At 73.4% G+C, this 45,314-nt stretch carries 42 protein-coding genes; 18 read left to right on the forward strand and 24 right to left on the reverse strand.

Translation table 11 applies throughout. The features are described from left to right. Window positions 1-303: 303 nt before the first annotated feature. The 3 genes from ACIBCA_RS36105 to ACIBCA_RS36115 form a co-directional block, all read right to left on the reverse strand. Window positions 304-1,275 carry a GlxA family transcriptional regulator gene (locus ACIBCA_RS36105; protein WP_396287405.1) on the reverse strand — a complete coding sequence of 324 codons (972 nt, stop codon included), beginning with the start codon at window positions 1,273-1,275 and terminating at the stop codon, window positions 304-306. Beyond that, window positions 1,272-1,856 (reverse strand): cysteine hydrolase family protein, encoded by a 585-nt coding sequence (locus ACIBCA_RS36110; protein WP_396287406.1) that lies wholly within the window; start codon window positions 1,854-1,856, stop codon window positions 1,272-1,274. The genes ACIBCA_RS36105 and ACIBCA_RS36110 overlap by 4 nt, the downstream gene beginning before the upstream one ends. Before the next feature lie 69 nt (window positions 1,857-1,925). Beyond that, a complete protein-coding gene (locus ACIBCA_RS36115) occupies window positions 1,926-3,263 on the reverse strand; it encodes a GH1 family beta-glucosidase (protein WP_396287407.1) in 1,338 nt (445 codons plus the stop codon). Window positions 3,264-3,423: 160 nt separating this feature from the next. Here ACIBCA_RS36115 and ACIBCA_RS36120 point away from each other — a divergent pair, with 160 nt between their 5' ends. The 4 genes from ACIBCA_RS36120 to ACIBCA_RS36135 all read left to right on the forward strand — a co-directional run bounded on the left by ACIBCA_RS36120 (window position 3,424) and on the right by ACIBCA_RS36135 (window position 7,142). Beyond that, the gene (locus ACIBCA_RS36120; RefSeq protein WP_396287408.1) at window positions 3,424-4,044 is read left to right on the forward strand and encodes an L-threonylcarbamoyladenylate synthase; all 621 of its coding nucleotides are present in this window, start codon (window positions 3,424-3,426) and stop codon (window positions 4,042-4,044) included. 86 nt (window positions 4,045-4,130) lie between these two features. Next, a complete protein-coding gene (locus ACIBCA_RS36125; protein WP_396287409.1) occupies window positions 4,131-4,709 on the forward strand; it encodes a TetR/AcrR family transcriptional regulator in 579 nt (192 codons plus the stop codon). Between the two features lie 159 nt (window positions 4,710-4,868). After that, window positions 4,869-5,897, forward strand: coding sequence for an agmatine/peptidylarginine deiminase (locus ACIBCA_RS36130; protein ID WP_396287410.1), 1,029 nt, complete (start codon window positions 4,869-4,871; stop codon window positions 5,895-5,897). A gap of 54 nt (window positions 5,898-5,951) precedes the next feature. After that, on the forward strand, window positions 5,952-7,142 hold the full coding sequence (locus ACIBCA_RS36135; RefSeq protein WP_396287411.1) for an agmatine/peptidylarginine deiminase: 1,191 nt from the start codon (window positions 5,952-5,954) through the stop codon (window positions 7,140-7,142). A 126-nt stretch (window positions 7,143-7,268) separates the two neighbouring features. On the opposite strand, the gene ACIBCA_RS36140 is transcribed toward ACIBCA_RS36135, so the two are convergent. The 10 genes from ACIBCA_RS36140 to ACIBCA_RS36185 all read right to left on the reverse strand — a co-directional run bounded on the left by ACIBCA_RS36140 (window position 7,269) and on the right by ACIBCA_RS36185 (window position 18,322). Beyond that, the gene (locus ACIBCA_RS36140; protein ID WP_396287412.1) at window positions 7,269-8,186 is read right to left on the reverse strand and encodes a DUF4436 family protein; all 918 of its coding nucleotides are present in this window, start codon (window positions 8,184-8,186) and stop codon (window positions 7,269-7,271) included. Continuing rightward, complete coding sequence (locus ACIBCA_RS36145; protein ID WP_396287413.1) at window positions 8,183-9,400, reverse strand: agmatine deiminase family protein; 1,218 nt, start codon at window positions 9,398-9,400, stop codon at window positions 8,183-8,185. The genes ACIBCA_RS36140 and ACIBCA_RS36145 overlap by 4 nt, the downstream gene beginning before the upstream one ends. A gap of 145 nt (window positions 9,401-9,545) precedes the next feature. Next, entirely contained in the window at window positions 9,546-10,463 is a 918-nt protein-coding gene (locus tag ACIBCA_RS36150) for a DUF4436 family protein (protein ID WP_396287414.1), read from the reverse strand. A 116-nt stretch (window positions 10,464-10,579) separates the two neighbouring features. Continuing rightward, window positions 10,580-11,377 carry an ABC transporter ATP-binding protein gene (locus ACIBCA_RS36155; protein ID WP_396287415.1) on the reverse strand — a complete coding sequence of 266 codons (798 nt, stop codon included), beginning with the start codon at window positions 11,375-11,377 and terminating at the stop codon, window positions 10,580-10,582. Beyond that, window positions 11,370-12,374 (reverse strand): ABC transporter ATP-binding protein, encoded by a 1,005-nt coding sequence (locus ACIBCA_RS36160; RefSeq protein WP_396287416.1) that lies wholly within the window; start codon window positions 12,372-12,374, stop codon window positions 11,370-11,372. Before ACIBCA_RS36160 ends, ACIBCA_RS36155 begins: the two co-directional genes overlap by 8 nt. Beyond that, window positions 12,371-13,243, reverse strand: coding sequence for an ABC transporter permease (locus ACIBCA_RS36165; RefSeq protein WP_396287417.1), 873 nt, complete (start codon window positions 13,241-13,243; stop codon window positions 12,371-12,373). The genes ACIBCA_RS36160 and ACIBCA_RS36165 overlap by 4 nt, the downstream gene beginning before the upstream one ends. After that, window positions 13,240-14,217: an ABC transporter permease gene (locus ACIBCA_RS36170; protein WP_396287418.1), complete on the reverse strand. Its 978-nt coding sequence runs from the start codon at window positions 14,215-14,217 to the stop codon at window positions 13,240-13,242. The genes ACIBCA_RS36165 and ACIBCA_RS36170 overlap by 4 nt, the downstream gene beginning before the upstream one ends. Beyond that, window positions 14,214-15,848, reverse strand: a complete 1,635-nt coding sequence (locus ACIBCA_RS36175; RefSeq protein WP_396287419.1) for an ABC transporter substrate-binding protein — start codon at window positions 15,846-15,848, stop codon at window positions 14,214-14,216. Before ACIBCA_RS36175 ends, ACIBCA_RS36170 begins: the two co-directional genes overlap by 4 nt. 75 nt (window positions 15,849-15,923) lie before the next feature. Further along, entirely contained in the window at window positions 15,924-16,934 is a 1,011-nt protein-coding gene (locus ACIBCA_RS36180) for an agmatine/peptidylarginine deiminase (RefSeq protein ID WP_396287420.1), read from the reverse strand. A 173-nt stretch (window positions 16,935-17,107) separates the two neighbouring features. After that, window positions 17,108-18,322, reverse strand: coding sequence for an agmatine deiminase family protein (locus ACIBCA_RS36185; protein ID WP_396287421.1), 1,215 nt, complete (start codon window positions 18,320-18,322; stop codon window positions 17,108-17,110). Window positions 18,323-18,483: 161 nt separating this feature from the next. Here ACIBCA_RS36185 and ACIBCA_RS36190 point away from each other — a divergent pair, with 161 nt between their 5' ends. Then, window positions 18,484-19,119, forward strand: a complete 636-nt coding sequence (locus ACIBCA_RS36190) for a TetR/AcrR family transcriptional regulator (RefSeq protein WP_396287422.1) — start codon at window positions 18,484-18,486, stop codon at window positions 19,117-19,119. Window positions 19,120-19,198: 79 nt separating this feature from the next. After that, window positions 19,199-20,887, forward strand: a complete 1,689-nt coding sequence (locus ACIBCA_RS36195) for a serine/threonine-protein kinase (protein ID WP_396287423.1) — start codon at window positions 19,199-19,201, stop codon at window positions 20,885-20,887. Between the two features lie 105 nt (window positions 20,888-20,992). Here the strand turns inward: ACIBCA_RS36195 and tatA are convergent, their stop codons facing one another. Beyond that, a complete protein-coding gene (gene tatA, locus ACIBCA_RS36200; RefSeq protein WP_396287424.1) occupies window positions 20,993-21,238 on the reverse strand; it encodes a Sec-independent protein translocase subunit TatA in 246 nt (81 codons plus the stop codon). Window positions 21,239-21,373: 135 nt separating this feature from the next. Between tatA and ACIBCA_RS36205 the strand changes: the two genes are divergently transcribed. Beyond that, window positions 21,374-22,570, forward strand: a complete 1,197-nt coding sequence (locus tag ACIBCA_RS36205) for an agmatine deiminase family protein (protein WP_396287425.1) — start codon at window positions 21,374-21,376, stop codon at window positions 22,568-22,570. Between the two features lie 163 nt (window positions 22,571-22,733). On the opposite strand, the gene ACIBCA_RS36210 is transcribed toward ACIBCA_RS36205, so the two are convergent. Continuing rightward, window positions 22,734-24,257, reverse strand: coding sequence for an FMN-binding glutamate synthase family protein (locus ACIBCA_RS36210; protein ID WP_396287426.1), 1,524 nt, complete (start codon window positions 24,255-24,257; stop codon window positions 22,734-22,736). 307 nt (window positions 24,258-24,564) lie between these two features. On the opposite strand from ACIBCA_RS36210, the gene ACIBCA_RS36215 reads away from it, so the two are divergent. Then, window positions 24,565-25,173, forward strand: coding sequence for a hypothetical protein (locus ACIBCA_RS36215; RefSeq protein WP_396287427.1), 609 nt, complete (start codon window positions 24,565-24,567; stop codon window positions 25,171-25,173). Window positions 25,174-25,234: 61 nt separating this feature from the next. Here ACIBCA_RS36215 and ACIBCA_RS36220 read toward each other — a convergent pair whose 3' ends face one another. From ACIBCA_RS36220 to ACIBCA_RS36230, 3 genes are all read right to left on the reverse strand, one after another. After that, window positions 25,235-25,867, reverse strand: a complete 633-nt coding sequence (locus ACIBCA_RS36220; RefSeq protein WP_396287428.1) for a MarC family protein — start codon at window positions 25,865-25,867, stop codon at window positions 25,235-25,237. Further along, complete coding sequence (locus ACIBCA_RS36225) at window positions 25,849-26,058, reverse strand: hypothetical protein (RefSeq protein WP_396287429.1); 210 nt, start codon at window positions 26,056-26,058, stop codon at window positions 25,849-25,851. The genes ACIBCA_RS36220 and ACIBCA_RS36225 overlap by 19 nt, the downstream gene beginning before the upstream one ends. 172 nt (window positions 26,059-26,230) lie before the next feature. Then, window positions 26,231-26,626, reverse strand: a complete 396-nt coding sequence (locus tag ACIBCA_RS36230) for a nitroreductase family deazaflavin-dependent oxidoreductase (protein ID WP_396287445.1) — start codon at window positions 26,624-26,626, stop codon at window positions 26,231-26,233. A 269-nt stretch (window positions 26,627-26,895) separates the two neighbouring features. Between ACIBCA_RS36230 and ACIBCA_RS36235 the strand changes: the two genes are divergently transcribed. Further along, complete coding sequence (locus ACIBCA_RS36235) at window positions 26,896-27,582, forward strand: TetR/AcrR family transcriptional regulator (RefSeq protein ID WP_396287430.1); 687 nt, start codon at window positions 26,896-26,898, stop codon at window positions 27,580-27,582. Between the two features lie 103 nt (window positions 27,583-27,685). Further along, entirely contained in the window at window positions 27,686-28,168 is a 483-nt protein-coding gene (locus ACIBCA_RS36240; protein ID WP_396287431.1) for a hypothetical protein, read from the forward strand. Between the two features lie 3 nt (window positions 28,169-28,171). Here ACIBCA_RS36240 and ACIBCA_RS36245 read toward each other — a convergent pair whose 3' ends face one another. From ACIBCA_RS36245 to ACIBCA_RS36255, 3 genes are all read right to left on the reverse strand, one after another. Beyond that, complete coding sequence (locus ACIBCA_RS36245) at window positions 28,172-28,927, reverse strand: phosphotransferase (RefSeq protein ID WP_396287432.1); 756 nt, start codon at window positions 28,925-28,927, stop codon at window positions 28,172-28,174. A 97-nt stretch (window positions 28,928-29,024) separates the two neighbouring features. Beyond that, window positions 29,025-29,810, reverse strand: coding sequence for a VOC family protein (locus ACIBCA_RS36250; RefSeq protein ID WP_396287433.1), 786 nt, complete (start codon window positions 29,808-29,810; stop codon window positions 29,025-29,027). Window positions 29,811-29,851: 41 nt separating this feature from the next. Then, window positions 29,852-30,334, reverse strand: coding sequence for a hypothetical protein (locus ACIBCA_RS36255; RefSeq protein WP_396287434.1), 483 nt, complete (start codon window positions 30,332-30,334; stop codon window positions 29,852-29,854). 345 nt (window positions 30,335-30,679) lie between these two features. Between ACIBCA_RS36255 and ACIBCA_RS36260 the strand changes: the two genes are divergently transcribed. From ACIBCA_RS36260 to ACIBCA_RS36275, 4 genes are all read left to right on the forward strand, one after another. After that, window positions 30,680-31,510, forward strand: a complete 831-nt coding sequence (locus tag ACIBCA_RS36260; protein WP_396287435.1) for an MHYT domain-containing protein — start codon at window positions 30,680-30,682, stop codon at window positions 31,508-31,510. 79 nt (window positions 31,511-31,589) lie between these two features. Beyond that, on the forward strand, window positions 31,590-32,273 hold the full coding sequence (locus tag ACIBCA_RS36265; protein WP_396287436.1) for a TetR family transcriptional regulator: 684 nt from the start codon (window positions 31,590-31,592) through the stop codon (window positions 32,271-32,273). A gap of 153 nt (window positions 32,274-32,426) precedes the next feature. After that, complete coding sequence (locus tag ACIBCA_RS36270; protein ID WP_396287437.1) at window positions 32,427-32,624, forward strand: DUF1918 domain-containing protein; 198 nt, start codon at window positions 32,427-32,429, stop codon at window positions 32,622-32,624. A 68-nt stretch (window positions 32,625-32,692) separates the two neighbouring features. Continuing rightward, on the forward strand, window positions 32,693-33,436 hold the full coding sequence (locus tag ACIBCA_RS36275) for a DedA family protein (RefSeq protein WP_396287438.1): 744 nt from the start codon (window positions 32,693-32,695) through the stop codon (window positions 33,434-33,436). Here the strand turns inward: ACIBCA_RS36275 and ACIBCA_RS36280 are convergent. After that, complete coding sequence (locus tag ACIBCA_RS36280; protein ID WP_396287439.1) at window positions 33,433-34,182, reverse strand: PIG-L deacetylase family protein; 750 nt, start codon at window positions 34,180-34,182, stop codon at window positions 33,433-33,435. The genes ACIBCA_RS36275 and ACIBCA_RS36280 overlap by 4 nt on opposite strands. A gap of 206 nt (window positions 34,183-34,388) precedes the next feature. Between ACIBCA_RS36280 and ACIBCA_RS36285 the strand changes: the two genes are divergently transcribed. The 4 genes from ACIBCA_RS36285 (at window position 34,389) to ACIBCA_RS36300 (ending at window position 41,923) form a co-directional block, all read left to right on the forward strand. Continuing rightward, window positions 34,389-37,979 carry a protein kinase gene (locus ACIBCA_RS36285; RefSeq protein ID WP_396287440.1) on the forward strand — a complete coding sequence of 1,197 codons (3,591 nt, stop codon included), beginning with the start codon at window positions 34,389-34,391 and terminating at the stop codon, window positions 37,977-37,979. A 68-nt stretch (window positions 37,980-38,047) separates the two neighbouring features. Beyond that, window positions 38,048-40,432: a helix-turn-helix domain-containing protein gene (locus ACIBCA_RS36290; protein ID WP_396287441.1), complete on the forward strand. Its 2,385-nt coding sequence runs from the start codon at window positions 38,048-38,050 to the stop codon at window positions 40,430-40,432. A gap of 57 nt (window positions 40,433-40,489) precedes the next feature. Continuing rightward, window positions 40,490-41,509 (forward strand): MDR family NADP-dependent oxidoreductase, encoded by a 1,020-nt coding sequence (locus ACIBCA_RS36295; RefSeq protein ID WP_396287442.1) that lies wholly within the window; start codon window positions 40,490-40,492, stop codon window positions 41,507-41,509. Between the two features lie 21 nt (window positions 41,510-41,530). Further along, window positions 41,531-41,923, forward strand: coding sequence for a MerR family transcriptional regulator (locus tag ACIBCA_RS36300; protein ID WP_396287446.1), 393 nt, complete (start codon window positions 41,531-41,533; stop codon window positions 41,921-41,923). On the opposite strand, the gene ACIBCA_RS36305 is transcribed toward ACIBCA_RS36300, so the two are convergent. Both ACIBCA_RS36305 and ACIBCA_RS36310 read right to left on the reverse strand, forming a co-directional pair. Next, the gene (locus tag ACIBCA_RS36305) at window positions 41,920-43,221 is read right to left on the reverse strand and encodes a type III PLP-dependent enzyme (RefSeq protein ID WP_396287443.1); all 1,302 of its coding nucleotides are present in this window, start codon (window positions 43,219-43,221) and stop codon (window positions 41,920-41,922) included. The genes ACIBCA_RS36300 and ACIBCA_RS36305 overlap by 4 nt on opposite strands. Before the next feature lie 462 nt (window positions 43,222-43,683). Beyond that, on the reverse strand, window positions 43,684-45,087 hold the full coding sequence (locus ACIBCA_RS36310) for an amidase (RefSeq protein ID WP_396287444.1): 1,404 nt from the start codon (window positions 45,085-45,087) through the stop codon (window positions 43,684-43,686). Window positions 45,088-45,314: the final 227 nt, after the last annotated feature.

Raw genomic sequence — 45,314 nt, forward strand, 5'->3', positions numbered from 1 at the left:
GCCTTCCAGCGGGCCCTCCGGGCGCTTCGTTCTTTCGTGTTTCCAGCTTACCAGATGTTTTCCGCTCCGTTTTCCGGAGTTTCATTCATCCGATTTCCCGAACTGGCCGGGACCGCTTTTCGCGACGTCCACCACATTAGCGCATTCCGGGATTTTCCCGAAATTCACGCCCCGGCCAGCTGGCAGGAACGCCGACAAGACCCATCTGCATGGGCTGTCGAAGTGGGGTGGCCGCTCAAGCGACTCGGCGACAGTACTCCTCCTCCACGCCCAAAACAAATTGCGCTGGCCCAGCGGCTGTGCTCACGCTCCGGGCCACGGGGCAACCCCTACGACAAGGCGCTCGCCGTCGTCGAACTCCGGCCCAGCCCCCGCGCGGGCGCGCAGGCGGCGCAGCATCCGGGCGTCCTGGAAGCCGACCGCGCGGGCGGCCGCCTCGGTGGTCGCGCCGTGCGCGAGGAGGTGCTCGGCCCGCTCGACACGCAGTTCCTGCTGGTAGCGCAGCGGGGTGAGGCCCGTGGCCTCGGTGAAGTGGCGGGTGAGGGTGCGCTCGCTCACGCCCGAGGAGGCGGCGAGGTCGGCGAGGACGAGCCGGTCGGTGAAGCGGGCGTCGATGAGGTCCTGCACCCGGTGGACGGCGTCGACGAGGTGGGCGCGGTGCCGCAGCATCGCGCTGGCCTGCCGTTCGTCGCCGTTGCGGCGGGCGTAGACGACCATCTCCCGGGCGATCCTGGCGGCGGCCGCCGGGCCGTGCCGGACGGCGACCAGGTGCAGGGCCAGGTCGATGCCGCTGGCGATGCCGGCCGAGGTGACGACCCGGTCGTCCACCACGTACAGGACGTCGCGTACCACGGCCGCCCTCGGGTGGCGGCGGGCGAGTTCGTCCTGGAGGTCGTGGTGGGTGGTGCAGCGGCGCCCGTCCAGCAGGCCCGCCCGGCCGAGCGCGTCCGCGCCCGCGCAGACGCTGGCGACGGTGCCGCCGGCCGCGTGGTGGGCGGCCAGCCGCTCCAGCGTGGCCGGGGCGAGCTCGCCGTGCGCCCGCAGTTTCGGTGCCCGCCAGCCGGGGACGACGAGCAGGTCCTCCGGTGTGAGGGCGGGCCACTCGACGGGAGCGCGCAGGGTCAGCCCCTGCGCCGTGGGGACGTCCTCCTGCTCGGCCACGTAGCCGATCTCGTAGCCGAGGCCGTGGTCGGCGGCCGTCGAGAAGACCTGGGCGGGCCCGGAGAGGTCCAGCAGGTGCAGCTGCGGGACGAGCAGGAAGACGACGCGGGTCACGATCCGGTCAGCTCCTTCACGGTGGTGACGGTGGCGAAGCGGCCGGCCAGAGCGTACTCGGTGCGGGCGATGATCTCCGCCGTGCCGAGGGTGCGCGGGTCGGCGAGGATCTCCTCGAGGCTGCGCCCGGCGGGGGCGTCGCGGTGCTCGATCGGGTGGGTGGCGGTCGCGTCGACGACGAAGGTGACCTCGTAGCCGAGGTCGGAGGCGACCCGGGTGGTGGTCTCGCAGCACTGCTCGGTGCGGATGCCGCTGACGACCAGGTCGCGGATGCCGTGCTGGGTGAGCAGCTGCTGGAGGTTGGTGGTGGTGAAGGCGTTGTGCGAGGTCTTGGTGACGACGGGCTCGCCCGGCGCCGGCTCCAGCCCGTCCATCAGGCGGACGTGGCCGAGGGCGGGGTCGAAGACCGTCCCGGTGCCGGGCTCGGAGTGCAGGACCCAGACGACGAGGTCGCCCTGGGCGCGGGCGTGCTCGACGAGCTTGCCCACCTGCCCGACGATCCCGGGGTCGGAGACGGCCGCCCAGTTCTCGCGCTGGAGGAAGGAGTTCTGGACGTCGATGACGAGGAGTGCGTTGGTCATGCTCCGATCCTCGCCCGCGCGGGGTGCCCGGGCGAAGGCCCCATCGGGCCGCGATGCGGAACGATCCGGTCACCGGGTGCCCCGGTGCCGGGCGATGACGTCGCGGTACCAGGCGTAGGACGCCCTGGGGGTGCGCCTCTGGGTGGTGAAGTCGACGTGGACGAGGCCGAAGCGCTGGCGGTGGAGTCCTTCCGCCCATTCGAAGTTGTCGAGGAGGGACCAGGTGTAGTAGCCACGGACGTCGATGCCTTCGGCGACGGCTCGGGCGAGGGCGTGGAGGTGGGCGGAGATGAAGTCGATGCGGGGCTGGTCGGGGTCGGTGGTCTCGGTGAGGGAGCAGCCGTTCTCGGTGATGGTCACGGGCGGGAGGGCCTTGCCGTAGCGGTCGCGGAGGGTGAGGAGGAGGCGGGTGAGGGCTTCGGGGACGACGGGCCAGCCGAAGGCGGTGTGGGGGACGTCGGGGATGTCGACGAGGTCGAACGGGAGGCCCGGTGCGGTGGGGGCGGCGACGCGGGTGGGGTTGTAGAAGTTGAGGCCGAGGGCGTCGAGGCCGGGGGTGTGGATGAGCTCGGTGTCGCCGGGGCGGATGGCGCCGTAGAGGTCGTCGGGGACGCCGAGGCCGGTGAGGTCGGGGTAGCGGCCGAGGAGGACGGGATCGGTGAACAGCCGGTTGTGGAGGGTGTCGTAGGCGTCGGCGGCGGCCGCGTCGGCGGGTGAGGCGGTGGCCGGTTCGACGGCGGTGAGGTTGTTGGCGAGCATCACCTCCAGGCCCCGGTCGTGGAGGACGGTGGCGGCCAGGCCGTGGGCGAGGAGCTGGTGGTGGGCGGCCGGGAGGGCCTCGAACATGAGGGTGCGGCCGGGGGCGTGGATGCCGAGGGCGTAGCCGTAGACGGTGTGGACGAACGGCTCGTTGAGGGTGATCCAGGCGGGGACGCGGTCGCCGAGGCGGTCGGTGACGAGGGCGGTGTAGTCGGCGAAGCGGTGGGCGGTGTCGCGGTCGAGCCAGCCGCCGGTGTCCTCGAGGCCCTGGGGCAGGTCCCAGTGGAAGAGGGTGGGCAGCGGGGTGATGCCGGCTTCGAGCAGGGCGTCCACGAGCCGGTCGTAGAAGGCGAGTCCGGCGGGGTTGACGGCGCCGCGGCCGGTGGGCTGGACGCGCGGCCAGGCGATGGAGAAGCGGTAGCCGTCCAGGCCGAGGCCCCGCATGAGCGCGATGTCCTCGGTGTAGCGGTGGTAGTGGTCGCAGGCCACGGCCCCGCTGTGCCCGTCCCGCACGGCGCCGGGGCGGGCGCAGAAGGTGTCCCAGACGGACGGGCCCCGGCCGTCCTCCTCCACCGCCCCCTCGATCTGGTAGGCGGCGGTGGCGGCGCCCCAGCGGAAGTGCGCGGGCAGGTCGTAGCGGTCCGGCATGGCGGCCTCCCGACGAGAACATGAGGGGTGCTCATGTTACTAGCAGGGCCACCCCGTTCGCCAGGCTCGACGTCGCCGAGCGCACCCACGCGGTGGTCGTGGCCCTCGAACGCGGTCTGCTGACCAGGTGTGAGCGGCAGCGCCGTTGTAGGGTCGGCCAATGGCCAAGTACTTCGACGTGCACCCCGAGTCCCCCCAGCCGCGGACCATCGCGACCGTGGCCGACAGCCTGCGGTCCGGGGCCCTGGTCGCCTATCCGACCGACTCCTGCTTCGCGCTCGGCTGCCGGCTGGACAACCGGGAGGGGCTCGACCGGATCCGGTCGATCCGGCGGCTGGACGAGCGGCACCACTTCACGCTGATGTGCCAGGACTTCGCGCAGCTGGGGCAGTTCGTGCAGCTGGACAACAACGTCTTCCGCGCCGTCAAGGCCGCGACGCCGGGCGGCTACACCTTCATCCTGCCCGCCACCAAGGAGGTGCCGCGCCGGCTGATGCACCCGAAGAAGAAGACGGTGGGCGTCCGCATCCCCGACCACACCGTCACCCGGGCGCTGCTCTCGGCGCTCGGCGAGCCGCTGCTGTCCAGCACGCTGATCCTGCCCGACGAGAGCGAGCCGATGACCCAGGGCTGGGAGATCAAGGAGCGGCTCGACCACGTCCTCGACGCCGTCGTGGACTCGGGCGACTGCGGCACCGAGCCGACCACCGTCGTCGACTTCTCCAGCGGCGAGCCGGAGATCATCCGCTACGGCGCCGGGGACCCGAGCCGCTTCGAGTAGGGCTCGCAAGGGCGCCCCCGTCCTGCTGACGGGACTTTCAGCAGGCGGGGCGATCTTGACCCGGTCTGCGGGTAAGGTGGTGGATCGTGGCCAGTCGTAAAACCTCGATCATGGAAGCAGCGGCGCGGGTGATCGCGCGGCGCGGAGTGCGCGGGCTGCGCGTGGAGGAGCTCGCCGCCGAGGCGGGCGTGTCCACCGCGCTGATCTACTACCACTTCAAGGACCGCACCGGCATCCTCCGGCAGACGCTGGAGTTCATCAACGACCGGGCCGAGCGCTACACGACCGAACGCGCGGCGGACGCACCGCCGTTGACGGCGCGCGAGGAACTGGACCAGACGCTGCTGCTGGAGCTCCAGGACAGCGCCGAGGTGCGGGAGAACAGCACCGCCTGGGGCGAGCTGCGGGCGAGCGCGGTGTTCGACGAGACGCTGCGCGAGGACCTGGCCCGGGCGACCCGGGTGTGGGTGCAGGAGATCGCCGAACTGCTGGGCGCCGTACGGCCGATGTCCTCGGCGGTGGCGCTGGCCGGTGCGGCGGAGCGGCTGACGGCCCTGCTGGAGGGGCTCAGCACCCGCTGGCTCAGTGGCAGCCTGCCGCTCGCGCACGCCCGCACGCTGCTGGCGGACGCGATCGACGTCGAGGTCTCCCGACTCGGGTCCTAGCCGAGAATTCTCGTCACTCTCCGTGAGGAATTCCCTCCTCCGGAGTCATGACACGCCCATAGGTTTGACTGATTTTTCAGTCAGTGCGAGCCTGAAGCCGCAGGCGGGTGCCACCCAGCACCCCCGGCCCGGGACCGTCGCACGAACTGGAGAACCCTCATGACCGGCTACCACGACGACCTGCCCCGCTTCTGGGTGCCGGCGGACGACGTCCCGCACACGCGGACCTGGATGTCCTGGCCCTCCCGCCGGGGCGTGTGGGGCCTGCGCCTGGGCGGCGTCCAGGAGGACATCGCCCTGATCGCCCGGACGATCGCCGAGTTCGAGCCCGTCGTCCTGTGCGCCCCCGACGACTGGAGCGCCGACAAGGCCCGCGCCCGCTGCGGCCCCGGGGTGGAGGTCATCACCGCCGTCCCCACCGACGACCTGTGGATGCGCGACACCGCGCCGGTCTTCCGCCGCGACGGGTACGGCGGGCTGGACGCCGTGGTCCTCAACTTCAACGGCTGGGGGAACAAGCAGGTCCACCACGACGACGCCCAGGTCGCCGAACGGATCGCCGCCCGCCGCGGGCTGCGCCACTCCTACGCGGACTTCGTCGGCGAGGGCGGCGCGATCGAGACCGACGGCGACGGCACGGTGATGGCCACCGAGAGCAGCCTGGTCAACAAGAACCGCAACCGCGGCATGAGCCGGGCCGAGATCGAGGACGCCGTCCTGGACGCCTACGGCGCCGACACGATGATCTGGCTGCCCGGCATCAGGGGCAAGGACATCACCGACGACCACGTGGACGTGACCTCCCGGTTCGTCCGCCCCGGCGTGGTCATGGTGCAGCTGCCGCCCGCCGACCGCAACGACGAGTGGGCCCGCGACGCCCGCGAGCAGTTCACCATCCTGTCCGCCGCCACCGACGCCCGGGGCCGCCGGCTGCAGGTGATCGTGGTGCACGGCCCGGACACCGTCCGCTCGCGCAGTTCCAAGTTCGTGGACTCCTACCTCAACTTCCACCTCGTCAACGGCGGCGTCATCACCGCCCAGTTCGGCGACCCGTACAAGGACGCCGCCGCCCGGGACACGCTCGCCGCGGCCTTCCCCGGCCGCGAGGTCGTCCAGCTCGACGTGGACCGGCTGATGACGGGCGGCGGCGGCATCCACTGCTCGACCATGCACGAGCCGATGCCGTAGGGCCCCAGCACGCCCGAACCCCTGACCACCCCGACTCACAGCCGGAGGATCCCGATGACCAACACCCCGTCCCGCCGCACCATGATCCGCTCCCTCGCCGCCGTCGGCGCCGGGGTCGGCGCCCTCACCCTCGGCCTCACCGCCTGCGACCCCAACGGCGTCGAGGACCCGGAGGGCGCCGTCCCGCCGACCCAGCCCGGCGGCGCCCCCGGCACCCCGGGGGGCCCCAGCACCCCCGGCGCCCGGCGCTTCGGCGCCGAGTGGGAGAAGCACCTGCGCACCGTCATGTCCTGGCCCGCCTCCGAGAGCGTATGGGGCGAGCAGCTCCCCGACGTCCGCCGGGACGTCGCGGGCCTCGCCCAGGCCATCGCCGCCCGCGAACCGGTGGTGCTGATGGCCCGTCCGGAGCAGGTGGAGGCCGCGAAGAAGGCGTGCGGCTCGGCCGTCGAGGTCGTGCCCATCGCCGTGGACGACCTGTGGGCGCGCGACACCCTGCCGGTGTTCGTCGAGGAGGGCGGCAAGGTCAAGGGCGTCGACTTCAACTTCAACGGCTGGGGCGGCAAGCAGCAGCGCGGCAACGACTCCAAGGTCGCCCGGGCGGTGCTCGCCAAGTACGGCGTGGAGCGCGTCGAGACCCGGCTCGTCGGCGAGGGCGGCTCCTTCGAGACGGACGGCCTGGGCACGCTGATGGTCACCGAGAGCTCCGTCGTCAACGACAACCGCAACCCGGGGATGAGCCGCGACCAGGTCGAGGCCGAGCTGAAGAAGGCGCTCGGCGTCACCAAGGTCATCTGGCTGGCGGGCGTCAAGGGCAAGGACATCACCGACGCCCACGTCGACTGCCTGACCCGCTTCGTCGCCCCCGGCGTCGTCCTGCTCGACCAGGCGTTCCCGGGCGGCCCGGCCGACGTCTGGTCGCGCGCGGCCGACCAGGCCCGGGGCGTGCTCAAGAACGCCACGGACGCGACCGGGAAGAAGCTCCAGGTGATCGAACTCCAGCAGCCCGACCCGGACAAGATCACCGGGCGCGGGGACGCCTTCGTCTCCTCGTACATGAACTTCTACATCGGCACCAAGGGCGTCTACCTGCCGAAGTTCGGCGACGAGCGGGCCGACTCGCGGGCGCAGCAGACGCTCAAGCAGTACTTCCCGGACCGGGAGATCGTGCCGGTGAAGATCGACGCCATCGCGGCCGGTGGCGGCGGCATCCACTGCGCCACGCACGACATCCCCGCCCTGGGCTGACCGCGCGCAGCAGGCCCTCGAAGCACCGAGCCCTCACACCACCGGCCCGGGAAGAACCGGCCCGGGAAGAACCGGCCCGGGTCCCGTCGGCGGACGGGTCCCGGGCCGGTGCCGTTCCCGAAGCGCTCACGCCTCGGCGGCCGCCGCCTCCTCCTCCGCGCGGCGTCTGCGGTGCTCGACCCGGGTGCCGGAGACCACGGTGAAGGCCAGACTGGCGGCGATGATCCCCTCCGCCCAGAAGAACGCCACGTAGTCCATCAGCGAGCCCACCGGCGGCGAGCCGGGCGCCGCGTTGCGCATCCCGATCAGGGCGAACAGCGTCGCGGCCATCCAGCCGAGCGAGGGCCAGACCAGCCCCTGGCCGGCCCGGTAGAGCACCTCCGCCCCGGCGAGGACGGCCAGGGCGAGCGCCCACATCGCGGCGATCATGAACCAGGCGAGGATGAAGGTGCTTCGCGCCCGGCTGACCCGGCCGTCCAGGAGGGTGGCCCCGGCCGCGGTGGGGGTGCTGGTGGGCCGGACCACGAAGAACGGGTCGGCGTCCGCGAAGACCAGGCCGACGGGCACCGCCGCGCCCGAGCCGTCCGTGGCCGAGCCGTCCGTGGCCGAGAAGGCCAGCTCGAAGTGGTAGCGGTCGAAGGGGTAGTCGGACTGGGTGCCCTCGTACAGGTTGGCCTTGACGGACTGCGAGGTGACCGACTCCCCCGCCGCGGCCCGTAGGTCGGTGCGGGCCTCGGCGTGGACGGCGACGGCGACCGGGCGGGAGAACGCGGCGGGGTCGGCCGCCGAGGCGAGGCTTCCGTGCGGCAGGGCCGCCACGTAGAGGCCGAGTTCACCCGTGCCGGGGTCGATCTCCTGGGCGGTGAGGTCCAGTTCGATCCAGTCCCCCGCCGTCGGCAGGGCCAGTTCGCGGGTCTGCTGCCGGGTGTCGCGCTCGTTGAGGTAGAGCGCGATGCCGGCCGAGCAGAGCACCGCGAGGATCAGCAGGGCGACGGCGAAGCGGTTACCGCGCAGCCGGCCGCGCGGCCGGACGGGCCCGCTCATGCCGCTCCGGAGGCGCCGGTCGTGGACCCTCCTGCCGGGGCCTGCGCGGGCTGCTGCTGGGTGGCGCAGTGGATGCCGCCGCCGCCCGCGGCGATGTGGTTGATGCTCACCTGGGTGACCTTGCGGCCGGGGTGGAGGTCGCCGATGACGCCTGCCGCGTGGTCGTCGGCGGCCTGGTCGCCGAACCTGGGCACGATGACGCCGCCGTTGCAGACGTAGTAGTTGATGTACGTGGCGAGGAAGTTCTTGCCCGCGCCCTGGATCAGGTTGAAGTCCGGTTCGGGCAGGTCGACGATCCTGAACGGGCGGCCGGCGGCGTCGGTCGCGGACTGGAGCACCTGCCGCGCCTGGTCGGAGGCGGTGGTCCAGACGTCCGGCGGGGTGTCGGCGGCCGGGCGGTGCAGCAGGACGGTGCCGGGTTCGGCGAAGCGGGCGAGGGCGTCGACGTGGCAGTCGGTGATGTCCTGTCCGGCGACGCCCTTGAACCAGATCACCTTCCGGACGCCGAGCAGGTCCTTGAAGGCGGCCTCGATCTGGTCGCGGCTCTTGCCGGGGTTGCGGTTGTCGTTGACCCAGCAGCTCTCGGTGGCCATCAGCGTCCCCTCGCCGTCCACCTCCAGGCCCCCGCCCTCGCCGGTGACCGGCGCCGCGATGCGGGTGATGCCGTAGTGCTCGAGGACGGCGGCGGCGACCTTGGCGTCCTCGGCGTGGGTCTGCTTGCCGCCCCAGCCGTTGAAGTGGAAGTCGATCCCGGCGAGGCCCTGCGGGCCGGTGACGAAGGTCGGGCCGCTGTCCCGGGCCCACAGGTCGTCGACGGCCAGCTCCAGCACCTCGACGGAGGAGCCGCACGCCTGACGGGCCTCGGCGGCCTGGTCGGGGCGGGCGAGCAGGACGACGGGCTCGAACCCGGCGATGGCCTGGGCCAGCGAGGCGATGTCCTGGCGGACGCCGGGGAGTTGGTCGCCCCACACCTCCTCCAGGGCGGGCCAGGCCATGAAGGTCCGGGTGTGCGGGCGGGACTCGGCGGGCATCGACCGCCCGGCGGCGGCCGCGTCGCCGGAGGCCGTACCGCTGGGGGCCGTACCGCTGGGGGCGGGCGACTCCGGTCCGCCGCTGTCGGAGGAGGAGGACGAGCAGCCTCCGGCCAGGGCGAGGGCGGCGAAGGCGGCCCCGGACTGCAGGAGGGCGCGGCGGGACGGCCGGGAGGGAGCCATGGGGCCTCGTTCCGGTAGGTGTCGGTGTCCGGCTCCGCAGGCTACTGAGAAAGTGGTCAGGTTCCGTCGCGGCGCGGCTCCGCCGATCGGGGGAAACGCGAGGGCGGCGCCGGGGTACGAAACTCCGGCGCCGCCCGATGGCAATTCAGGAAGCCTCGCGTTCGCGGCGCAGCCGGTGCTCGGTGCGGATGCCGGACCAGGCGGTGCAGGCCAGGCTCGCAGCGATGATCCCCTCGGCCCAGAAGAAGGCCAGGTAGTCGATCAGCGAGCCGATCGGCGGCGTGCCGGGGGCGGCGTTGCGCATGCCGATCAGGGCGAAGAGGCTCGCGGCCATCCAGCCCAGCGAGGGCCACACCAGGCCCTCGCGCTTGCGGAAGAGCACCTCGGCGGCGCCGAGGACGGCCAGGGCGATGGCCCACATCGCGGCGATCATGAACCAGGAGAGGATGAAGGTGCTGCGCGAGCGGATGATCCTCGCGTCCAGGACGACGCTGCCGGTGGCGGCCGCCCTGGCCTGGGGGCGGAGGACGAAGAACGGGTCGGTGTCGGTGAGGACGAGGCCGACCGGGACGGCCTCACCGCCGCTGCTGGCGCGGAATCCGGCCTCGGCGCGGTAGCGGTCGAAGGGGTAGTCGGTCTTGGTGCCCTCGGACATGCCGATCTGGACGGCCTGGGCGGCCGCGCTCTCGCCCTCGGCGGCCCTGATGGTGGCCTTGGGCAGGCCCGCCAGGGTGATCTCGACGGGGCGGGCGAAGGCCGTGGAGTCCGGGGCGGCGGCGAACCTGCCGTGCGGGACGGGGGTGATGTAGAGCGTCAGCTGCTGGCCCGTCGGGTCGACGTCCTGGGCGTTGACGTCCAGTTCGATCCAGTCGGGGGCCGAGGGGATGGACAGTTCCCGGGTCTGTTCACGGGTGTTGCGCTCGTTGAGGTACAGCCCGATGCCCGCCCCGCAGAGGGTGACGACCACCGCCAGGAGGGCGGTGAACCGCCAGTGGCGGCGGCGTCGGGGGGCCGGGGGCGCGGCCGTCTCGGCGGCGGGGGTGTCCTCGATGGTGACCTGCACGGTCGTCCTTTCCACGGCGGACGGGCCGGGCCGGCGGGGTCGCCGCCGGCCCGGCGGCCGTCCGCCGGTGGTGCTCGTTCGCGCCTGTGCCCGCGAGGGGGCCGGGCGTGTCGGTCTTACAGTGCGCGGCGCGCGGCGGCGATCCGGTCGGGATCCCAGCCGGGCCGGGGGACGGACTCCAGCAGCAGCCTGGTGTAGGCGTGCTCCGGGGAGTCCAGGACGTGGGCGGTGGGGCCGGATTCGACGATCCGGCCGCCGCGCATCACCACGACCTGGTCGGTGACGCAGCGCACCACGCCGAGGTCGTGGGTGATGAAGAGGTAGGCGATGCCCGTCTCCTCGCGGATGTCGGCGAGCAGGTTGAGCACCTGCGCCTGGACGGAGACGTCCAGGGCGGCGACCGCCTCGTCGAGGACGAGGACGGCCGGGCGTACGGCCAGCGCCCGGGCGATGGCGACGCGCTGGCGCTGGCCGCCGGAGAGCCGGCGGGGCAGGGCCTCGGCGGCGCGGGTGCCCAGGCCCACCTGGTCGAGGAGTTCGCGGATGCGGGCCGGGTGGTCGTCGTCGGGGAAGTGCAGCCGCAGGGTCTCGCGGAGCACGGCCTCGACGCTGGTGCGCGGGTCGAGGGAGAGGTACGGGTCCTGGAAGACCATCTGGACCTCGCGGGCGCGGGCCAGCCGCTCCGCCTTCCCCTTCGCCCGGCCGCCCCGGGAGCGTCCGTGGACCAGGACCTCGCCCGCGTCGGCCTTCTCCAGGCCGACGACGATGCGGGCGGTGGTGGTCTTGCCGGAGCCGGACTCGCCGACGATGCCGAGCGAGGCGCTGGCGTCGAGGTCGAAGGAGACGTCGTCGACGGCCCGCACGCTGCCGAAGGTGCGGTGCAGGCCACTGACCCGCAGGACGGGCTCAGCCATCGGTGCGGCTCCCTTCGAGCGGGTGGTGGCAGGCGGCGGGGTGCTCGCCCGGCTGGATCTCCGGCACCTGTTCGCGGCAGAGGCCGGTCGCGTGGCGGCAGCGTTCGGCGAACGCGCAGCCCGTCAACTCCCGCCGCAGGTCCGGTGGTTGGCCGTCGATCGCGGCCAACCGGCCGGCCGGGGCGCCGGGAGCCGGGGCGTCCAGGGCGGGGGTGGCGGCCAGGAGCGCGGCCGTGTACGGGTGCCGGGGGTGCTCGAACAGGGCCGTGGCGGGGCCGTGTTCGGCGATCCGCCCGGCGTACATCACGTAGACCCGGTCGCTGATGGCGGCGGCGAGGCCGAGGTCGTGGGTGACGAACAGCAGTCCCGTGCCGAAGCGTTCGCGCAGCCGGCCCAGCAGGGCGACCACCTCGGCCTGGCTGGTGACGTCGAGCGCGGTGGTGGGCTCGTCGGCGAGCAGCAGGACCGGGTCGCCCATCAGGGCGGCGGCGATCATGACGCGCTGCAGCATGCCGCCGGAGAGCTGGCCGGGGTAGCGGTGCAGCAGCTCCGGCCCGAGGCCGACGGCGTCGAGGAGCTCCACCGCTCGCCGGTCGGCGGCGGCGCGGCTCATCGTGCCGGTGAGGCGCACGCTCTCGGTGAGGAAGTCGCCGATGCGGCGCAGCGGGTTGATGGCGGCGCGCGGGTCCTGGAAGATCATCGCGGCCCGGCCGGTGCGCAGGGCGCGCAGCCGGTCGGGGGCCATGGTCAGGACGTCCTCGCCGTCGACGAGGACCTCGCCCCGGATCTCGGCGCCCGGGGGCAGCAGGCCCAGGGCGGTGCGGGAGGTGAGGGTCTTGCCGGAGCCGGACTCGCCGACCAGGGCGACGGTCTCGCCGGGGCCGACGGTCAGGTCGACGCCGTCGAGGACGGGCCGGGCGGTGCCGGGCAGGTGCAGCCGCAGGCCCCGGATGTCGAGGGCGTTCACGGTGCCCCTCTCGTGGTGCGGGTGGTTCATGCGGACCTCCGGGCGACCTGGTCCGCCCAGCGCTCGCCGACCACGTTGAAGGCGACGACGGTGAGCACGATCAGCGCGCACGGCAGGATCGCGGAGAGCGGGTAGCCGTGCTGGATCGCGGTCTGGCCGTCGAAGACCATCCGGCCCCAGTCGGGGGTGAGGGCGGGGACGCCGAGGCCGAGGAAGGACAGGCCCGCGAGGTCCATCAGGGCGTAGCCGAAGTTGACGGCGGACTGGGCGAGGACGATCGGCGCGATGTTGGGCAGGACGTGCCGCAGGCAGATCTGCACGGCGGAGTGGCCCTGGACCTGGTAGGCGGAGACGTAGGGCCTGGTCCGTTCGGCCAGCACCAGGGAGCGGGTGAGGCGGGAGACGTAGGGCAGGTAGGCGATGGCCAGGGCGACGACGGGGGCGAGCAGGCCCTCCCCGTACACCGAGACGATCAGGATGGCGAGCAGCATGCCGGGGAAGGCGAAGACCAGTTCGGTGCTGCGGGAGAGGACGGAGTCGAGCCAGCCGCCGCGCCAGCCGGCCGCGAGGCCGACGGCGATGCCGGCCGCGGTGGAGAAGGCCACCACGCCGAGCGGGCCGAGCAGTGAGGTGCGGGCGCCGGTGAGCAGCCGGGAGAGGGTGTCGCGCCCGGCGGCGTCGACGCCGAGCAGGTGGTCGGGTGAGGGCCCGGCGAGCGCGTTGCCGAGGTCGAGGGCGTTGGGGTCGTACGGCGCCAGCCAGGGCGCGAGCAGCGCGGCGAGCACGACCAGGGCGGCGGAGCCGAGGCAGATCAGGTGGAGCGGGCCGCCGGCGGACCTGAGCCTGGCCAGGCCCGGGCGGCGGGTGAGGCCCGGGCGTCGGGTGAGACCGGTGCTCATGCGTCGGACCTCCTGGAGCCGAGGGTGACCCGGGGGTCGACCAGGGGGTGGAGCAGGTCGACGATCAGGTTCACCGTCATGAACAGGGCCACGATGATCAGGGAGATGGCCTGGACGGTCGGGAAGTCCTTGGTGGTGGTGGACAGTTCGAGGAGCTGGCCGAGTCCGCCGATGCTGAACGCGGACTCCACCAGGACGGTGCAGACCAGCAGGGTGGAGACGATCAGGCCGCCGGTGGTCAGCACGGTGCCCAGCGCGTTGCGGAAGACGTGCCGGCTGATGACCTCGCGCTCGGGGACGCCCCGGCTGCGCGCGACGGTGACGTGCTCGCCCTCCAGGGCCTCCAGCATCGCCGAGCGGGTGACCCGGGCGAGCATGCCGATCAGGTACAGCGCGAGGGCGACGGCGGGCAGGGCGAGGTGCCTGAGCATGTCGCCGAAGCCCTCGCCCGCGCCGCTGGTGGGGAACCAGCCCAGCTTCACCGCGAAGAGGCCCTGGAGCAGGACGGCCGCGACGAAGGAGGGCGTGCCGAGGGCGAAGGTGGTGGTGACCAGGATGGTGGCGTCCGTCCGGCCGCCGCGCACCGCGCCGATCCGGCCGAGCACCAGGCCGAGGACGGCCACGACGACCAGGGCCATCGCCACCAGCAGCATCGTCGCCGGGAGCCGGTCGGCGAGCAGCTTGGAGACGTCGGTGCGGTAGGTGAGGGAGCGGCCGAAGTCGCCCTGGAGGACCTGGCCCAGCCACCGGAGGTAGCGGACCAGGAACGGGTCGTCCAGGTGGTACTGCTCGTTGATCGCCCGGAGGGCCTCCGGGGAGGCCGACCGGCCGGACAGCAGGAAGCTCGCCGGGTTGCCCGGCGCGAGGTACATCGCGCCGAACACCACGAAGGAGGCGCCGAGCAGGGTGAGGGCCATCTCGAGGAGGCGGCGGGCCGCGAACCTCAGGAAGGCCGTCGCTCCGGGGGTGCTCACCGGGCGGCCCCGACGTCGGCGGCCCACGGGTAGTACATGTAGGAGATGGTGGTGGGGGCGCCGGTGACCCTCTTGTTGAGGAACAGGGCGGTGGGCCACTCGGCGACGGGGAGCCAGAGGAGCTGCTGGGAGGCGGTCCGCTGGAGCTCGGCCTCGATGGCGGCGCGCTTGGCCGGGTCGTACTCGGCGGTGGCCCGGTCGACGAGAGTGTCGTAGGCCGGGTCCGTGTAGCCGCCGAAGTTCTGGTAGGCGCCGGTCTTGAAGTTGGCGAGCAGGTCGAGCGGGTCGGTGATCGAGTCGTAGTACGTCTCGGGGAAGAGGTCGAGCCCCTCGCGGGCCTTGGGGTCGGTGAACAGCGAGGTGAAGGCGTTCGGGGCGATCGTCCTGAGCTGGACGTCCAGGCCGATCCGCGCGCCGGCGGACTGGACGGCGGTGGCGAGCAGGGAGACGTCCTGGCCGATGGTGCTGGTGGCGACGGTGACGGTCTTTCCGCTCGCCCCGGCCTCCTTGATCAGGGACTTGGCCTGCTCGATGTCCTGGGCGGTGGGGGCGAGGCCGTCGAAGGCGCCCTTGCGGACGTCCTCGGGGGCCGCGGCCCAGGCCGCCCTGGTGGTGAGCGAGCCGGTGACGGTACCGGCGCCGGCCAGGCCCGCCTTGACGAAGCCGGTGCGGTCGAGCGCCAGGGACAGGGCCTTGCGGACCCGTACGTCCCCGAGCACGCCCTGGAGGTTGGTGACGTTGAGGTTGACGGTGCTCAGGCCCTCGCCGAAGTACAGGGTGCCGACGCCGCTCCTCCTCAGCCGGTCGTAGCTCTCGGTGGGGATGAGGTAGCCGCCGTCGACCTCGCCGCTGAGCATCGCGTTGGTGCGGGCGGAGGGGTCGGTGAGGAAGCGGAAGACGGCCTTCCCGGCCTTGGCCTTCGTACCCCAGTAGCCGTCGAAGCGCTCCAGTTCGACGGACTGGCCCTTGGACCAGGCGCCGAGCTTGAAGGGGCCGGTGCAGTCCAGGCCGCCACCGGTGCCGTAGTCCTTGCCCGCCGCCTCCACCCCGGCCTTGGCGGCGACGACGCCGGCGGCCGTGGCCATGTACTGGGGGAACTGGGAGTCGGGGCGCTTGAGCTTGACGGTGACCTGGAGCGGGCCGGTCGCGGTGACGGAGTCGACGTTCTGGAACACCTGGGCCCAGGCGGAGGCGTTGTCCGCGTTGGTCTGGCGGCCGAAGCTGTAGACCACGTCCTCGGCGCTCATCACCGAGCCGTCGTGGAAGTGCACGCCGGAGCGCAGGTCGTAGACCCAGGTGGTCGGGTCCGGGTTGGAGGCCTTCTCGGCCAGGCCGGGGGCCAGGGTGAGCTGGGGCGTCCAGCGCATCAGGCTCTCGCAGACGTTGGACAGGATGGTGTTCTGCGGGTAGTCGAACGCCTGGAGGTAGTCGAGCGTGGGCGGCTCGGCGTAGGTCGCCCAGGTGAAGGAGTCGATGTCGCCGGTGGCCTGCGGGGTGGTGGCGGAGAGCTGGACGCCCTTGCCGTCGGTGTCGCCGTGCGGTGGCCCTGAGCAGGCGGCGACCAGGGCCGTGGCGCAGAGCAGCGCCGTGGCGGAGAGGGCGAGGCGGCCCGGGGAGGTGGCTCGTCTCACGGGGGTGAGGGTCATGAGGGTGGGCTTTCGATCGGAGGAGAGGGTGGGTCGGGCGCGGGCCGGGAACGCCCCGGGTCAGGCGCCGGCGGCCGGGATCTGCTGGGTGATGCAGTGGATGCCGCCGCCGCCCCAGGCGATGACCCGGGAGCGGACGCCGACGACCTTGCGGCCCGGGTACGCCGCGGCGAGCACGGCGAGGGCGCCCTCGTCCTCGGGGTGGTCGGCCACCGGGACGACGACCGCGCCGTTGGCCAGGTAGTAGTTGAGGTAGCCGACCTCGACCTCGCGGCCGTCGACCTCGACGAAGGCGGCCTGCGGGAGGTCGACGATCTCGAAGCGGCGGCCCCGGGCGTCGGTGGAGTGCTCCAGCACGGCGCGGTTGGCCCGCATCCGGGCGTAGTCGGGGTGCTCCGGGTCCGCCGGGAGCTGGACGACCACCTTGCCGGGGGCGGCGAAGGCGCAGACGCCGTCCACGTGGCCGTCGGTCTCGGTGTCCAGCAGGCCCCCGTAGGGCAGCCAGACCACCTTGGTGACGCCGAGGCGCGCCTTGAGCTCGGCCTCGATCTCCTCGCGGCTCATGCCGGGGTTGCGGTTGGGGTGCAGCAGGCACTGCTCGGTGGTGATCAGGGTGCCCTCGCCGTCGACGGTGATCGCGCCGCCCTCGAGGATCATCTCGGAGCGCTGGGCCCGGACGTCGAGGTGCTCCAGCAGCAGGCCGCTGATCCGGTCGTCGGCGTCCCAGGGGTGGTGCTTGCCGCCCCAGGCGTTGAAGCGGAAGTCCACGCCGGCCCGGCGGCCCTCGCCGTCGAGGACGAAGATCGGGGCGGAGTCGCGGAACCAGGAGTCGTCCAGCGGCAGTTCGACGACGGTGACGCCGGCGCCGCAGTGGGTGCGCGCGTCCTCGCCGTGGCCGGGCGGGGCGACCATCGTGACGGGCTCGAACTCGGCGATGGTGCGGGCGACTTCGGCGTACTCGCGCTTCACCTCGGCGAGGGTGTCGCCCCAGAGCTCCTCGCGGACGGGCCAGGCCATCAGGCAGCCCTCGTGCTCGGTCCACTCGGCGGGCATGCGGTACGTGTCGGTCACTGGATACCTCTTCGGGATCGGGGTGCGGGTTGAGCGGCTGTACGGGTGGGGTGGTGGTGCCCCGGCGGCCCGCTTCCGTGGGGTTGGCTCACGGGCCGCCGGGAGTCTTGGGCGGTGGCTCAGAAGGTTCAGAAGGCTCGGACGGCTCGGACAGCTCCGACGGCTCCGACGGCTCAGAAGGCCGGCGGGACGCTGGGCTGGGACTGGGTGGCGCAGTGGATGCCGCCTCCGCCGCTCGCGATGTTGTCGATGTTGAGCTGGACGATGTCGCGGGTCGGGAAGGCGGCCTGGAGGATCGCGTACGCCGTGCCGTCGGCCGCCGTGTCGCCGAACTGTGGCACGAACACGGCGCCGTTGGCGGTGTAGTAGTTGGTGTAGCTGGACAGGAAGTCGTTGCCCGTGCCGCGGATCAACTGCCGGTCCGGGCCGGGGAGTTCGGTGATGACCAGCGGACGGCCCTGGGCGTCGGTGGCGCTCGCCAGGATCCGCTTGGACTCCTGGTAGACGTCGATCCAGATCTGATCGGTGCCCGGGCCGGGCTGGTCGAGGATGACCCTGCCGGGGGCGGTGAAGCGGGCCAGGCAGTCGATGTGGTCGTCCGTGATGTCGTAGCCCACCAGGCCGGGGAGCCAGATGACCTTGCTCAGGCCGAGGCTGGACTTGAGGGCCTGCTCGACCTGCGCCTGGGACTTGCCGGGGTTGCGGTTGGGGTTGACCAGCGAGCTGGCGGTGGCCAGCAGGGTGCCCTGGCCGTCGGTCTCCAGCGCGCCGCCCTCGCCGGTGAACGGCGCGCGGACGCGGGTGATGCCGTAGTCGTAGAGGAGCGTGGCCGCGACGGCGGCGTCCTCGGCGTAGGGCTGGTAGTACGGGGTGCCGCTCTTGCCCCAGCCGTTGAAGTTGGTGTCGAGCCCGGCGATCGCGCCCGGGGCGGTGAGGAAGGTCGGGCCGTAGTCCCTGATCCACAGGTCGTCGTCGGCGATGGGCAGGACGGTGATGCCGTAGGCGCCGCCGCGGCCGAGCCAGTAGCGGGCGTCGGAGGCCTGGCCGGGGCGGGCCACCACGACGACGGGCTCGTACTGGGAGATCGCGTAGGCGATCCGGGCGATGTCGTCGCGGACGGCGGTCAGCTGGCGTCCCCAGATCGAGGACAGGGCGGGCCAGGCCATGAAGGTGCGGTCGTGGCGGTCGGTCTCGGCGGGCATCCGCAGCGTGGGGGTGGCTGCGGACGCGGCCTCGGCGCCGGGCGTCTCCGGGTCGGGGGTGGCCGCGTGGGCGGCACCGGGCAGGGCCGCGCCGAGTGCGATCACCGGGAGGGCGGCCGCGCCGGCCTGGAGGATCCGCCGGCGCGAGGGGGCGGGGGTGGTGGTGGAGGTGGTGGGGGTGGCCATGGAAACGCTCCCTGGATGAGGTGGGAGGTGTGGGGGTTGCCCCGCATCCTGTACCTCACTGAAAATCCAGTCAACCCTGTGGACGGGATCGCACGGAACTTCCTGACAAAATCATCAGGATTTCGTCAAGATCGCATCCGAAGCGGGTAGAGTCAGCGTCCATGTCAGACCGCCGGACAGGGATACTCCAGGCCGCCACCCGCGTCATCGCCCGACGCGGCGTCCGCGGCCTGCGGATGGGCGAGCTGGCCGCCGAGGCCGGCGTGTCCACCGCGCTGATCTACTACCACTTCACCGACCGGGCGGGCATCCTGCGCCAGACGCTGGAGTACATCGGCGACCGCGCCGACCACTACACCGCCGAGGACCGCCCCGCCCCCGACCAGGGCCGCGGCGACGCGAGGGACCCGCGCGCCGACCTCGAACAGGTCCTGCTGCTCGAGCTCCAGGACTCCGACGAGGTGCGCGAGAACAGCACCGCCTGGGGCGAGCTGCGGGCCACCGCCGTCTTCGAGCCGGAGCTGCGCCAGGACCTGGCCCGCAGCACCCACGGCTGGGTGCACGACATCGCCGGGCTGCTCTCCCAGGCCGACCCGACCCGCACCGCCCCGGCCCACACCGCCGCCGCCGAACGCCTGACCGCCCTGGTCGAGGGCCTCAGCGTGCGCTGGCTGAGCGGCTCGCTGCCGATCGAGCAGGCCCGCCGACTGCTGCGCGGCGCGGTGGACGCGGAGCTGGACGGACCGGCGCCGGGCGCCGTGGCGGGTGCTGTGGGGGCCGGATTCGGCGAATCCTGACGAAACCTCTAAACTCTGCGGCGCCAGCAGTCCACCGCGTCCACCGCGTCCGTCCCGCCCGCCGAGAGAGGCAGCCCGCATGTCCGCTGACCGATCCCCCTTCACCCTCCGGCCGGTCTTCCAGGCGCTGGCCGCGGAGGACCCGCGCGAGGTCGGCGGCCACCGGCTGTACGCCCGGCTCGGCGCCGGCGGGATGGGCCGGGTCTACCTCGCGTACACCCCGGGCGGGCGCCCGGTGGCGCTCAAGGTGGTGCGCCCCGAACTGGCCGAGGACCCGGACTTCCGGGCCCGGTTCGCCCAGGAGGTGGCCAGCGCCCGGCGCATCCACGGCCTGTTCACCGCCCAGCTCGTCGACGCCGGCCCGGACGACCCCACGCCCTGGCTGGCCACCACCTACGTGCCCGGCCCCTCGCTCCAGCAGGTGGTGCAGCGGTTCGGGCCGCTGCCCGAGCGCACCGTCCTGCTCCTGATGGCCGGGATCGCCGAGGCGCTCCAGGCGATCCACGCCAGCGGGGTCGTCCACCGCGACCTCAAGCCCGGTAACGTGCTGATCGCCGCCGACGGCCCCCGGGTCATCGACTTCGGCATCGCCCGCGCCGCCGACGCCGTCGCCCTGACCGGCACCGGACTGCAGATCGGCTCCCCCGCCTACATGGCCCCCGAGCAGGCCATGGGCCGGACCGCGACCCCGGCCACCGACGTCTACGCCCTCGGCGCCCTCGCCGTGCACGTCGCGGGCGGCGCCCCGCCCTTCGGCGACGGCCCGCACCCGGCCACCCTCTACCGGGCCGTCCACGAGGAGCCCGACCTCGGCCGGGTGCCCGAGGGCCTGCGGGACCTGCTCCGGCGCTGCCTGGCCAAGCGCCCCGAGGACCGGCCGACCTCCGCCGAGGTGATCGCCGCCGCCGCGGGCCACCCGGCCGTCGGCGGACACCTGCGCTTCGGCGAGGACTGGCTGCCGCAGCCCCTGACCAGCCAGCTCACCCGGCATGCCGACCTTCCGCAGGTGCCCGAGGAGGCGACCGGGGCCGGGCTGGACTCGCTGCCGACGATGCTCGCGCCTGCGGCCACGCCGACGCCGACCCTGCTGGCCTCCGTACCCGCCGCGCCCGTACCCCCGCCGGCCGAGGCACCACGGGCCCGGCCCCGGCGCGCCCGTGGGCGCACCGCGCTGATCGCCGTCGTCGCCCTGGCCGTCGGGGCCGCGGCCTCGGCGTTCGTGCTCGACGACTCGGGCCCGGTGGAGGCCGCGACGGTGGACACCCCGGCGGCCGACGCCCCCGCGCCCGGCGCGACCACCGCCGTCCCCGTGCCCACCGGCCCGACGGGCCCCGCCCGCTCGCCCTCCCCCGGCGCGGCCTCGTCCCGCCCGGCGACCGGCTCCCCCGCCGCCGCCTACGCGGCCGACTACAGGGCGGTGGAGCTCACCTCCGCCGACCCGGGCTACGAGTTCGACCTGGCCGCCGGTTCGGTGGTGCCGGTCGACAGCGTGACCTGGTACGTCGGGCGCACCGACGGCGAGTTCCTGATCCCGGAGACCGCCGACTCCTACGTCGGCCGGGACTCCGGCCTCGGCCTCGCCGAGTGCCTCCAGGGGCTCGGCAGCCGCCCCACCGCGCGGGTGCCGTTCAGCGCCGTCGGGCCGCGCGGCGCCTTCTGCGTCCGGTCGGCGGACGGCAGCGAGGTGGCGGTCGTGCGGGTGCTGTCGGCGGCGGGCGGGGACGGACCGGTCAAGGTCTCACTGGACCACTACCGCCGCAAGGGCTGACGCCCCGCAGACGTCCGGGAGCCCGCCGCTGCCACCTCGACGAACGGGTGGCGACGGCGGGCTCCCGGCACGGCCCCAGGCAGGCCGGCCTCAGGCGGGCAGGCCTCAGGCAGGCTTCCGGGGCACCTCGGGCGGCGACGCGGCCGGCGTGCCGGTCGCCGCCGGCGCGGCCTTCCCGTCCTCGGCGGCGGGCTTGTCCTCCTCCCGCATGGCCGCCGTCTCCGCCTTGAGGATGCGCATCGACTTCCCCAGTCCGCGCGCCATCTCGGGCAGCTTCTTGGAGCCGAAGAGCAGCACCACGACCACCAGCACCACCAACAGGTGCCAGGGCTCCAGTCCATTGCGCAGCATCGCCGCCTCACCGGCCTTTCGTCGTCTCGGGGTGGTTTGGGTGGGTTCACCGTAAAGCTTGACTGATTTTTCAGTCAATGCGAGAGTTCCGATCGTCCGACCCCTGCCCCACCGCTGCCCCCACCGGAGCCCCCCGTGTCCCACTCCCCCCTCGCGCGCCGCACGGTGCTGCGTTCCCTCGCCGGCGTCGGCCTGATCGCGGCCGGTGCCGCCGCCTGCGCCTCCGGCGCCGACGAGGACGCGGCGGAGCCCGCGGCCACCCCTTCCGCGACCACCCCGGCGACCACCCCCGCCGGTCAGCCGCCCGCGCCCGCCGCGTCCGCCGGCGGACGCCGCCTCGGCGGCGAGTGGGAGAAGCACGAGCGGACCTTCATGGCCTGGCCCGCCTCCGAGAACGTCTGGGGCGAGCAGCTCGCCGCCGTCCGCAAGGACATCGCCTCGGTGGCCCGGGCCATCGGCGAGCGCGAGCCGCTGGTCCTGCTGGTCCGCCCCGGCCAGGAGGACTCCGCCCGCAACGCCTGCGGCGGCGCCGTCCAGCTCCAGTCCGTCCCGGTGGACGACCTGTGGGCCCGCGACACCGTGCCGGTGTTCGTCGAGGAGGGCGGCAAGGTCAAGGGCGTCGACTTCAACTTCAACGGCTGGGGCGGCAAGCAGCAGCGCGGCAACGACTCCAAGGTCGCCCGGGCCGTCCTGGACACCTACGGGATCGACCGGGTCGAGACCCGGCTGGTCGCCGAGGGCGGCTCCTTCGAGAGCGACGGCCAGGGCACCCTGATGATCACCGAGAGCTCGATCGTCAACGACAACCGCAACCCGGGGATGAGCCGCGACCAGGTCGAGGCCGAGCTCAAGCAGGTCCTGGGCGTCACCAAGGTCATCTGGCTGGCGGGCGTCAAGGGCAAGGACATCACCGACGCCCACGTCGACTGCCTGACCCGCTTCGCCGCCCCCGGCGTCGTCCTCCTGGACCGGGCCTTCCCCGGCACCCCGGCGGACGTCTGGTCCCGCTCCGCCGACCAGGCCCGGGCCGTGCTCGCCGAGGCCACCGACGCCACCGGCCGCAAGCTCAAGGTGATCGAGATCAGCCAGCCCGACCCGGACCGGATCACCGGCCGCGGCGACGCCTTCGTCTCCTCGTACATGAACTTCTACATCGGCGACAAGGCCGTCTACCTGCCGCAGTTCGGCGACTTCCGGGCCGACGGGCACGCCCACGAGGTCTTCACCGACCAGTTCCCCGGCCGCGAGATTGTCGCCCTGCCGATCGACACCATCGCCTCCGGCGGGGGCGGCATCCACTGCTCCACCCACGACCAGCCCGCCGCCGCCTGAGAAGGGCCCCGCCGTGCAGCCGACCCCCACCGAACGCGACCGGTTGCCGATCCTCCTACGGCGTCACCGACGACCGCCCGTACGACACCATGACTCTGAGAGTCCTCTGACGACGAAGGGCCGCCACTCCCCGCGAACGGGGGGGTGGCGGCCCTTCCGTACGTCAGTGGGCCGAGTCGGTGACCAGGGCCGTGATCTCCGAGGCGAGGTCGGGGCCGAGGGCGCCCCAGCCCTCCTTGTAGCCGTACACGGCGGCCAGGGTGCGGGCCTCGTAGTCGCCGTTGAGGATCTCGATGTCGTCGGGGGTGATGAGTGCCGGGTGGGCGACGCCGACGGCGGAGGAGACCTTGATCAGCTCCTTGCGCAGGGCGCGCAGGTAGACGGCGGCGCGGGTCGACTTGGAGGCCGGGTCGAGGCCCCGGGCCAGCCACGCGTTCTGGGTGGCGATGCCGGTGGGGCACTTGTCGGTGTGGCACTTCTGGGCCTGGATGCAGCCGATGGACAGCATCGCCTCGCGGGCGACGTTGATCATGTCGGCGCCCAGGGCGAAGGCGACGGCGGCGTTCTCGGGCAGGCCGAGCTTGCCGGAGCCGATGAAGGTCAGCTCGTCGGTGAGGCCCAGTTCGGCGAAGGTGCCGTAGACCCGGGAGAAGCCCATCCGGAACGGCAGCGACACCGAGTCGGCGAACATCCGCGGCGCGGCGCCGGTGCCGCCCTCGCCGCCGTCGACGGTCACGAAGTCGACGCCCCGGTCGCCCCGGGCCATCAGGGCGGCCAGCTCCTGCCAGAAGGCCATCTCGCCGACGGCGCTCTTGATCCCGACCGGCAGGCCCGTCTCGGTGGCGACCAGTTCGACGAAGTCGAGCATCGAGTCGACGTCGTGGAAGGCGGTGTGCCGCGACGGGGAGGCGCAGTCCTCGCCCACCGGGATGCCGCGGATCCTCGCGATCTCGGGCGTCACCTTGGCGCCCGGCAGCATGCCGCCCAGGCCCGGCTTGGCGCCCTGGGAGAGCTTGATCTCTATCGCCCGGACGGGCGCGCCCGCGACGACCTCCTTGAGCTTGTCGAGGTTGAAGCCGCCGTCCTCGTCGCGGCAGCCGAAGTAGGCCGTGCCGATCTGGAGGACGAGGTCGCCGCCCTGACGGTGGTGCGGGGAGAGGCCGCCCTCGCCGGTGTTGTGCATGGCGCCGGCCTCCGCCGCGCCCTTGTTGAGCGCGCCGATGGCCGCGCCGGAGAGCGAGCCGAAGCTCATCGCCGAGATGTTCACGACGCTGGCGGGCCGGAAGGCCTTGGCGCGCCCGCGCGGGCCGCCGAGCACCTTGGCCGAGGGCAGCGGGGCCTCCGGGTCGTGGGCGTCGGGCAGCTTGCCCGCGAAGGTGCGCTGCTTCAGGTAGGCGTGGCCCTGGACGTGCTCGACGTCGACCTCCGTACCGAAGCCGAAGTAGTTGTTCTCCTCCTTCGCCGAGGCGTAGATCCAGGTGCGCTGGTCGCGGCTGAAGGGGCGCTCCTCCTCGTTGGAGGTGACGATGTACTGCCGCAGCTCCGGACCGATCGTCTCCAGCAGGTACCGGGCGTGCCCGAGCACCGGGAAGTTCCGCAGCAGCGCGTGCTTCTTCTGGACGAGGTCGCGGGCCGCCAGGAGCGCCACCGCGGTCGCGGCGGCAGCGCCGATCTTCCGGGCTTGCATGGAGGTTCCTCCTCGGTGGGCGACCCCGTCGCCGTCGGCGGGGTCGTCGTGTCGTGTCGACGGCGGGCGGCGGGCACGCCGTCGTGAGGGCGCCGGTCGTCCGTCGAAGCCCGATCGTAGGAGGCTCGGGAAACGGGCCTTCGGGCAGGGCCCCCGGACGGCGTGGCCGCCCGGTTCGTCGGTTCCCAGGCGCGCGAGGACGCCGTGGCGGGCTTCAGGTCTTCAGCTCAGCTTCAGCATCGTCCGGCCATCCTGTCCTCCTCGCCCGGGGACGGCCCGGGCCTGGTCGAGGATCGGGGTGGGTGGCGTGAGCGAGCCCAGGGAAACCGCGGAAGCGTACGAGCCGGAGGTGCCGGAGACTCCTGTGCAGGAGCCGGTGGCGGCGAAGGCCGCCCGTCCGCGTCGGGTCAGGCGCTGGGTGCGCGGACGGTCGGCGCGCTGGGTCGCGGTCGGGGCGGCGGTGGTCGTCCTCGGCGGTGGCGCGGCGGCGGTCGCCGTCCACCACCACGGCGGGGAGCACCGCGGCGAGGGGCACCGCTCCGCGGCGGGCGAGCAGGGCCACGGGCACGGCGGCGGCCGGCACGGGCACCACGGACAGGGCGGGCAGGACGGGCGCGGCTCGCAGGACGGACGCGGCCGCCTCGGCGACGGCCTCGACCAGCGGCAGGGCCGGGTCGGCGACCGGTCCGCCGAGGAGGCGCCCGCTCCCCTGCCCTCGACCGACGCCGCCGAGGCCCTCGCCAAGGCGGCCGCCGCCGTGGCCGGTGGCAAGGTGGAGTCCCTGAGCCCCGTCACCGAGCAGGGCGGCGGCCGGGCCTGGCGCGCCGTGGTCCTCGGCCCGGACGGCGTGCGGCACGCGGTGACCGTCGACGGCACCTCCGACACCGTCACCGGCAACACCGTCCTCGACCGCTGACGGACCGCCCGGCCCAGTAGCCGTCCGACTCAGTGCCCGCCAGGCTCAGCGCCCGTCCGACTCAGTGCCCGTCCGGCAGGTGGACGCCGAGCCCGGCGAGGCCCTCGAGGATGAGCTCGACGCCCACCGCCGCGAGCAGCAGGCCCAGCAGCCGGGAGAGCACCTCCAGCGAGGTGCGGTGGGTGCGGCGCAGCAGCGGGGCGAGGACGGCCACGCAGAGGTAGTTGATCACCGCGACGGAGACGTAGGCGCCGGCGACGGTGGCCTTCCAGCTCCAGGCGTCCTGGTTGAGCGAGGCGACCAGGACGGCGGTGATCGCCAGCGGGCTGGCGATGTAGGGCAGCAGCAGGGCGCGGATGCCGTCGACCAGCGGGTTGGGCAGGTGCTCGTCGTCCTCGCCCTCGGCTCCGAGGTGGACGCCGAAGACGAGGGCGACGGCGTAGACGAAGAAGATGGTCCCGCCCGCGAGCTGCAGCGACTGGTCGCTGATGTGGAACAGGTTCGTCACGTACTTCGCGCCGAAGCCGAGCACCAGGCCGATGAAGGCGGCGATCCCGGTGCTCCACGCGGCGAGGCGGCGCAGGTCGCGGGTGGTGCGGTCGCCGGCCAGGTGGGCGAAGGCCAGCAGGGTCTTGGGCGGGCCGACCACGGCGAAGAACGTGACGAACGCGCTGCTCAGGTTGAAGACGAACATGGACCCAGCATGCCCGTGCCGCCCGTCCGCGCCGAGGTGGCGAGGCCGACGGGGCAGACGACCGGGGTGCCGTGGACGGGGTCGGTGAGGATGGCGCTCTCGACTCCGTACAGCTCGCGCACCAGATCGGGGGTGACGATCCGTCGCGGCGGGCCCTGGGCGGCGATCCGGCCGTCGCGCATGGCGATCATGTGGTCGGCGTAGCGGCAGGCGGTGCTGAGGTCGTGCAGGACGAGAAGGCGTTCGCCACCCCCTGAGGCGGGAACGCCGCGGGCCGACCGGATGGATGATTCCGGTCGGCCCGCTGCGCCCCACCCCCCCCCCCCCCCCCCGCTGCTTTTCCAGTTTCCCCCTGACAATCCCTCACTCCACCTCGGTGACGCGGAACACCGGGAAGCCCGGGGCGATGCGGAGCAGTTCCTCGGTGGGGGAGTCGACGGTGACGTCCTCGAAGAAGTACTTGACCTCCCAGGCCCAGCGGCGCAGGTACTCCCGGAGCACCTCGGGCTTGTCGGCGTCGGCGAGCTCGACGGCGCTGAAGGCCTCGACCCGGCGGCCGACCCGCAGTTCGCCGGTGCCGGAGGCGCGCAGGTTGCGGACCCACTGCACATGGCCGCGCGGGGCGACGAGGTAGCGCTCGCCCCCGTGGACGAGCAGGTTGACCGGGGTGGTGCGCCACTCGCCGCTCTTGCGGCCGCGGACGGCGAGGACGCGGGAGCCCATGAGGCTGATCCCGGCCTTGGTGAGGCCCGCGACCATGCGGTTGAGGAACTTGAGGGAGGCGGCGGCGAACCGGGTGGTGGGCACGATCGCGCGGTTGGCGAGGTTCGGCTCGGGCTGAACGGCTTCGGACTTCTCGAACATCTCGGACATCTCAGACATCGGGGGCTCCTTCGGTCGCGCAGCTACCGCTCACATTCGAGAGCACCGCTCTCGTTGACTCCTTCAGCTTGGCACGCCCGCACGCACCGCGCAAGAGCAGTGCTCTCGAATGTGTGCATTGCTCCGATCCGTGGCAGGCTGTCCCCATGACAGCGATCCGAACCGCCCGCGAACGGGCCCGCGAGGAACTCACCCGCGAGATCAAGCAGGAGGCCCGCCGACAGCTGGCCTCCGTCGGCGCCCAGCAGCTCTCCCTGCGCGCCGTCTCCCGGGAACTGGGCATGGCCTCCTCGGCGCTGTACCGCTACTTCCCCAGCCGCGACGAACTGCTCACCGCGCTGATCATCGACGCGTACACGGAACTCGGCGACGCCGCCGACGCGGCGCTCTCCGGCCTCGGCCCCGACAGCAGCGCGCGCGAAGGCTGGCGCGCCCTCTGGCAGGCGGCCCGCACCTGGTCCCTCGCCAACCCCCACGAGTACGGCCTCGTCTTCGGCACACCCGTCCCCGGCTACGCGGCCCCCCGCACCACCGTCGAACCCGCCGCCCGCTTCCCCATCGCCCTCCTCGGCGTCGTCAGCCGGGCCACCCCCGCCCCCGCCCCCTCCGGCCCACCGCTGCGCGGCGCCCTCCCTGACCAACTCACCACCGTCGCCACCCAGTTCGCCCCCAACCTGCCGCCCCAGACCCTCGCCCCGACCGTGGCCGCCTGGATCCAGCTCATCGGCTTCCTCGGCTTCGAACTCCACGGCCACCTCGTCGGCTCCCTCGAACCCGCCGACGACTTCTTCGCCTGGACCATCGAGCAGACCGCCGACACCATCGGCCTCTGAGCCCCACCCGCCCCACCTGAGTAGCCGTACTCATGCCGGGCGCCGAGACCGGCGGCGAGGATCGACGCGTACCCGCCACCCCGCCCCGGAGGAGCCCACCGCCATGTCCGCAACCGCCGGGCACACGCCCCTCGCCCCCGCTACCACCCCCGCGCGGTGGGTCCTGACCGTACGGCTGGCGCAGGCCGGCGCCGGGCTGTGGGGTGCGGCGGGCATCGCCGCCTTCCTGCTGCGGCCCCGGTTCACGGACCACCTGCCGCCCCGGGACGAGTGGGGCTCGCAGGAGACGGCGGTCCACTCGTTCGGCGTGATCGCGAACGGCGTCGTGATGACCCTGATCGCCGCGTTCGCCCTCGGGGGAACGGGCGCCTGGGTCCTTGCCACCCTCCTGCTGCGGCGGGCCCCGCAGCACGCGCGGGGCCTGGTTGTCGGCATCGCGCTCATCACGGCCCTGGCGGCCGTCAAGGGCGTCGACATGCTGCTGGGATCCCTGGTCGACGGACGGGCGTTCGCCCTCCTGCTGCCGCTGCTGGCGGTGAGCACGGCCGCGCTGCTGGCGACCCTCCGCCTCCCCGTACGCAGCTGAGGCTTACGCGAAGGTGTCCTCGATCCACCGGGCGTCCGTCAGGTAGCGGCGGTCGTGGCCCTCCGCCAGGTGCCGGGCGAAGGCCGGGTGGCCGGCGGCGGCCTGGTCGCGCATCCAGTCGACAAGCGAGCGCAGGCGCTCCGCCGCCGTGGCGGGCAGGCGGGTGCGCTCGTCGTGGGAGAGGCCGTAGGAGTCGGCGAAGAGGGTGAGGCGGCGGGCGGCCTCGGGGACCGGCAGGGTGTGCGCCACCTCGTCCGGGGCGTACAGCGGGACGAAGCGGTAGGCGGTGTACGCGGCGTCCCAGAGCCGGGGGCCGGGGTGGGCCGTGTCGAAGTCGATGAAGGCGACCGGGAGTTGATCGCGGAAGACGGTGTTGTACGTCGCCGCGTCACCGTGGCAGATGACCTCCGCCGGCTCGCGCGGCGGCAACTGCCACACGTCCCCCGGCTCCCGGAGGAAGCCCGTGCCGGCATCGTGGAACCCGCGCAGCAGCCGCGCCGCGGCCACCAGCGAGGCGTCGCTGCGCACCTCGGGGGCGCCGAAGTCGTGCCCGACGCCGCCCGGGAGGTACTCGACGATCTCCTCGGCGCCGTCACCGCTGAGCCCGTACGGGCGCGGCGCGCCGGTGAAGCCCGCCTCGCGCAGGTGCGCGAGCAGGCGCTGGACGGTGCCGCTCCAGGGCCCGGCCGGGCGCCGCACCACGCCGCCTTCCCGCACGACCCGGTTCACGCCGCCGACGAGCACTTCGCGATCTTCCACGGGCGTAAGGCTAGGCCCCCTCTTTCGGATCTTGCTGGGCGCGAGCGCCCGCCCCGGAAACCGCTTTCCGGGGCGGGCGCTCGCGACTGCGGAAGCCTCAGTCGGGCATCGGCGCGAGCTTGATCATCGCGAACGGGGCGCCCTGCGGGTCGGCGACCACGCTCATGCGGCCGGCCATCATGTCGAAGGGCGGCGCGAGGACCGTCCCACCCTTCTTGACCAGGGCGTCGGCCGTGGAGTCCACGTCGTCCACCGCGAAGTAGGACAGCCAGTGCGGGGGCGTCCCGGGCGGGTCGTCGGCGAGCAGGCAGGAACCGCCGACCGGCTGGTCGCCGACCTTGAGCTCCCAGTACCGGTCGGCGCCCTTCATCGGGCCGATCTCGATGCCGAACGCCTCGCCGTAGAAGGCGGTCGCGCCCTCCACGTCGTTGGTGTGCAGCTCGTTCCAGGTCAGCGCGCCGGGCTCCCTGACCACGCCCGCGCCGGGGAACTGCGCCGCCTCCCAGACCCCGAACACGGCGCCCTGCGGGTCGGCGGCGACCAGCATCCGGCCGAGCGGGCCCACGTCCATCGTCGGCACCAGCAGCGTGCCGCCGGCGCGGACGATCGCCTCCTGGGTGGCCCGGGCGTCGCTGGACGCCAGGTAGGTGGTCCACACGGTGGGTGGGGGCGGCGCGCCGTCGGGCGCCATCGCCGGGCCGATGCCCGCGACGGGCTTGCGGTTCAGCAGGCAGACCGCGTACCCGCCGAACTCCTCGGGGCCGCGCTCCCCCTGCCAGCCGAACAGGTCCTTGTAGAAGTCCAGCGCGGCCTGCTGGTCCTGCGCCATCAGGTCGATCCAGCACGGAGTGCCGGTCACGTACGGGGTGGTGACGTCGGGCATGCCCACTCTCCTGGTCAGGTCTCCACTGCGTCCCCCGCCCGTCACCCTCCCGCCGACGGCCACGTCCCGCCACCCGGGACCCCCCACCTGGGCGCGGGGGGCACCGGCTCCGTGATCCAGTCCGCGCCCTTGGCGGTGATCACCGCCACCACCGGGGCGCCGACCACGGCCAGCCCGAGGAACGCCGGTCCGCCCGTCACCCCGGTCACGACGATCTGCTCCACGAAGAAGCAGAAGCCGGCCGCCACCGCCGCCGCCCCGCGGGACACGACCGGCCGCGGGGCGGTCGCCGGGCCGGCCAGCATCTCCCCCACCAGCAGGCCATGCAGCAGGGTGCTCACCACGAGGAAGGCCACGAGCGCCGCCGCCTTCAGCGGGCTCATCTGACCGTTGGAGGGCGCCGTCGCCACCAGCAGGGCGATCAGCGCGTTCGGCGTGCCCGCCACTTTGCACGAGAACTGGAAGGCACGGGTCCGCACCCGCTTCTTGGTGGTCCTACCGATCCACCTGGTCCGACTGGCCATCAAGCGTCTCCCCTCGCTCCGACCGAACGCTCCACATGCTAGACGCGCTTACGGAACCGGCCGGCAGGGAGCCGGCCGACAAGGTCCCGGGCGGAACAAAACACCGCACCCCCGCCGATCGGCGGGGAATTCCAGGGAATTCATCGGAAATACCCGCCGTTCGACGGGGGGTCATTGATCATTCCCCTTTCGGGAACCGGATGTTGAGGAGTTGATCGGTAGTATCCTCAATCAGTCCACGAACGGTCCTCAGCGCAAGCACCCCAAGGGTTCCACCCGCGCCCAGGGGATTCTTGGCGACCCATTCAAGCCCCCCCCTGAACGAATATCGGGAAACTGTCCGTCATGCATCCGCACACCGCCCATATCGACGGCTTCCACTACGGCTGGATCAATCCCGTCCTCTCCTACCTCGTCGCCTTCACCGGCGCCGCGCTCGGCCTGCGCTGCACCGTCCGCGCGCTGAGCCTGCCTCCGCGCCGGCGGCTGGGCTGGCTGCTGCTGGCGGCCGTCGAATTCGGCTGCGGGATCTGGACGATGCACTTCCTGGCGATGATGGGCTTCGCGGTGACCGGCTCCGCCATCGTCTACAGCGTCCCGGAGACGATCGCGAGCCTGCTGCTGGCGATCGTGGTCGTCGGCATGGGCGTCCTCTACGTCGGCTACCGGCCGAGGACCTGGTCGACCCTGCTGATCGGCGGGACGGTCACGGGCCTCGGGGTCGCGGCCATGCACTACCTCGGCATGGCCGCCATGCACGTGCAGGGGACGGTCTCCTACGACCCGGCGGTCGTGACCCTCTCGATCGGGATCGCCGTGTTCGCCGCGACCGCCGCGCTGTGGATGACCCTCAACGTGACGGGCTTCGTCGCCTCGCTGATCGCCTCGCTGATCGCGGGCGTCGCCGTCACGGCGATGCACTACACCGGCATGGCCGCCGTCTCCGTGCAGCTGGACGCCGCCTCCATCGGGGACGGCCTGCCGGCCTCGGAGTTCATCATCCCCCTGGCCGTCGCGATCATGGTGGTGATCGCCGTCGGGGGCTTCGTCCTGACGCTCTCCCCCAACGACTCGCTCACCACGGCCGGGGTCTTCTCCGCGCCCGGGACCCCCGTCGCCCGCCCCGCCGTGGCACCGGCCCGCGAGAGCGGCGACCAGCAGCGCGAGACCGTCTGACACCGCCCCGGAAAGGCCACGGCGGCGAGCCCCCGGACGGGATTCGCCGCCGCCGAGGCCGATGGGGCAGAGTTGCGCCATGAGCGCGGACACGAGGAGTCACCCCACCGGCCCGACCAGGCGCCGGCCGGTCCAGCAGCGCAGCCAGGAGCGGTACGGCCGGATCCTGGACGCCTGCGCCGGGCTCCTCGACGAGGTCGGCGCGGGGGCGCTCACCACCAAGGAGGTGGCTCAGCGCGCCCAGGTGCCGATCGGCACGCTGTACCAGTTCTTCGCGGGCAAGGAGGACCTGCTCGCCGCGCTCGCCGGCCGCAACCTCGACCTGTACCTCCAGCGCCTCGACGCCCGCCTCGCCTCCGCCTCGCCCGTCGGCACGGCGGCCTTCACCGACCTCGCGGTGGAGGAGTTCGTCGTCATGAAGCGCACCGTGCCGGGGTTCGGCCAGGTCGACTTCGGCCTCGCCGGGACGGCCGTGCCCTCCGGCGTCCGCGACGACCTGCACCTGCTGGACGCGGGGATGGACAACAACGCCGCCGTCGCCCTGCGCCTCCAGGCCCTCGGCGGCGAGCTCTTCACGACCGGCGCCACCGGACTGCCGCAGGACCAGGCCGCGCTCACCCTCGCGCTGAGGGTCGCCCTGGAGGCCGCCGACGCCGTCCTCAAACTCGCCTTCCGGGGCGACCCCGAGGGCGATCCGGCGCTGATCGCCGAGTGCAAGCGGCTGGTGCGCAGCTACCTGGCGCAACGACTGCCCACCCCCTGAAGCCACCCCCTGAAGCGGCGCTCTGAAGCCGCGCTCGAGCCGCCGTTCGGGCGAGCCGTTGCGAGGGTGCTCCCGGCGCAGCACAGTGGATAGCGGACCGGATAGCGAACCGACCCCGCGCGGGGCGGCCGTCACGACCCGAGGAGCACGACCATGCACGCAGCGGTAGGTGACCAGCTCCACATCCACAGCAGCCGGGTGGGCATGGTGGACCAGAAGGGCATCATCACCGAGGTGCGCGGCACCGACGGCGAACCGCCCTACGTCGTCCGGTTCGAGGACGGCCACGAGGGCCTGATCTACCCCGGTCCGGACTGCAACGTCGAGCACGTCCAGAAGGCGGCCGGCTGAGCGCCCGGCTGAGCGGCCCACTGACCGACTCCCCCGTCGCCCCGGACACCGAGGGGCGGTGAGCCGGATTGCCCGCCCCCGACACCCCCCTGCCCGGGGCACTCTCCGGGCTCGCGCCACTGCTGGACCACTACGGGTACCTGGCGGTGGCGCTGCTCGTGCTGCTGGACAACTGCGGCGTCCCGGTGCCCGGCCAGACGATCCTGGTGCTCGCCTCGGTCTACGCGGGCACCGGGCACCTGGACTTCGCGGGCGTGGTGGTGATCGCCTTCGCCGCCGCCGCACTGGGCAACACCCTGGGCTGCCTGATCGGCCGCACCGGCGGGCGGGCGTTCGTCCACCGCTGGGGCCGGTACGTGCTGATCACCCCCGAGCGGCTGGCCCGCGCCGAGGGGTTCTTCTCCCGGCACGGCGGCAAGGTCGTCACCGTGGCCCGGTTCGTGGACGGGCTGCGCCAGACCAACGGCATCATCGCCGGGACGACGGGGATGTCCTGGGGGCGGTTCCTGCCGTTCAACCTGCTGGGCGCGGCGCTGTGGACGGGCGTGTGGGCGGGTTTCGGGTACGTGGCCGGCGCCAACATCGGCACGGTGTACCGGACGGCGCTGCGCTACCAGCTCTGGTTCGCCGTGGGTCTGGGGCTGCTGGTCGCGGCCTTCCTGCTGCGGCAGGTGCTGCGCTACCGGCGCCGGCGCCGGCGCCGCGAGGGCGCCGACGCCGGTGCGGAAGACGCCGGTGCGGGAGGCGCCGGCACGGGAGGCGCCGGCACGGAACACACCGGCACGGAAGACGCCTCCTCCGAAGAGCCTTAGCGCAGCGGGAACACCTCGAAGGGCACCGCGAAGCGGGTGCCCAGGCGGGTGCCAGCGCCCCGGCCGAAGCCCTCCAGGAACTCGCGCGGCTCGGCCATCTGCCCGGCGAGCCCGGCCAGGTAGGCCCGGTGCTCCTCCAGGGAGGCCACGCCGAGGTCGAAGGTCTCGGTGGTGTCCACCGCGTGCCCCGACTCCGGGGAGGCGGCCGCCCAGATCTGGCGGGTGCCGTTCCAGGGCTCGTGGCCCTCCTCGAGCAGCTCGGGGAAGACCCAGCGGTTGCCCGCGTCCCGTACGGCGTCCAGGGTGGCGCGGCCGACGGCGATGTGGTCGGCCTGGTTGAGGAAGACCCCGCCGTACGTCTCGCGGAAGTTGCTGGTGATCACGATGTCAGGGCGGTGGCGGCGCACCGCGCGGGCGATGTCGCGGCGCAGCGGCAGCCCGTACTCGACGACGCCGTCGCGGTGGCCGAGGAACTCGACGGTGTCGACGCCGACGACGCGGGCGGAGGCGATCTGCTCGGCCTCGCGCAGGGGGCCGCACTCGGCGGGGGCGATGCCGTCGATGCCGGCCTCGCCGCTGGTGACCATCACGTAGACGACCTTCTTGCCCTGGGCCGTCCAGCGGGCGACGGCCGCGGCGCCGCCGTACTCCATGTCGTCGGGGTGGGCGACGACGGCGAGAGCGGTCTGCCAGTCCTCGTCGACGTGCTCGTACGGCGCGTAGTCCTCGTGGGCTTCGTCGGTCATGGTGTTTCGTCCCTCTCGGTGCAGCTCTGGTCATACCTTCGTACGGATCATGCGGAGGCGACTCTAGAAGACACCGGACGCCGACGCACCGTCAGACACCCTTCGAACCGGGCTGGTCAGGGGCACCGGCCACAGATGGCCGGTGCCGTGGCCTGGCGTCCCGGCCGCCGCATCCCGCACTGTGGGCATGACAGGAGGGGCAGCTGGTGGGTGAATCGTTGCAGCCGGGGGATCCGCGGCAGTTGGGGGGCTACTACCTCGACGGGCGGCTCGGGGCGGGTGGCCAGGGCGTGGTGTACGAGGGCTACGACGCGCACGGGAGACGCGTCGCGGTCAAGGTGCTGCGCGCCGTCGACGAGGAGGACCGGGCGCGGCTGCGCCGGGAGATCCACGCCTGGCGCAAGGTGGAGCCGTACTGCACCACCCGGGTCCTGGAAGCCGACCTGGACGGCGCCGTCCCCTACGTCGTCAGCGAGTACGTGGCCGGGCCGGACCTGCGCCGGGCCGTGAACCCCGGCCGTCCGTACGGGCCGGAGGAGCTGCGCCGCCTCGCGGTCGGCCTGGCGACGGCGCTGGTGGCGATCCACCGGGCCGGGGTGGTGCACCGGGACCTGAAGCCGGAGAACATCCTGCTCGGGCCGGACGGCCCCCGGGTGATCGACTTCGGCATCGCCCGCATCCTGGAGGGCACCGCGACCACGGGCCTGCCGATGGGCACCCTGCGCTACATGCCGCCCGAGCGCTACCGGGGCGAGCCGGGCGACGGCAAGGTGGACGTGTGGGGCTGGGCGGCCGTCGTGCTGTTCGCGGCCACCGGGTACGACGCCTTCCAGGGGGAGAGCCTCGGGGCGATCGCCGACCGGGTGGCCACCTACGACCCCGACACCTCCTGCCTCGAACAGCCGCTGCGCTCGCTCGTCACCGCCGCCCTGGCCAAGGACGCCCGGCAGCGGCCGAGCGCCGAACAGCTGCTGCTGTCCCTGGTGGGGCGCGCCGATCTGGCCGCCGCGGTGCTCGGCACCGCGCCCGAGGGGCCGCCGCGCGACGCCCCGCCCTCGCGGGCCCAGGTCGCGGAGGCCGCGTTCGCCGCCCTGGGCGAGCAGGAGCAGCAGGCGGTGCCCTCGATCCTGCTGCGGCTGGTCGCCCCGGGCGAGCGGGCGGAGGACACGCTGCGCTCCGCCCGGCGCGGGGAGCTGGGCAACGGCCTCGTCCCCGAGCAGGTCACCGACCAGGTGCTGGAGGCCCTCACCCGGGCCGGCGTCCTGGTCTGGGAGGACGGCAGCGCCACCCTGGCCACCGCGGCCCTGATCCGCGCCTGGCCCCGGCTGCGCGACTGGGTGGCGGCCGAGCGCGCGGGCCTCGCCGTGCACCAGCGCCTGGCCGAAGCTTCCCGGACCTGGTCCGACCACGGCCGCAAGCGCAACGACCTGCTCCAGGGCACCCCGCTGACGCAGGCCCAGGGCTGGGCGGCGACGGGGCGGTTCCACCTGGTGCTCAACGAGGTGGAGCGGGCCTTCCTGGACGCCTGCGCCGCCCTGACCCGCCGCCGGGGCCGCCTGCGGGTGGCGCTCAGCGCCGTGCTGGCGCTGCTGCTGGTCGTCGCCACCGGAGCGGCCGTGGTCGCGTTCCAGCAGCGGAACACCCTGGCCGAGCAGCGTGACCGGGCGACCTCGGCGCAGGTCGCCGGGACGGCACTGTCGCTGCGGACGAGCGATCCGCAGCTGGCGCGGCGCCTGGCGGTGGCGGCGGCGAAGCTGTCGGACACCCCGGAGTCCTGGTCAGCCTTGATGGCGGTGAACAACCAGGGCGAGCAGGACGTGTTCCGGTTGCCCTCGTTCCACGCGACGACGATGGACCTCGACGGTTCGGGCCGCCTGCTCGTGGCCGCCGAGGGGACCCGGGTGGACGTCTGGGACCTCAACACCCGTACGCGGACCGCCTCCTGGACGGCCCCGGCCCCCGTCTACCAGGTGGCGGTGTCCGGGGACGGGAGCACCGCGGCCGTGGCCGGGGACGACGACATCGTGCACATGCTCGACCTCTCCCACGGCGCACCGGCGCCCACCGGGGAGAACTTCTCCGCACCCCATGAACACGACGGAACCTATTCCCAGGTCGCCCTGAGCCCGCACGGGACCTACCTCGTCATCTCCATCGCCTCGGACGGGCCGAAACCAGGCGACCCCGCGCAGAACACGCTGACCGTGTGGAACGCGCACACGGCCGACAAGATCGGCTCCGTGTCCGCTCCGCTCACGCTCTTCCTCCTCGCGGGCACCTCGTTCTCGCCCGACGAGAAGGTCCTCTCCCTCCCCGTGCCGCGCGACGGCCGACCGTTCCTGTGGGACTCGCTCCCGGACAAGGCACCGATCACTGTCCCGGACCTCGGGGTCGAGGAGAAGGACATCACCGGCCCCGTGGTGTTCAGCCCGGACGGGGAGAAGGCGGCGGTGGCCACCAAGAAGGGCGAGGTCGGCCTGTTCAACCGCAGCTACGGAGGCACCACCATGCTCAAGGGGGTCGACTACGTGACCGTCGCCGACTACCCGCTGTCGTTCAGCCACGACGGGAACTTCCTGACCTGGGGCGGCACCATGTGGCTGACGTGTGCGCGGCTCGCCACCGGCTGCCAATCCCAGAGCGAGCCCGTCCTCCGGAACCCGTCCACCGAGGGCGAGTGCAGCCCGCGAACCGCCGCCTATCGCTTCACCGCCGACGACGCCGCCCTGGAGTGCATCGGAACCGACGACAGTGTGCGACAACTCAACGTCCAGGCGTACACCCGGCGCCCCAAGTCGGCGGGGCAGATGTACCAGCACTCGGCGACCAGCCGGGACCGAACGACCCTGGCCCTGCAGGACGGACTGCACATCGACATCTGGTCCCTGGCCTCGCGCACCAAGAAGTTCACCCTGGGCGCGGAGATCTGCTCGGTCGGCGGCTTTCGCCTCAGTGCGGACGGCCACCTGCTCGCGACCCAGTGCGATGACCGGGTCAGCGTCTGGAACCTGGCTGCGGACGGTCAGCCGCTGATCGGATCGATGCCCCTCCAACTGTCGCAGAGAACCTCGGTCGCCTTGGCCTTCTCCCCGGACGGCAGCACACTGGCTGTCGCGGAGACCCGGCGGGACGGCACCGGCAACCTCAGTTTCTGGAACCCCGCCACCCACGAAACGATCCACGCGTTCCAGCACCAGGGCGGGTTTCCCCCCAACGGCCTGCGCCTGCTCTTCCACCCCGACGGGAAGTCCGTCTACGTCGGCCCGGGCATCGGTTCCGTCTCCTTCCCCTCCGGCCAGATCCTGGCCAAGGGCTCCGACGACTTCGAGCCGGACATCGTCAGCGAGGACGGGACCACGCTGTACGCCAACCCCCAGGGCTACCTTCCCTACCTGCGGTCCTGGGACTCCCGGACGCTCCAGCAGAAGGACGGCCTCCGCACCGGGGCGGGCGCGCCGCTGATCACCGACCCCGTCACCGACGGCGCCGTATCGGCCGACGGCCACCTCTTCGCCGTCATCCAGAGGACCGACGGCACCTATCCGGTACAGGTGTGGAACCTCGCCAACCGCCAGGCGCTCGGTGTGCCACTCCGTGGCCCGGTCCAGGAACTGGTGGCCGTCGCCTTCTCGCCGGACGGCACCAGCCTCACCACCGTGGACCGTGAAGGCGCGTTCTTCACCTACCCGATCGCCCCCGCCCTGCTCGTCCGCGACCTGTGCGGCCGCGCGGGCGCCCTCACCGAGGAGGAGTGGAAGCGCTACATCCCGGACGTCGCCTACCGCTCCACCTGCTGACCGCCGCCCGTCCGCCGGTTGCGACCCGCGACCGGCGGATGGCAGAGTCGGCCCCCGTTCAGTTGATCATGTGTCGATGCCAACGGGGGCATGGTGTGTCGGAACAACTGGGGACCTTGGTACGCCGATTGCGCAACAGCGCGAAACTGACGCAACGTCAGCTCGCCGAGGCCGCCGAGATCAGCGAGCGGACCGTACGCCGGCTGGAGAAGGGCGACCCGGTCGACCACCGGATGAAGACCGTCGCCCTCGTCGCCACCGCGCTGCGCGTCGGCGAGGAGGAGCGGGCGCAGCTCCTCGCCCTCGCGGCCGGGGAGACGGCACCGGCCCCGCCCCCCACGGCGCCCGCGCGGCACCGCCCGCTCCCGCTGCACCCCGAACTCACCGACGCGGCGAACCGGTTGGCCCGGGAGCTGCGGCACCGCTGGCAGAACGAGGAGGACCACCGGCGCATCCACGACCCCTTCCCGCTGCCCGTGCGCTGGCGGGCGGCCCCCGCCGGGCTGGGCGACCGGCCGGAGAACGTGCAGCGCCTCGGGCCGGGCGCCGCGCCCGCCGAACTGGACCTCGGCGGGGACATCGCGGGGATCGCCGCACTCTACCGGTCCGTCCCCTCCGGCCGGCTCGCCATCGTCGGGCGGGCGGGCTCGGGCAAGTCCGTGCTGGCGGTCCGGCTCGTCCTCGACCTGCTGGCCGCCGACCCGCTGGCCACCGGGGCCGAGCAGATCCCGGTCGTCCTCCGCCTCAGCTCCTGGGACCCGGCCGACCTCGCGCTCTCCGACTGGATGGAGTCCCAACTCCTCGCCGACCACCCGGACCTGGCGCGCCGCGCCCCGGGCGAGTCCTGCACCCTGGCCGCCGCGCTGATCCGCTCCGACGCGCTGCTGCCCGTCCTGGACGGCTTCGACGAGATCGGAGAGGGGCTGCGCGCCCGGGCGCTGGAGGCGCTCAACGAGACCCAGCGCCCCCTCGTCCTCACCAGCCGCCGGGGCGAACTCGCCGAGGCCGTCGAGGCCGTCCACGCGCCGCTGCTCGGCGCCGCCGTCGTCGAACTGGCCGACCTCACCCCCGAGGACCTGCGGCACTACCTACCCCGCACCAGCCGCACCAGCCACGCCGGCACGCCCGGCACGCCCGACGGCTGGGAGACGCTGCTGCCGGAGCTCCACCGCCCGGAGACCGAGGCCGGCCGGCGGCTGGCCCGGGTCCTGAGCACCCCGCTGATGGTCACCCTCGCCCGGACGCTCTACAGCGACTCCCCCGACCGGCCCGCCCCGGCCGAACTCCTCGACGAGACCCGGTTCCCGACCGCGCAGGCCCTGGAGGACCACCTCCTCGCCGGGTTCGTCCCGGCCCTGTACCGGCGCCGCTCCCCCGCCGCCCGCTGGGACGCCCCGACCGCCCACCGGTGGCTCGCCGCCCTGGCCCGCCACCTCGGCCGCCCCGACCGGCCCGACCGGCCCGACCGAAGCGACCGGCCCGACCGGCAGCACGGCGAACTGGCCTGGTGGCGGCTGCCCGACCTGCTGCCCCGCTCGACCAGGACCCTGGCCGTGGGCCTGGCCGCGTTCCTCTTCGTCACCGTCCCCGCCTGCACCCTCGGCCTGCTCTTCGACCTGACCGCCACCGAGGTGGTCGTCCAGGGCCTGCTGGTCGGCCTCGCCGCCGGATTCGCGTTCGCCGCCGCGTACGCCGTCACCCTCGCCGTCAACCACGGCGAGAGCTGGAAGCCGACGTACGCCCGGCTGCGGTGGCCGCGCGGCGGCGGGGCCGCCCGTGCCCGCTCGCCCCGCGCCGTCGCCGTGCACCTGGGTGGGCTGTTCCTCGGCTCCTTCCTCCTCGGCGCCGGGTGCGCCGTCGCCAGCTCCACGCAGTGGTACCTCTTCGACGACGTCCCGCTCGCCAACCCCCGCATCCGCGACACCGCGCTCGCCAACATGACGCTGTTCGGCCTGACCTTCGCCACCGCCACCACGGCCGTGTTCGGACTCCTCGCCGCCCTGGAGGCCCCGATGGACACCGCCTCCGCCGCCACCCCGGGCAGCCTGCTGGCCGCGAACCGCTCCACGGTCAGCCGTCAGGCCGTCCTGCTGTTCCCCCTGTTCGGCCTCGCCGTCTCGGCCGGCGGCGCCGGGTGGGTCGCCCTGCTCCAGGGCACCTTCGGCCCGTACGACTGGGGGCTCCAGCGGGCCGTCACCATCGGCGCCATCGGCAGCGTCAGCGCCGTCCCCGCGTACGTCCTCGGTTTCACCGCCTGGGGCCAGTGGGTGCTCCTCGTGCGGATCTGGCTGCCGCTCACCGGGCGGCTGCCCTGGGACACCATCGCCTTCCTCGACGACGCCTACCGCCGGGGCGCGCTGCGCCAGGCCGGGGCCGTCTACCAGTTCCGGCACCTGCGGCTGCAGCACCACCTGAGCCGCGAACTTGCCTCTGACGTACGGGTGAGGAGTTAGCGTCCGGGCACCGCGCGGCCGACCGGCCGCCGTCACCCTGCCCGAAGGAGCGCCCCCATGGCCCTGCCCCGTACCGCCCGTGTCGTCCGGCTGAAGTCCCGGCCGCAGGGGCTGCCCGTCGCCTCGGACTTCACCGTGGCCGAGGAGGCGCTGGCGGCGCCCGGGCCCGGGGAGGTACTGGTGCGCAACCGGGCGTTCCTGGTCTTCCCCGGGCTGCGGACGCTGATCGGCGGCGGGGGCGAGAACCTGCCGGTGGCGCACCTCGGCGCCGGGGACGCCCTGTTCGGCCCGGCCCTGGGCGAGGTGCTGGCCGCGCCGGAGGACGGCCCGCTGCGCCCGGGGGACCTGGTCACGCACCTGGCGGGCTGGCGGGAGGCGGTGGTCGCGGAGGCCGGGCGGTTCACGCCGGTGGAGCCCGGGTTCCCGCAGCCGCTCGCCTTGGTCTCGGCCGCCTCCGCCGGGTACGGCGCGCTGACGCGCACCGCCCGGGTGCGCGAGGGGGACGTGGTGCTGGTGACGGCCGCCTCGGGCGCGGTCGGGTCGATGGCCGGGCAGGTCGCCCGGCTGCTGGGCGCGAGCCGGGTGATCGGCACGACCCGCTCGCCGGAGCGGGCCGAGCGGCTCGTCGGCGAACTCGGCTACGACACCGTCCTGGTGGCCGGCGAGCGCCCCTTCGCCGAGCAGCTGGCGGAGGCCGCGCCGGAGGGCCTCGACGTGGTGCTCGACCTGGTCGGCGGCGAGCAGCTGACCGCCGCCGTGGGCGCGGCGCGCCGGGGTGCCCGCTTCGCCCTGGCCGGCGCGGTCGCCGGACAGCTCGACCCGGCCCGCCGGGGCGGCGACGCTCCGGCGGTGGTCGACTCCTTCCGGATCGGCACGCTGGGCCTGAGCCTGCGCGGTTTCACGATCCTCGACCACCCGGACCTGGAGGCCGAGTGGCGCGAGCGGCTCGGCGGCTGGCTGCGCGAGGGGCGGATCACCTTCCCGTACACGGCGGTCACGGGCATCGATCGGGCGCCCGGGGCGTTGAGCGGACTGTTCACCGCAGGCGGGTTCGGGGCGACGATCGTGGAGCTCTGACGCATGACCAGGGGGTACGGGATGCGGATCGGCGACGCGGCGGCAGCGGCGGGCACCACGCCCAGGGCGCTGCGCTTCTACGAGGAGCGCGGGCTGCTGCCGGCGCCGGACCGCTCCGCCTCCGGGCAGCGCGAGTACGGCCCCGGGGAGGTCGCCCGGGTGCGGGTGATCCGCGAACTGCTGGCCGTGGGGCTGACGGTGGACGACCTGGCCAGCCGCGTCCACCGGCTCGACGCCCTGCTGGAGGACCCCCCGCGCCGCTGCTCCGGCGCCGCCGGGCCGGAGACCTTCGCCCCGGTGATCACCGCCCGGCTGGCCGCCCTGGACACGGAGATCGCCCGGCTGACGGCCCTGCGGGAGCGGCTCGCCCGGCACGCCGCGACGGGGGGAGCGGACGTGCCGGGCGAGGTCTAGACGATGCCCTGACCACCCACGCAGGAGTAGGGCAGCGGTTCGAAGCCGTTGAAGCCCCGGGTGGTGTAGGCGGTGGCGTAGGCGCCGCAGGAGTGGATCCACACCGGGTCGCCGGAGGCGAGGGCGCGGGGCACCCGGACGCGTCCGTCCTCCTCGTCGAAGGCGTCGTCGCTGTCGCAGGTGGGGCCGGCGACGACGGCGTTGACGAACTGGCCGCCGGGGTGGGTGGGGAACTCCAGGCGGTACTGCAACTGGTCCATCTCGTAGAGGCCGTTGAACTTGCCGCAGCTCAGGTAGAGCCAGTCCTGGCGGGTGCCGTCGAGCTGGTGGCGGGAGGAGAGCCGGGCGACGTGGGCGCGGATGGCGCCGTGGTCGGCGACGAGGTGGCGGCCGGGTTCGACGAGGAACTCCAGCGGGACGGTGCTGACGGCCCTGAGCCTGGCCATGCCCTCGCGCAGGGCGGCGAACATCTCGTCCAGCGGCGGCTCCAGGGGGCGGCCGTGCCGGTCGAGGACTCCGAGGGCGGGCAGGCCCCCGCCGAGGTTGATCCGATCGGGCCTGATGCCACGCCAGTTGAGGGCCTCCAGCACCTCCTCCAGGGAGTCGACGGCGGCCGTCCAGGCCTCGGCGGTCAGCTGCTGGGAGCCGACGTGCACGCTCAGCCCGGAGGGCACCAGGCCCGCGGTGCGGGCGGCGTCCATGACGCGCAGCGCGTCCTCGGGCGAGCAGCCGAACTTGCGGCTCAGGCCCCACAGGGCGCCGTCGCCGGTGGTGGCGATGCGGCAGAACACCCGGGATCCGGGGGCGTGTTCGGCTATCGCGGCGACGTCCTCCAGGCTGTCGGTGGCGAAGTCGCGCACGCCCAGCCGGTACGCCTCGGCGATGTTGTGGTCGGACTTGACGGTGTTGCCGTAGTGGATCAGCTCGGGCGGCACGCCGGTGCGCAGGGCCTGGTCGATCTCCTGGGGCCCGGCCGCGTCGAAGCCGGAGCCGAGGGCGGCGAGGTGGGCGAGCACCTCGTCCAGCGGACACGCCTTCATGGCGAACCGGACGGCCACGCCGGGCAGCTCGGCGAGCATGTCGGCGTACTGGCGGGCGATGCCGTCGAGGTCGTAGACGATCCGGTCGTCGGTGGCGGCCTCGAGGGCGGCGCGCAGGGCGGTGCGGTCGTGGCGCTCGGCGTTCGGGGCGACGGTGCTGTGGACGGTGAGGTGGGCGGTCGGCGCCCGGTGGGCGGCCGGGGCCCGGCGGGTGGTCATGGCGGTGGTCATGGTGGTGGTCGCGGTCAGGCGTGTCACGTGCTTACCACTCCATCGTTCGTAGTCGACGCAGCGCTTTCCTGGGCGCAATGCGTGCGGATGCGGCGAGCCCTCGACGACCGCTCGGCGGCGCCTCCGGAACGGGGACCGCTCACTGAAAGCCCGGTCCGCACACACTCCATCCCGCCGTCGGCCCCGAGCATCGACTGCCGACGCCTCAGGTGGCCAACTCGCCCGTCCGACAGGGCCTCTCACCTTGCCTCAGCACTCGTCGGACCACGCGCTCCCTACGTTGGACTAGACCAACTAATGGTGTCAACCCTTTCCCGTTGGTTACCGATTGGGAAATCCCGGCGGTTCACCTGCCAACTCATGAGTGCTTTATGTTTCGGTGCCGGACATAAGCCGGGATATGTTTCCGGAATTGACATAACTGCGGAAAGAACTGAACCGTAACCCCGCGCTCCGCCGTTGGCGCACCTGTCGCCCGCGAGGGCGTGCCTAGTCCTGGATGCGGCGCCAGGGGTGGGCTTCCTCGAGGGCGAGGGAGAGTTCGAGGAGGAGGCGCTCCTGCCCGTGGGCGGCGGAGAGGTGGATGCCGATGGGCAGGCCCTCGGGGCTGGCCGCGGTGGGGAGGGTGATGGCGGGGCCGCCGGTGACGTTGTTGACCGGAGTGAAGGCCACGTAGCGCAGGAGGCGCTCGATGAGCTCCTCGTAGGGGACGTTGGGGCTCAGGTGGCCCAGAGGCGGGGCGGTGTGGGCGAGGACCGGGGAGAGGATCGCGTCGTGGTGGTGGAAGATGCCGGCGTACACCGCCTCGGCCTGGCGCAGCCTTCGCAGCACGCCCGGGGTGCGACGGAACTCGGACTGGAAGTGGCGCCGCAGGCCCGTGGTGAGGCCGTCGAGGCGGCTCATGCGGAAGCTGGGGTCGAGCATCAGCGGGCCGCTGACGGCGATGGCGAAGGCGATGTAGCCCCAGTAGGAGACGAAGTCGCGGGAGAACTCCTCCCCGAAGGGCAGGGTCATGGGTTCGACGTGGTGGCCCAGGGCCTCCAGTCGGGCGGCCGTCTCCTCGACCGCGCGGCGGGTCGGCCCGTCGGCCTCGGCTATCGGCGAGTCCACGACCAGGCCGATCCGCAGCCGCCGCATCCCGGGCCGAAGGACGTGCCCGACGGGCGGCAACTCCGGGTTGCGGTGGTGGAGTTCGGCGGCGGCGAAGAACGCGGCGGTGTCCCGCACCGAGCGGGTGAGCACCCCGTCGGTGACCAGGTCGATCGGCAGTTTGCCGCCCTGCGCGTTGGCGACCAGGCGGCCCCGGGTGGGCTTGAGGCCGACGAGTCCGCAGCAGGCGGCGGGGATGCGGATGGACCCGCCGCCGTCGTTGGCGTGCGCGATCGGCACGACGCCGGAGGCGACCAGGGCGGCCGACCCGCCGGAGGAGGCCCCGGCGGAGTGGCTCGGCCGCCAGGGGTTGCGCACGGGCGGGGCGGCGGCGAACTCGGTGGAGGCGTTGAGCCCGAACTCGGGCAGCCGGGTCTTGCCGAGGACGGCGAGGCCCGTGGAGAGGAACTGGTCGGTGAAGCGGGCGTTGCGCCGGGCGGGGCGGGCGCGGAACGCGGCGCTGCCCATACCGGTGGGCACTCCGCGCAGGTCCACGTTGTCCTTGAGGTAGGTGGGCACGCCCCACAGCGGTCCGCGGATGCCCTCGCGGCTGATCCGGGGCCGGTCGCCCGAGTCGTGGGCGAGGGGCGCGAGCGCGGCGTCGATCCGGGCGGCGCGGGCGACGGCGGCCGCGACGAGTTCCCGGGGGTCGGCCTCGCCGGAGCGCACCAGGGCGGCCAGGGCGACGGCGTCGTGCGCGCCGAGCGCGTCGTCGGCGAAGGCGTGAACCCGCTGCTCGCTCATCCCCACGGCCATTCCCCACTCCGGTTCCCGTCGGCCTCCCGCCGCGCGACACGCGGGGCCGACGATCGCTACTGACGGGTAGTCTCGCGCGGCTCCGCAGTCTAGGCCCTCTCTTTCGGATGTTGTCGGATCAGCGGGCGGCGTTGGGGTGCGTGCATCGGCGGCGCCGAGGAGGGAGTCCATGCGGTGGGGGCACCTCCCGGCCGAAGGCTGGGGGACATCGGCGA

Origin of the sequence: Kitasatospora sp. NPDC051170 (assembly GCF_044455705.1) — a bacterium.
In the GTDB taxonomy this organism is placed as follows: Bacteria; Actinomycetota; Actinomycetes; order Streptomycetales; family Streptomycetaceae; genus Kitasatospora.

Coding starts and splice junctions, on each gene's coding strand:
- ACIBCA_RS36295 (WP_396287442.1), top strand. CDS start 40,490: ATGGCCCTGCCCCGTACCGCCCGTGTCGTCCGGCTGAAGTCCCGGCCG.
- tatA (WP_396287424.1), bottom strand. CDS start 21,238: ATGCTGCGCAATGGACTGGAGCCCTGGCACCTGTTGGTGGTGCTGGTG.
- ACIBCA_RS36280 (WP_396287439.1), bottom strand. CDS start 34,182: ATGACCGACGAAGCCCACGAGGACTACGCGCCGTACGAGCACGTCGAC.
- ACIBCA_RS36185 (WP_396287421.1), bottom strand. CDS start 18,322: ATGGCCACCCCCACCACCTCCACCACCACCCCCGCCCCCTCGCGCCGG.
- ACIBCA_RS36160 (WP_396287416.1), bottom strand. CDS start 12,374: ATGAACCACCCGCACCACGAGAGGGGCACCGTGAACGCCCTCGACATC.
- ACIBCA_RS36210 (WP_396287426.1), bottom strand. CDS start 24,257: ATGCAAGCCCGGAAGATCGGCGCTGCCGCCGCGACCGCGGTGGCGCTC.
- ACIBCA_RS36110 (WP_396287406.1), bottom strand. CDS start 1,856: ATGACCAACGCACTCCTCGTCATCGACGTCCAGAACTCCTTCCTCCAG.
- ACIBCA_RS36165 (WP_396287417.1), bottom strand. CDS start 13,243: ATGAGCACCGGTCTCACCCGACGCCCGGGCCTCACCCGCCGCCCGGGC.
- ACIBCA_RS36190 (WP_396287422.1), top strand. CDS start 18,484: ATGTCAGACCGCCGGACAGGGATACTCCAGGCCGCCACCCGCGTCATC.
- ACIBCA_RS36270 (WP_396287437.1), top strand. CDS start 32,427: ATGCACGCAGCGGTAGGTGACCAGCTCCACATCCACAGCAGCCGGGTG.
- ACIBCA_RS36135 (WP_396287411.1), top strand. CDS start 5,952: ATGACCAACACCCCGTCCCGCCGCACCATGATCCGCTCCCTCGCCGCC.
- ACIBCA_RS36130 (WP_396287410.1), top strand. CDS start 4,869: ATGACCGGCTACCACGACGACCTGCCCCGCTTCTGGGTGCCGGCGGAC.
- ACIBCA_RS36155 (WP_396287415.1), bottom strand. CDS start 11,377: ATGGCTGAGCCCGTCCTGCGGGTCAGTGGCCTGCACCGCACCTTCGGC.
- ACIBCA_RS36115 (WP_396287407.1), bottom strand. CDS start 3,263: ATGCCGGACCGCTACGACCTGCCCGCGCACTTCCGCTGGGGCGCCGCC.
- ACIBCA_RS36310 (WP_396287444.1), bottom strand. CDS start 45,087: ATGAGCGAGCAGCGGGTTCACGCCTTCGCCGACGACGCGCTCGGCGCG.
- ACIBCA_RS36240 (WP_396287431.1), top strand. CDS start 27,686: ATGTCCGCAACCGCCGGGCACACGCCCCTCGCCCCCGCTACCACCCCC.
- ACIBCA_RS36265 (WP_396287436.1), top strand. CDS start 31,590: ATGAGCGCGGACACGAGGAGTCACCCCACCGGCCCGACCAGGCGCCGG.
- ACIBCA_RS36235 (WP_396287430.1), top strand. CDS start 26,896: ATGACAGCGATCCGAACCGCCCGCGAACGGGCCCGCGAGGAACTCACC.
- ACIBCA_RS36230 (WP_396287445.1), bottom strand. CDS start 26,626: ATGGTCGCGGGCCTCACCAAGGCCGGGATCAGCCTCATGGGCTCCCGC.
- ACIBCA_RS36260 (WP_396287435.1), top strand. CDS start 30,680: ATGCATCCGCACACCGCCCATATCGACGGCTTCCACTACGGCTGGATC.
- ACIBCA_RS36220 (WP_396287428.1), bottom strand. CDS start 25,867: ATGTTCGTCTTCAACCTGAGCAGCGCGTTCGTCACGTTCTTCGCCGTG.
- ACIBCA_RS36250 (WP_396287433.1), bottom strand. CDS start 29,810: ATGCCCGACGTCACCACCCCGTACGTGACCGGCACTCCGTGCTGGATC.
- ACIBCA_RS36140 (WP_396287412.1), bottom strand. CDS start 8,186: ATGAGCGGGCCCGTCCGGCCGCGCGGCCGGCTGCGCGGTAACCGCTTC.
- ACIBCA_RS36120 (WP_396287408.1), top strand. CDS start 3,424: ATGGCCAAGTACTTCGACGTGCACCCCGAGTCCCCCCAGCCGCGGACC.
- ACIBCA_RS36300 (WP_396287446.1), top strand. CDS start 41,531: ATGCGGATCGGCGACGCGGCGGCAGCGGCGGGCACCACGCCCAGGGCG.
- ACIBCA_RS36255 (WP_396287434.1), bottom strand. CDS start 30,334: ATGGCCAGTCGGACCAGGTGGATCGGTAGGACCACCAAGAAGCGGGTG.
- ACIBCA_RS36225 (WP_396287429.1), bottom strand. CDS start 26,058: ATGATCGCCATGCGCGACGGCCGGATCGCCGCCCAGGGCCCGCCGCGA.
- ACIBCA_RS36290 (WP_396287441.1), top strand. CDS start 38,048: ATGTGTCGATGCCAACGGGGGCATGGTGTGTCGGAACAACTGGGGACC.
- ACIBCA_RS36145 (WP_396287413.1), bottom strand. CDS start 9,400: ATGGCTCCCTCCCGGCCGTCCCGCCGCGCCCTCCTGCAGTCCGGGGCC.
- ACIBCA_RS36195 (WP_396287423.1), top strand. CDS start 19,199: ATGTCCGCTGACCGATCCCCCTTCACCCTCCGGCCGGTCTTCCAGGCG.